General features: G+C 64.6%; 55 protein-coding genes, 1 tRNA gene and 2 riboswitches (2 of these 58 running past the window's edge). Of the genes, 19 read left to right on the top strand and 37 right to left on the bottom strand.

All coding sequences use genetic code 11. The features are described 5' to 3' along the window. The 7 genes from trbE to BM052_RS08425 form a co-directional block, all read right to left on the bottom strand. Nucleotides 1-178, bottom strand: the 5' portion of a protein-coding gene (gene trbE, locus BM052_RS08455) for a conjugal transfer protein TrbE (protein ID WP_091145483.1). The gene continues 2261 nt to the left of window position 1, outside the view; the window shows 178 of its 2439 coding nt (coding positions 1-178); its start codon is at nucleotides 176-178; its stop codon lies beyond the left edge, outside the window. Then, nucleotides 172-432, bottom strand: coding sequence for a VirB3 family type IV secretion system protein (locus BM052_RS08450; protein ID WP_033964516.1), 261 nt, complete (start codon nucleotides 430-432; stop codon nucleotides 172-174). Before BM052_RS08450 ends, trbE begins: the two co-directional genes overlap by 7 nt. Then, a complete protein-coding gene (locus tag BM052_RS08445) occupies nucleotides 429-764 on the bottom strand; it encodes a TrbC/VirB2 family type IV secretion system protein (protein ID WP_091145482.1) in 336 nt (111 codons plus the stop codon). The genes BM052_RS08450 and BM052_RS08445 overlap by 4 nt, the downstream gene beginning before the upstream one ends. A 2-nt stretch (nucleotides 765-766) precedes the next feature. Then, nucleotides 767-1765, bottom strand: coding sequence for a P-type conjugative transfer ATPase TrbB (gene trbB, locus BM052_RS08440; RefSeq protein ID WP_091145479.1), 999 nt, complete (start codon nucleotides 1763-1765; stop codon nucleotides 767-769). Further along, complete coding sequence (locus BM052_RS08435) at nucleotides 1765-2169, bottom strand: CopG family transcriptional regulator (RefSeq protein ID WP_091145478.1); 405 nt, start codon at nucleotides 2167-2169, stop codon at nucleotides 1765-1767. Before BM052_RS08435 ends, trbB begins: the two co-directional genes overlap by 1 nt. A 7-nt stretch (nucleotides 2170-2176) precedes the next feature. Continuing rightward, nucleotides 2177-4201, bottom strand: a complete 2025-nt coding sequence (locus BM052_RS08430) for a conjugal transfer protein TraG (protein ID WP_091145475.1) — start codon at nucleotides 4199-4201, stop codon at nucleotides 2177-2179. Nucleotides 4202-4362: 161 nt separating this feature from the next. Further along, complete coding sequence (locus BM052_RS08425; RefSeq protein WP_255406035.1) at nucleotides 4363-5283, bottom strand: HEPN domain-containing protein; 921 nt, start codon at nucleotides 5281-5283, stop codon at nucleotides 4363-4365. A 226-nt stretch (nucleotides 5284-5509) separates the two neighbouring features. Between BM052_RS08425 and dcm the strand changes: the two genes are divergently transcribed. The 5 genes from dcm (at nucleotide 5510) to BM052_RS08400 (ending at nucleotide 10765) form a co-directional block, all read left to right on the top strand. Next, nucleotides 5510-6766, top strand: a complete 1257-nt coding sequence (gene dcm, locus BM052_RS08420; RefSeq protein WP_091145469.1) for a DNA (cytosine-5-)-methyltransferase — start codon at nucleotides 5510-5512, stop codon at nucleotides 6764-6766. Next, on the top strand, nucleotides 6759-7211 hold the full coding sequence (locus tag BM052_RS08415) for a very short patch repair endonuclease (RefSeq protein ID WP_091145467.1): 453 nt from the start codon (nucleotides 6759-6761) through the stop codon (nucleotides 7209-7211). The genes dcm and BM052_RS08415 overlap by 8 nt, the downstream gene beginning before the upstream one ends. Nucleotides 7212-7271: 60 nt before the next feature. Beyond that, nucleotides 7272-8429 (top strand): type II restriction endonuclease, encoded by a 1158-nt coding sequence (locus BM052_RS08410; protein WP_218151533.1) that lies wholly within the window; start codon nucleotides 7272-7274, stop codon nucleotides 8427-8429. A 249-nt stretch (nucleotides 8430-8678) separates the two neighbouring features. Next, entirely contained in the window at nucleotides 8679-10163 is a 1485-nt protein-coding gene (locus BM052_RS08405) for a UvrD-helicase domain-containing protein (RefSeq protein WP_143084784.1), read from the top strand. After that, entirely contained in the window at nucleotides 10160-10765 is a 606-nt protein-coding gene (locus tag BM052_RS08400; protein WP_091145459.1) for a hypothetical protein, read from the top strand. Before BM052_RS08405 ends, BM052_RS08400 begins: the two co-directional genes overlap by 4 nt. Before the next feature lie 6 nt (nucleotides 10766-10771). Here the strand turns inward: BM052_RS08400 and BM052_RS08395 are convergent, their stop codons facing one another. After that, entirely contained in the window at nucleotides 10772-12112 is a 1341-nt protein-coding gene (locus BM052_RS08395; protein WP_091145456.1) for a tyrosine-type recombinase/integrase, read from the bottom strand. A gap of 181 nt (nucleotides 12113-12293) precedes the next feature. Next, nucleotides 12294-12383: transfer RNA gene (locus BM052_RS08390), tRNA-Ser, on the bottom strand. A 111-nt stretch (nucleotides 12384-12494) separates the two neighbouring features. On the opposite strand from BM052_RS08390, the gene hspQ reads away from it, so the two are divergent. Then, on the top strand, nucleotides 12495-12920 hold the full coding sequence (gene hspQ, locus BM052_RS08385) for a heat shock protein HspQ (protein ID WP_091145455.1): 426 nt from the start codon (nucleotides 12495-12497) through the stop codon (nucleotides 12918-12920). Nucleotides 12921-13114: 194 nt separating this feature from the next. On the opposite strand, the gene BM052_RS08380 is transcribed toward hspQ, so the two are convergent. The 3 genes from BM052_RS08380 to BM052_RS08370 all read right to left on the bottom strand — a co-directional run bounded on the left by BM052_RS08380 (nucleotide 13115) and on the right by BM052_RS08370 (nucleotide 15408). Continuing rightward, nucleotides 13115-13399 carry a hypothetical protein gene (locus tag BM052_RS08380; RefSeq protein WP_091145452.1) on the bottom strand — a complete coding sequence of 95 codons (285 nt, stop codon included), beginning with the start codon at nucleotides 13397-13399 and terminating at the stop codon, nucleotides 13115-13117. Between the two features lie 88 nt (nucleotides 13400-13487). Then, nucleotides 13488-14174 (bottom strand): ABC transporter ATP-binding protein, encoded by a 687-nt coding sequence (locus BM052_RS08375; RefSeq protein WP_091145451.1) that lies wholly within the window; start codon nucleotides 14172-14174, stop codon nucleotides 13488-13490. Then, nucleotides 14167-15408, bottom strand: a complete 1242-nt coding sequence (locus tag BM052_RS08370; RefSeq protein ID WP_091145449.1) for a lipoprotein-releasing ABC transporter permease subunit — start codon at nucleotides 15406-15408, stop codon at nucleotides 14167-14169. Before BM052_RS08370 ends, BM052_RS08375 begins: the two co-directional genes overlap by 8 nt. A 945-nt stretch (nucleotides 15409-16353) precedes the next feature. Between BM052_RS08370 and BM052_RS20240 the strand changes: the two genes are divergently transcribed. The 3 genes from BM052_RS20240 to BM052_RS08355 are packed head-to-tail and all read left to right on the top strand — an operon-like array spanning nucleotide 16354 to nucleotide 20119. After that, entirely contained in the window at nucleotides 16354-16488 is a 135-nt protein-coding gene (locus tag BM052_RS20240) for a hypothetical protein (RefSeq protein WP_255406034.1), read from the top strand. A 6-nt stretch (nucleotides 16489-16494) separates the two neighbouring features. Further along, on the top strand, nucleotides 16495-18825 hold the full coding sequence (locus BM052_RS08360; RefSeq protein ID WP_091145444.1) for a glycosyltransferase family 4 protein: 2331 nt from the start codon (nucleotides 16495-16497) through the stop codon (nucleotides 18823-18825). A gap of 4 nt (nucleotides 18826-18829) precedes the next feature. Further along, the gene (locus BM052_RS08355) at nucleotides 18830-20119 is read left to right on the top strand and encodes a glycoside hydrolase family 130 protein (RefSeq protein ID WP_177198395.1); all 1290 of its coding nucleotides are present in this window, start codon (nucleotides 18830-18832) and stop codon (nucleotides 20117-20119) included. 117 nt (nucleotides 20120-20236) lie between these two features. Here BM052_RS08355 and BM052_RS08350 read toward each other — a convergent pair whose 3' ends face one another. The 8 genes from BM052_RS08350 to cbiE are packed head-to-tail and all read right to left on the bottom strand — an operon-like array spanning nucleotide 20237 to nucleotide 26410. Beyond that, nucleotides 20237-20644, bottom strand: a complete 408-nt coding sequence (locus BM052_RS08350; RefSeq protein ID WP_091145439.1) for a DUF1636 domain-containing protein — start codon at nucleotides 20642-20644, stop codon at nucleotides 20237-20239. A 25-nt stretch (nucleotides 20645-20669) separates the two neighbouring features. Next, nucleotides 20670-21317: a 5,6-dimethylbenzimidazole synthase gene (gene bluB, locus BM052_RS08345; RefSeq protein WP_091145438.1), complete on the bottom strand. Its 648-nt coding sequence runs from the start codon at nucleotides 21315-21317 to the stop codon at nucleotides 20670-20672. Continuing rightward, entirely contained in the window at nucleotides 21314-21940 is a 627-nt protein-coding gene (gene cobO / locus BM052_RS08340; protein ID WP_091145435.1) for a cob(I)yrinic acid a,c-diamide adenosyltransferase, read from the bottom strand. Before cobO ends, bluB begins: the two co-directional genes overlap by 4 nt. After that, nucleotides 21930-22694, bottom strand: coding sequence for a precorrin-6A synthase (deacetylating) (gene cobF, locus BM052_RS08335; RefSeq protein WP_091145433.1), 765 nt, complete (start codon nucleotides 22692-22694; stop codon nucleotides 21930-21932). The genes cobO and cobF overlap by 11 nt, the downstream gene beginning before the upstream one ends. Continuing rightward, the gene (locus tag BM052_RS08330) at nucleotides 22691-24019 is read right to left on the bottom strand and encodes a cobyrinate a,c-diamide synthase (RefSeq protein ID WP_091145430.1); all 1329 of its coding nucleotides are present in this window, start codon (nucleotides 24017-24019) and stop codon (nucleotides 22691-22693) included. Before BM052_RS08330 ends, cobF begins: the two co-directional genes overlap by 4 nt. Beyond that, nucleotides 24016-24801, bottom strand: coding sequence for a precorrin-4 C(11)-methyltransferase (gene cobM, locus BM052_RS08325; RefSeq protein ID WP_091145429.1), 786 nt, complete (start codon nucleotides 24799-24801; stop codon nucleotides 24016-24018). The genes BM052_RS08330 and cobM overlap by 4 nt, the downstream gene beginning before the upstream one ends. Then, nucleotides 24798-25193 carry a cobalamin biosynthesis protein gene (locus tag BM052_RS08320; protein WP_255406033.1) on the bottom strand — a complete coding sequence of 132 codons (396 nt, stop codon included), beginning with the start codon at nucleotides 25191-25193 and terminating at the stop codon, nucleotides 24798-24800. The genes cobM and BM052_RS08320 overlap by 4 nt, the downstream gene beginning before the upstream one ends. Further along, nucleotides 25175-26410: a precorrin-6y C5,15-methyltransferase (decarboxylating) subunit CbiE gene (cbiE, locus tag BM052_RS08315; protein WP_091145426.1), complete on the bottom strand. Its 1236-nt coding sequence runs from the start codon at nucleotides 26408-26410 to the stop codon at nucleotides 25175-25177. Before cbiE ends, BM052_RS08320 begins: the two co-directional genes overlap by 19 nt. Here cbiE and BM052_RS08310 point away from each other — a divergent pair. After that, complete coding sequence (locus tag BM052_RS08310) at nucleotides 26409-27170, top strand: cobalt-precorrin-6A reductase (RefSeq protein WP_091145423.1); 762 nt, start codon at nucleotides 26409-26411, stop codon at nucleotides 27168-27170. The two genes, cbiE and BM052_RS08310, sit on opposite strands and share 2 nt — an antisense overlap. Here BM052_RS08310 and cobJ read toward each other — a convergent pair. The 7 genes from cobJ to BM052_RS08275 form a co-directional block, all read right to left on the bottom strand. Further along, nucleotides 27134-27910, bottom strand: a complete 777-nt coding sequence (gene cobJ / locus BM052_RS08305; protein ID WP_091145420.1) for a precorrin-3B C(17)-methyltransferase — start codon at nucleotides 27908-27910, stop codon at nucleotides 27134-27136. The two genes, BM052_RS08310 and cobJ, sit on opposite strands and share 37 nt — an antisense overlap. Beyond that, nucleotides 27907-28656 carry a precorrin-2 C(20)-methyltransferase gene (cobI, locus tag BM052_RS08300; RefSeq protein ID WP_091145418.1) on the bottom strand — a complete coding sequence of 250 codons (750 nt, stop codon included), beginning with the start codon at nucleotides 28654-28656 and terminating at the stop codon, nucleotides 27907-27909. Before cobI ends, cobJ begins: the two co-directional genes overlap by 4 nt. After that, nucleotides 28653-29282, bottom strand: coding sequence for a precorrin-8X methylmutase (locus tag BM052_RS08295; RefSeq protein ID WP_091145416.1), 630 nt, complete (start codon nucleotides 29280-29282; stop codon nucleotides 28653-28655). The genes cobI and BM052_RS08295 overlap by 4 nt, the downstream gene beginning before the upstream one ends. Continuing rightward, nucleotides 29282-30412 (bottom strand): cobalamin biosynthesis protein CobG, encoded by a 1131-nt coding sequence (locus BM052_RS08290; RefSeq protein ID WP_091145414.1) that lies wholly within the window; start codon nucleotides 30410-30412, stop codon nucleotides 29282-29284. The genes BM052_RS08295 and BM052_RS08290 overlap by 1 nt, the downstream gene beginning before the upstream one ends. After that, complete coding sequence (cobN, locus tag BM052_RS08285) at nucleotides 30409-33699, bottom strand: cobaltochelatase subunit CobN (protein ID WP_091145411.1); 3291 nt, start codon at nucleotides 33697-33699, stop codon at nucleotides 30409-30411. The genes BM052_RS08290 and cobN overlap by 4 nt, the downstream gene beginning before the upstream one ends. A gap of 9 nt (nucleotides 33700-33708) precedes the next feature. Beyond that, nucleotides 33709-34764, bottom strand: coding sequence for a cobalamin biosynthesis protein CobW (cobW, locus tag BM052_RS08280; RefSeq protein WP_091145408.1), 1056 nt, complete (start codon nucleotides 34762-34764; stop codon nucleotides 33709-33711). 180 nt (nucleotides 34765-34944) lie between these two features. Next, nucleotides 34945-35185, bottom strand: a riboswitch (cobalamin riboswitch). 179 nt (nucleotides 35186-35364) lie between these two features. Continuing rightward, the gene (locus tag BM052_RS08275; RefSeq protein WP_091145604.1) at nucleotides 35365-36357 is read right to left on the bottom strand and encodes a HoxN/HupN/NixA family nickel/cobalt transporter; all 993 of its coding nucleotides are present in this window, start codon (nucleotides 36355-36357) and stop codon (nucleotides 35365-35367) included. Between the two features lie 248 nt (nucleotides 36358-36605). Continuing rightward, nucleotides 36606-36840: riboswitch (cobalamin riboswitch) on the bottom strand. Nucleotides 36841-36888: 48 nt separating this feature from the next. Between BM052_RS08275 and BM052_RS19420 the strand changes: the two genes are divergently transcribed. Both BM052_RS19420 and BM052_RS08270 read left to right on the top strand, forming a co-directional pair. Continuing rightward, on the top strand, nucleotides 36889-37173 hold the full coding sequence (locus BM052_RS19420; protein ID WP_143084782.1) for a hypothetical protein: 285 nt from the start codon (nucleotides 36889-36891) through the stop codon (nucleotides 37171-37173). Continuing rightward, the gene (locus BM052_RS08270) at nucleotides 37170-37856 is read left to right on the top strand and encodes a phosphoribosyltransferase (protein WP_091145406.1); all 687 of its coding nucleotides are present in this window, start codon (nucleotides 37170-37172) and stop codon (nucleotides 37854-37856) included. The genes BM052_RS19420 and BM052_RS08270 overlap by 4 nt, the downstream gene beginning before the upstream one ends. Nucleotides 37857-37983: 127 nt before the next feature. Here BM052_RS08270 and BM052_RS08265 read toward each other — a convergent pair whose 3' ends face one another. Then, the gene (locus BM052_RS08265) at nucleotides 37984-40515 is read right to left on the bottom strand and encodes a cation-translocating P-type ATPase (protein WP_091145403.1); all 2532 of its coding nucleotides are present in this window, start codon (nucleotides 40513-40515) and stop codon (nucleotides 37984-37986) included. A gap of 381 nt (nucleotides 40516-40896) precedes the next feature. Here BM052_RS08265 and BM052_RS08260 point away from each other — a divergent pair, with 381 nt between their 5' ends. From BM052_RS08260 to BM052_RS08235, 6 genes are all read left to right on the top strand, one after another. Beyond that, nucleotides 40897-41439, top strand: a complete 543-nt coding sequence (locus BM052_RS08260; RefSeq protein WP_091145402.1) for a GNAT family N-acetyltransferase — start codon at nucleotides 40897-40899, stop codon at nucleotides 41437-41439. A gap of 79 nt (nucleotides 41440-41518) precedes the next feature. Then, nucleotides 41519-41899, top strand: a complete 381-nt coding sequence (locus BM052_RS08255; RefSeq protein WP_091145399.1) for a hypothetical protein — start codon at nucleotides 41519-41521, stop codon at nucleotides 41897-41899. Between the two features lie 48 nt (nucleotides 41900-41947). Beyond that, on the top strand, nucleotides 41948-43480 hold the full coding sequence (locus BM052_RS08250) for a bifunctional aminoglycoside phosphotransferase/ATP-binding protein (RefSeq protein ID WP_091145398.1): 1533 nt from the start codon (nucleotides 41948-41950) through the stop codon (nucleotides 43478-43480). Between the two features lie 4 nt (nucleotides 43481-43484). After that, the gene (locus tag BM052_RS08245; RefSeq protein WP_255406032.1) at nucleotides 43485-44477 is read left to right on the top strand and encodes a zinc-dependent alcohol dehydrogenase family protein; all 993 of its coding nucleotides are present in this window, start codon (nucleotides 43485-43487) and stop codon (nucleotides 44475-44477) included. A 169-nt stretch (nucleotides 44478-44646) separates the two neighbouring features. Beyond that, complete coding sequence (locus BM052_RS08240) at nucleotides 44647-46905, top strand: TonB-dependent hemoglobin/transferrin/lactoferrin family receptor (protein WP_255406031.1); 2259 nt, start codon at nucleotides 44647-44649, stop codon at nucleotides 46903-46905. A 17-nt stretch (nucleotides 46906-46922) separates the two neighbouring features. Further along, nucleotides 46923-47918, top strand: coding sequence for a DUF6607 family protein (locus tag BM052_RS08235; RefSeq protein WP_091145395.1), 996 nt, complete (start codon nucleotides 46923-46925; stop codon nucleotides 47916-47918). 160 nt (nucleotides 47919-48078) lie between these two features. Here BM052_RS08235 and BM052_RS08230 read toward each other — a convergent pair whose 3' ends face one another. The 7 genes from BM052_RS08230 to BM052_RS08205 all read right to left on the bottom strand — a co-directional run bounded on the left by BM052_RS08230 (nucleotide 48079) and on the right by BM052_RS08205 (nucleotide 53665). Beyond that, the gene (locus tag BM052_RS08230) at nucleotides 48079-49539 is read right to left on the bottom strand and encodes an MFS transporter (protein WP_091145393.1); all 1461 of its coding nucleotides are present in this window, start codon (nucleotides 49537-49539) and stop codon (nucleotides 48079-48081) included. 29 nt (nucleotides 49540-49568) lie between these two features. Further along, nucleotides 49569-50261, bottom strand: a complete 693-nt coding sequence (locus BM052_RS08225; protein ID WP_091145392.1) for a carboxymuconolactone decarboxylase family protein — start codon at nucleotides 50259-50261, stop codon at nucleotides 49569-49571. Nucleotides 50262-50334: 73 nt separating this feature from the next. After that, nucleotides 50335-50796, bottom strand: coding sequence for a nuclear transport factor 2 family protein (locus BM052_RS08220; protein ID WP_091145389.1), 462 nt, complete (start codon nucleotides 50794-50796; stop codon nucleotides 50335-50337). Continuing rightward, complete coding sequence (locus BM052_RS19870; RefSeq protein WP_177198394.1) at nucleotides 50793-50969, bottom strand: SDR family NAD(P)-dependent oxidoreductase; 177 nt, start codon at nucleotides 50967-50969, stop codon at nucleotides 50793-50795. Before BM052_RS19870 ends, BM052_RS08220 begins: the two co-directional genes overlap by 4 nt. Continuing rightward, entirely contained in the window at nucleotides 50966-52654 is a 1689-nt protein-coding gene (locus BM052_RS08215) for an FAD-dependent oxidoreductase (RefSeq protein ID WP_091145386.1), read from the bottom strand. Before BM052_RS08215 ends, BM052_RS19870 begins: the two co-directional genes overlap by 4 nt. A gap of 88 nt (nucleotides 52655-52742) precedes the next feature. Then, nucleotides 52743-53177 carry a VOC family protein gene (locus BM052_RS08210; protein ID WP_177198393.1) on the bottom strand — a complete coding sequence of 145 codons (435 nt, stop codon included), beginning with the start codon at nucleotides 53175-53177 and terminating at the stop codon, nucleotides 52743-52745. A 23-nt stretch (nucleotides 53178-53200) separates the two neighbouring features. Beyond that, nucleotides 53201-53665 (bottom strand): nuclear transport factor 2 family protein, encoded by a 465-nt coding sequence (locus BM052_RS08205; RefSeq protein ID WP_177198392.1) that lies wholly within the window; start codon nucleotides 53663-53665, stop codon nucleotides 53201-53203. A gap of 213 nt (nucleotides 53666-53878) precedes the next feature. On the opposite strand from BM052_RS08205, the gene BM052_RS08200 reads away from it, so the two are divergent. Then, the gene (locus tag BM052_RS08200; RefSeq protein WP_091145381.1) at nucleotides 53879-54652 is read left to right on the top strand and encodes an SDR family NAD(P)-dependent oxidoreductase; all 774 of its coding nucleotides are present in this window, start codon (nucleotides 53879-53881) and stop codon (nucleotides 54650-54652) included. A gap of 43 nt (nucleotides 54653-54695) precedes the next feature. Here BM052_RS08200 and BM052_RS08195 read toward each other — a convergent pair whose 3' ends face one another. Together BM052_RS08195 and BM052_RS08190 are read right to left on the bottom strand one after the other, a co-directional pair. Beyond that, entirely contained in the window at nucleotides 54696-55649 is a 954-nt protein-coding gene (locus tag BM052_RS08195; RefSeq protein ID WP_091145379.1) for an SDR family NAD(P)-dependent oxidoreductase, read from the bottom strand. Nucleotides 55650-55668: 19 nt separating this feature from the next. Next, nucleotides 55669-56910, bottom strand: the 3' portion of a protein-coding gene (locus BM052_RS08190) for an amidohydrolase family protein (RefSeq protein WP_091145377.1). It continues 150 nt past the right edge of the window; the window shows 1242 of its 1392 coding nt (coding positions 151-1392); its start codon lies off the right edge, out of view — the gene reads right to left on this strand; the stop codon is at nucleotides 55669-55671.

The raw sequence follows: 56910 nt of genomic DNA, 5'->3' as shown, positions 1-56910 counted from the left end.
CGCAGGCCGACACCAGTTCGGCCTCGGTCGCGCTTTCGAGATCGGGACCGCGAAAGGCGAAGCTGCGCTGGAAGCTGCCGTCCTTGTTGAGGATGACGCCGGGTGCGACCAGAGCTGCCCATGGTAGATGGTCGGCGAACCGGTCGGCACGCGACCGATATTCCGCGAGGTTCAGCATGCCAGATATCCTTTCTGGCGCAGATGGCGGAGCAGCACGGGCACGAAGTCGGGGTCGCGGCGGGCCGCGAACACTGCGATGCTGTGGCCGATCGCCCAGATCGCGATCCCGACCAGCCATTGCTGCAAGCCGAGCCCGACCGCAGCAGCGATCGTGCCGTTGACGATCGCGATGCCGCGGGGCGCGCCACCGAGCAGGATGGCTTGCCCCAGGCTGGCGTGGATCGGCGCCTCGAATCCCTCGATATGGCTCACGCGACGAGCGCCCCGCCGCCGAAGCTGAAGAAGGACAGGAAGAAACTCGAGGCCGCGAACGCGATCGACAGGCCGAAGATGATCTGGATGAGCTTGCGAAAACCCCCGGCGGTCTCGCCGAACGCGAGCGCCAGCCCTGTGGAAATGATGATCAGCACCGCGACGATCTTGGCGACCGGTCCCTGGACCGACTCCAGTACCTGCTGGAGCGGTTGCTCCCAGGGCATGCCCGCGCCGCTCGCATAGGCGCGGCTGGTCATGGTGATCGACAGGCCGAGCATCAGCCCGGTGACGGAGAAGCGGTCGCGGTAGGGGATTCGAAACGTGTTCATGGTCAGTCTCCTTCATGGTCAGGGGTTAGTGTTGGAGTGAGGTCGACGACGGCGTAGTCGCCAGCTGCGTCGAGCCCGGCGACGCGGGCGATCGTCTCGATGCGCCGCGCGGTGCCGCGTCCGGCGATGAAGACGATCATGTCGATCGCGTCGGCGACCAGGCGGCGCGGCACGGTGACCACGGCTTCCTGGATGAGCTGTTCGATCCGGTAGAGCGCGGACGCGGCGCTGTTGGCGTGGACGGTCGCGATCCCGCCGGGATGGCCGGTGTTCCAGGCCTTGAGCATGTCGAGCGCCTCGCCGCCGCGCACCTCGCCGACGATGATGCGATCGGGCCGAAGGCGCAGGGTCGAGCGAACGAGATCGCCCATGGTGACGGCGCCGGCCCGGGTCCTGAGCGCAACCGTGTCGCGCGCCGGCGATTGCAACTCACGGGTGTCCTCGATCAGGATCACCCGTTCGTCGAGATGGGCCATCTCGGCGAGCAGCGCGTTGGCGAGCGTGGTCTTGCCCGAACTGGTTCCGCCGGCGACGAGGATGTTGCGGCGATCGACGACTGCCAGGCTGAGGAGGCGCGCGGCCTCCGCCGACATGATGCCGTCGGTCACATAATCCATCAGCGTGTAGATGCGTGCCGCGGGCTTGCGGACCGAAAAGCACGGTGCGGTCGAAACGGGGGGCAGGATTCCCTCGAACCGCTCCCCCGCGCCGGAGCCGAGCGGCGGCAGTTCGGCCGACACGATAGGCTTGTCGCCGTGCACCTCGGACCGGACATGGGACGCCACCAGCCGGATGATCCGCTCGACCTGCGGTGCATCGAGCTTCACGTCGGTATCGACACGGCCTTCGCCGAGGATATCGACGCGCAGCGCACCGTCGGGATTGACCATGATCTCGATCACCCGCGGGTCGGCGAGCGCGGCGGCAATTGCCGGCCCCATCGCGGTACGCAGCATGGCGCGGCGGCGTTCCGCCGAGACGCTTGTCGTCTGGGGAGACATCATGATGCGGCTCCGTCGGGTTCGGCGGGCGCCAGCGTGCGGGTGCCGCCGGCGAGGTGGCGGCCGACCTGCGAGACGAACGCCTCGAACCGGTCGCGGCCGATCGCGCGGGCTGCGGCATCGGCTTCAGGCAGCGGCGCCGTCACCATCAACTGGTAGCGGACGAACAGCGAAAGGCTTTCGAGCAGCACGTCGATGTCGCGCCGCGCGCCGGCGAGTTCGCGTGTCAGACGGTCGAGGCGAACCTTCAGAAGGTCATCGACCTCTTTGGTTCCCCGGCGCGCCAGCCAGTCCTTCAGCGCGTCGTTGACGAGGTGGCTCTTGTTGCCGCGCGGACCGACGGCGAGCGCTTCCAGCGCGTCGCTGAGTTCGCGGTCGATATAGAGGTTCTGGCGGATCTTCATCGCGGCCTCAGAAATCCGGTATGAGGTCGCGCTTCGCGCCCTCGTTGATGACATGCCCCCGGACGACGGCGTTCTGCCCTTGTGCCTGGTCCATGGCGCGCTTGTCGGCAGCGACATCATCATCGTCGGGCGCGATCTGGGGATCGCGCGTTTCGGCGGCGTCGGTTGACTTGGAGACCTGTTCGGAAAGGCCGGGATGGCGTTGCTGCTGCATGCCACCATCGTCCTCGCCGCCCGCGGCGTCCTCCGCCTGTTGCAGGCGGTCGTCGGTGCTGCGCACCTGGTTGGACCAGTCATCGCCGCGCGACTTCGGCCGATCGGCGTACTGGCCCGACGCCAGTTTGGGTGCGGCAGCCACGCGCGCGGCGAAGTTGCGGTCGCGGAAATAGCGCAGCTTGCGCGCCCGGATCGGCGCGAGCCCGGACACGAGCACGAGTTCCTCGTCGGGCGAAAGCTGCATCACCTCGCCCGGCGTCAGGAGCTGGCGGGCGGTTTCCTGGCGGCTGACCATGACGTGCGCGAGCCAGGGTGCGAGCCGGTGCCCGGCATAGTTGCGCATGGCGCGCTGCTCGGTCGCGGTACCTAGCGCGTCGGAAATGCGCTTGGCCGTGCGCTCGTCATTGGTCGCGAAGGCGACGCGGACATGGCAATTATCGAGAATGGCGTTGTGCTCGCCATATGCCTTCTCGATCTGGTTGAGGCTCTGGGCGATCAGGAAGGCGCGGATGCCGTAGCCGGCCATGAAGGCGAGACTCGTCTCGAAGAAATCGAGACGCCCGAGTGCCGGGAACTCGTCGAGCATCATTAGAAGTTGGTGCCGACGCGAGGATGTGCCGGGCTGGTCCAGCCGCTCGGTCAAGCGGCGGCCGATCTGGTTGAGCACGAGCCGGATCAGCGGCTTGGTGCGGCTGATGTCCGATGGCGGGATGACGAGGTAGAGCGACAAGGGGCGCTCGGCCTCGATCAGGTCGGCGATTCGCCAGTCGCACCGCGAGGTGACCTCCGCGACGGTCGGATCGCGATAGAGACCGAGGAAGGACATCGCGGTCGACAGCACACCCGAGCGTTCATTTTCGCTCTTGTTGAGCAACTCGCGCGCAGCGGACGCGACGACGGGATGGACCCTTGGATTCTTGTCGTCGCCGAGATGATTGGTGGTCATCATCCGGCGAAGCGTGGTGACGAAACTGCGCTGCGGATCGGACAGGAAGGTCGCGACCCGCGCGAGCGTCTTCTCCTCCTCGGCATAGAGAATGTGGAGGATCGCGCCGACCAACAGCGAATGGCTGGTTTTTTCCCAATGATTGCGGCGTTCGAGCGCGCCTTCGGGATCGACCAGGATGTCGGCGATGTTCTGGACGTCGCGCACCTCGTCGATACCGCGTCGAACCTCGATCAGCGGATTATAATGCGCCGACGCGGCGTCGGTGGGATTGAAGAGCAGGCAGTGCGAGAAACGCGCGCGCCATCCGGCGGTCAGCGTCCAGTTCTCGCCCTTGATATCGTGCACGACGGTCGAGCCGGTCCAGGACAGCAATGTCGGAACGACGAGGCCCACGCCCTTGCCCGATCGCGTTGGCGCGAACGCCATAATGTGTTCGGGGCCGTCATGGCGTAGATAGCGGCCAGCGAGCGTGCCGAGCATGACGCCCGCGTCGCGGTGCAGTCCTGCGCGCTCGATCTCGCGGGGGCTTGCCCAGCGGGCGGAACCATAGGTGGTGACGTTGCTCGACTGGCGCGCGCGCCACAACGAACCGAAGATCGCCGCCGCACAGCCCACGAAGCCACTGGCGCCGGCGAGCATGCCCGCCTTGTCGAAGACGATGGGGGCATAGGCATCATAGTGATACCACCAGCCGAACAGCGCCCAGGGGTGGTAAATTGGCACGGTGCCGAGCCGGAACCAGGGCAATCCCAGTTCGGGCTGGTAGGCTAGCATCGCCGCCGCCCACTGCGTCGCGGACCAGACCCCCGCGATCACGATCGCGAAGACGACAAGGATCTGGCCGATGAGCAATTTGGTGGGTGTCACGTCGAGGCTCCCGCCCGCCGGACTGGACCGGCTCGGGCGGATTCAGACTCGGCGAGGGGCTCGAAAAACGAAACGGCGCTGATGGGCGCAGATGGGCTCGCCTCGGTCCGTTCCGGTCAAATGCCGGAACCGGAAGCTATCCGGCAGGCGTCGTCCGCCGGTTAGAGGCCGGCGTCGGTCCGGAGCGTTTCGATACGTTCGAGCGAAACGGCCTCGATCATGTCGCGAAGGGTGCGAATGGACTGTGCCAGAGCATCGAGGTCGTCGTTGCCGATCTCGTAGCTCGCCGAATAGCGGGCCTCGACATAGGCGCGCTTCAGCAGCTCGAAGCGGCGGCGGTCAATCCGGGTGGCGCGCGGCCATGCTTCGATCAGGCGCGGTTCGCTGTCCTCGGCGAGCGAGCGCAGGAACTTGATGTTGTGCGAGCGCGGAAAATACAGGGTGCGGACCAGCAGGAAGCAGGCGTAGGCGGTTTCCGTCGCTTGGTGGAGGTTAAAAGCTGCGTTTCGCGCCCATTCGGCATCCGCAGCTCCCTCCGCTATTGAGACGTCTGCAAGCTTTAACCAGCGATCGACCGCTGGAAGCTGCTTTGAGAAGTAAGCGCTTGCCATCTCAAACGCATCGGCAGGTGTCAGTGGCTGAGGCGTGGCAAGTGCGCCGCCAGGCAGTTCGTAGAGTTCGATGCCGTCACGGGCGATATCGACCCAGAAATATTCACCACGGCTCAACGCCTGGTTCACCTCCTGCAGGGTATGGACGATGATGTTCACGGGCCGCGCGATCGCGGTATCGCGCAGTATCTTGTCCTCGGCGACGTACCAATAGTCGGCAATGTCGGTAAGATCGGGATGGCTGACGATGATCAACAGGTCGTAGTCGGACTGGTAGCCATTCTCGGGTTCGTCGACCCAATCGTCCCGGGCGTAACTGCCGAACAGGATGACCTTGAGGATGCGCCCGTTCTTCTTCCACGGCTGGTTCGCGCGCGCCGTCGCTTCGGCAAACTCGCCCATCAGCAATTGCGTCACTCGACCCAGTTCACTTTGCTGGACCGAGGGCAGATGGTCGATGCCGCTCTTCACGAGCTAGATTCTCGTGGGTAAGCCAGCTCTTAGCAACCCTTCAATTTCACAATTGCAAGCGCATCCCGTCGCGACCGGCCCTCGTGTCCGAACGCGCTTGCCGAAGCGGGGCAACTGTCGCGGTCGGAGAGACGATTTCTAAACCGCGGAACATCTGAAGAACAAACTTGCCCGCTGGGAATCATTCTGCCAAGGTGGCCGAAATCGACACAGCGAGGGGCAAAACGTGCAAAGACGGGCAGCGAAGCAGAATGAATTCAACCGGCTTTGCGATCGCGCTGGGCTGACGCAGTCCGAAGCGGCGACCTTGCTTTCCGTATCAGACCGGACGGTCGCCCGCTACGCCAATGGTACGGGCCGGCCATCTCCTCTGGCGCTGCGCGTTTTGAAGGATGCCGCACGTTCGGCATCGGAAGGGCCTCGTCCGGTGTCGTTCCGCTTCATCGATCTGTTCGCCGGTATCGGCGGACTGCGCATCGGCTTTCAGGGGATCGGCGGTCATTGCGTCTTCACCTCGGAGTGGGACGAGAACGCCCAGAAGACCTATGCGCTGAACTTCCGCGATAACCATCCGCTCGCCGGCGACATTCGAGACTATGCCGAGGATCCTTGCCGGATTCCCGAACATGATATCCTGCTTGGGGGATTCCCGTGCCAGCCCTTCTCGATCGCCGGCGTGTCGAAGAAGAATGCGCTCGGCCGCCCGCACGGCTTTCTGTGCGACACGCAGGGGACGCTGTTTTTCGACACGGCGCAGATCATCGCCCACCATCGGCCTGCAGCGTTCGTGCTGGAGAACGTCAAGAATCTTGAAAGCCATGACAAGGGGCGCACCTTCGCCACGATTCTGAACGTGCTGGAGAATGAGCTGGGCTATCATGTCCAGACGCGGGTAATCAGCTCGGAGCACTGGGTGCCCCAGAAGCGCGAGCGGATCTTCATCGTCGGCTTCCGCGAACCGACCGCATTCGATCTGAAGGGGCTAAAACTGCCGACTGGCGGGCCGAAGCTGGGCAGCATCCTCCAGCCGCATGACGAGGTCGATCCCAAATACACCCTGACCGAGCGGCTGTGGGAGTATCTGCAGGCTTACAAGGCCAAACATACTTCGAAGGGCAACGGCTTCGGCTATAGCCTGTTCGGACCCGACGATGTGACGCGTACCCTGTCCGCACGCTACTACAAGGACGGGTCCGAGGTGCTGGTTGCCCAGCCCGGCAAACGGCCCCGGCGGCTGACGCCGCTGGAATGTGCGCGTCTGATGGGCTTCGACCGCGGCGATCGACGTTGGAAAATCCCGGTGTCCGATACACAGGCCTACCGTCAGTTCGGCAACGCCGTCGTCGTGCCGGTAGTCGAATTCCTCGCGCAGGCGATGAAGCCGCACATCGAATCTGCGCTCTCCAGTGCAACGAGCCGTCCTGACACGGCACCTGTTACCGTCACCCGTCCCGACCGGGAACCGATCCTCGCCCATGGCTGACATCGTATCGGCTGACGTGCGCAGCCGAATGATGGCAGGGATCCGGGGGACGAACACGAAGCCCGAGTTGCTGCTTCGCAAGGGTCTGCACGCAAGCGGCTTCCGGTTCCGGCTGCATGACCGGGTGCTACCTGGCAAGCCGGATATCGTGTTGCCGCGCTACCGGGCTGTCGTCTTCGCCCACGGTTGCTTCTGGCACGGGCACGACTGCCATCTGTTCAAATGGCCCTCGACGCGCCCGGAGTTCTGGCAGGCAAAGATCGGCCGCAACCGTGTGGTCGATGCTCGCTCGGAGGCAGCATTAATGGAAGCAGATTGGCGGCTGGCGATCGTCTGGGAATGTGCACTCAAAGGACGAACCCGCCTTCCCCTTGAGAATGTGATCTCCGCCTGCGCAGACTGGCTCAGGTCGGACCGGCAGCGAATCGAGATAAGGGGAGAGTAAATGCGTCGGGGATTGCTGTCAGATCTTTTCACCGGTGTTGTCGCCAAGCGGCTGACGCTGGTGGAAACGATCACCGAGAAATCGAACCAGCATGAGTTTCAGGGCACCCGTCCGCTGCGGCGCCTGCTGGGCGACGAGGACCGGCGCGGGATTCCGACCCGGTTCATCTGGATTTCCGGCGAGCAGGAAGCCCTTTCCGAAGACGGCTTCATGAGTTGGTCGAACGTGCGCAAGGGCAAGCCGCGAGCGGCCGAATATCATCTCTACTATTCCGGGAATGTCGTCACAGAGCTCATGCAGCCGGGTGACATGCTGTTTCTCGCGCTTCAGCGCGACGGATCGATCCTAGTTATCATCACCCCGGCGGGGACTCTTCAGAACCAGCTCACCTGGTTGTTCGGTCTGGAGGAGCAGTCCGAGTTCGGCTTCACCTTCCAGGAGATCGACGAGACCCACAATGCCGAGCTCGATTTCGCGGCGCGCTACATTCTCGACGAACTTGGAATCGAGCCCGAAGAGCCGGAAGCGGATCGGCTCGACGGCCTGATCGAGCGGTTCGGGCTGGTTTTCCCGACAACGCGCGTGTTTTCCGAGCTGGCGCGCACGTCCTTGCCCGAGGTTTCGGCCGCCGATGACCCCGACCGCGCGCTGATCGAGTGGATGGACCGGGAGGAGCAACTGTTCCGCAGGCTCGAGCGCCGGATCGTCGCCGAACGGATCGGCGGTGGCTTCCACGCGTCTGACGGCGCGGACGTTGACGGCTTCTTGTCCTTCTCACTCAGCGTGCAGAACCGACGCAAGGCCCGGGCCGGCCAGGCGTTGGAGAACCATCTGGAAGCGGTGTTCGGCGCACAGAACATCCGATATGTGCGTGGGGCCGAGACAGAGAACCGCAACAAGCCCGATTTCCTATTCCCTGGACAGGATGAATATCGCGATATGGCGTTCCCCGTGGAACGGCTGACGATGCTGGGCGCAAAGTCCACCCTCAAAGATCGCTGGCGTCAGGTTCTGTCCGAAGCCATCCGGATTGAAGAAAAGCATCTGTTGACGCTGGAACCCGGCATTTCCGAGAACCAGACCGACGAGATGCAGACCAAACGGCTTCAACTGGTGGTGCCACGCCGGTTGCACGGCACCTACCGACTGACCCAGCAATCCTGGCTGATGGACGTCGCCGGCTTCCTGTCCGTCGTGCGCGCCCGGCAGGACATCTGATCTATTCGGCCATAGACCCTGCAGCTCTTGATCATCGACGGAGGGAGCGGTCTTCCGGAAAGCCATTGCCCCGGCACGGCAATCTTGGAAAGTGCAAGGATATCTGCACGAATTCAGTCCGATATGATGCCCGGGAAGATTAGCTGATTGACCGGTAGCCCGTCATGCGCCCACGTTTGACCGGGGAGCTTCGCCTTGGGGGGAATACTTGAAACCGATTCGGTCCCGGACGACGAAGAGTCCGCATTGATGCTGACGGCGACCGCCACGCCACCCGGAGACTGGGATCCGTCGCAGAAAGCCGTCATCCTTTCCGCGGTAAGCAGTCGACTGATTGTTGATGCAGGGCCGGGGACCGGGAAAACGGCTGTTGCCTGCGCTCGCCTTGGCCACCTTGTTCTCGCAGAAGATGTTCGTCCGTCGCAGACATGGATGATCAGCTTCACCCGGACAGCGATTGCGGAGATCCGGGCCCGTCTTCACAGCTATATCGGCGATGCCGCCTTTGCGGTGAAGGTGGCCACCGTCGATGCGCATGCATGGGCCATCCATTCCGGCTATGATGCCACGGCGAGCCTAACGGGCAGCTACGAGGAGAATATCGGGCGAGTACTCGCTCTCGTCGAAGGCGATGACGACGTCATCGATTATCTTCGGAACGTCGAACATCTGATCGTTGATGAGGCCCAGGATCTGGTAGGTCAGCGTGCTGATCTCGTTGAGGCAATCATTTCTCGGCTCGACTCCTCTTGTGGTGTGACGGTTTTCGCCGACGAGGCCCAAGCAATTTACGGCTTTTCGGAGGACGAGGATTGCTCGGCCTCAAAGAAGCCAGAGGAGTTGCTCGAGCGATTGCGCTCCAATCCCGCCTATCGCTTCGACGCTGCCGCGCTCGACACCATTCACCGCACCTCGGCCAAGGGTCTACGGTCGATCTTCTCCGAGGTTCGCACGGCCGTGCTCGGGGGACGAGGCGATGGTGACGGTCTGTTCGCCCGGATCCGGCAAAGCATCGCAAATTATGCGGATGGAGACGACCTGAAGCCTACCGAGCTTGGGCTCGATACCCTCGCCGCAGGCTCGCTCGTGCTGTTCCGCACGCGGCCCGAGGCACTGCTGACGTCGCAATTCTGCCAAATACCCCACAGCCTCAGGCTGTCCGGCTATGGTGGCAACCTTCCGCCATGGCTTGCCATCTGCTTCCACGACTGGTTGCAGACTTTCATGGCGCGCGACGAGTTCATGGGGCGGTGGGCGTCTCGCGTCGAACACGGCTCGCCACCTGGCTATGGCCCTGATGAGGCTTGGGCGAAGCTGGTCCGCCTCGGCGGGAGTGCGGACGGATCGCTGGAGATGGCGCGGCTTCGCCGCGCGCTCGCTCGCCGCAGTGCGCCAGTCGAGCTTGCAACAGCCGAGTTCGGCCTGCCCGGACCGGTGATCGGCACCATTCATGCGAGCAAGGGCCGCGAAGCCGATAGCGTTTTGCTGCTTGCGTCCGACGATAGGGAATTCAAGTCAGTCGAAGACGAGGAGGAGGAAACCCGCGTCCTGTTTGTGGGATCGACGCGTGCACGCCTCAGCCTCAAAGTTGGCAAGGCGATCAAATATCCCGGATCGACAAGGGTGGATTCGATCCCGCTCATCCGCTGGCACGTCGTCCGATCGCGCGGCTGTACGCCTTCCAGCGGATCGTGTCGAAGAACAGCAGTGGCGGCTTTCCCACCCTCGTCATGAACGATGGCGCGGTCGCCTACAGCAATGTCGAGAATGTCCGCAGCGACAAGATCTGGCGCTTCATCGAACGCTGCTGGACGCTCTACAGTGAGGCGACGGCTGTCGATACGCGCGCTGGCGGACCGGGATTGCGCGCAGTGATCGCGGTCGGCCTCCGCGCGAAGGGCAGCAATCGCGGGATCATCGCGCAGGAAGATGCGCTGACGGCAATCATCGACGACCTGGCGAATGGCCGGACTGACCGGGACACCGCTGTTGCGGAAGCGCGCAAGGTGCGACGGGTATTCGACATCGTGCCCCAGTTGCAGGCCAATTTCGCGTTCACGCGCGCCTATGAAGCCGAACAGGCCGGGACCGATGGAGGGTTTCCTGGCCCCAACCTGTTTCTCGACGAGGCCGTGTTCGCCGACGGCATTCCTTCCTGGATCAGGGCAGGCGCGACCATCCCCTGGCGGCCGGGCAAGAGTTCACTCTCGACGTCGTTCGTACCGCTTGCGGAGATCGACGCGGTTACAGTCGAGAGCGCTCGCACAGTCTTTCGCACGGGCGACCAGCTGCGCGAGCTGCTCAACTATCCGGGTGGTCGCCGACACATCGGCTGATGTCGGTCAGGCAGCCCGCCGCCACTTCGGGAAACGAAAGTCCGAGTCGACCGGGTCGGGCAAGCGCCGCCGCGAATGCTCGCCGATCGCTTTCGACGGACGTTCGATGAGGGCTGTCGGGTCGGGCAGTCCTTCGCTCAGCATGTCCGCCCAAATCGTCGCCAGCTCGCGTCGCCGGGGCATGTATGCCGCCCGGTTATACGCACCTTCGACCTTACCCGTTGGGACGTGCGCGAGCATGAGGTCGATGACCTTGCGGTCATGCTCCTTGCCCTCGCGTTCGGCCCATTCGTTCATGATGGTCGAGAAGGCCGCTCGAAAGCCGTGGGGGACATGGTGACCATGATAGCCGGCGCGGTTGAGCAGGTAGCCGATCGCATTCTCGCTCATCGATCGATGGCCATGCCGGTTGCTGGGGAACAGCAGATTGCCCTCGCCAGTCAGCGGCCACAGCGCCCTCAGTACTGCCAGCGCCTGTGGAGTGATCGGCACGAGATGATCACCGTTCAGTTCGTCCTTCCGGTCAAGGTCGCCCTTCATGCGCGAAGCCGGGATGCGCCACAGCGGCAGCTTGCCGTTGAGATCCTCGAACTCATCCCAGCGCGCTCCGCGCAGTTCGCTCGGCCGCACAGCTGTGAGCGCCAACAGGCGCAACGCCAGCCGGGTGATCGGCCGGGCATAGTCTTCCTCGGCCGCGATGATCATCTTCCGCAAGGGGACAAGGTCGGTGATGGCGGGCTGGCGGCCTTTGCGCAGCGGCTTCAGGACCTTGCCAAGCTTCTCGGCCGGATCAATCTGAACGATCCCCTTGGCGATGCCGTAGACGAAGACAGCCGAGATTCGCTGCCGGATGCGCTTGGCGGTCTCGATCGAGCCGCGGGCCTCGACCTCCCGCAGCACACCCAGCACTAGCGGCGGCGTCAGTTGCGCAATGGGCAGGGCGCCGATTGTCGGGAAGACATCCCGCTCGAGGCTGCGGATGATGTCCGCGGCATGGACCTTGGCCCACTGCGCCTTGGCGTTCTCATGCCATTCGCGGGCGATACGCTCGAACGTCTGTCGCCCCGCCTCGATATTCTCCTCGATCCTGAGCTTCTTCGCGACAGCGGGATCGTGCCCTTCGCAAAGGGTCGTGTAGGCCTCGTCGCGTTTCGCACGCGCATCCGCCAGCGAAACGAGAGGGTAGGCTCCGAAGGCCATCGTCTTGTTCTTGCCGTCATAGTTGTAGTTCCAGCGCCAAAGTTTGCCGCCACTCGGCGCGACGAGCACAAACAGCCTGTTGGCATCGAAGAGCTTGTACGATTTCGGGCGCGGTTTTGCCGTGCGGACTTTAACATCGGTGAGCATTTCCGGTCTCCTGAGATACCTCGTTTTTCGACCGCCGATACCTCGTTCTGGCACTTCCGAATCACCGGAAGGCCATGGACGGGCACGGACGGCCGAGGCCGAACCGGTCAGCTAAACATTGGTAATCAGGAGGAAAAAGTCGATATCGGGGGTCCGCTATGGACCCCCGTGGACCAGTCCGTGGCGGAGAGGGTGGGATTCGAACCCACGGTACGGTTACCCGTACACCGCATTTCGAGTGCGGCGCATTCGACCACTCTGCCACCTCTCCGCAAGAGATCGTGATGCAACGGACAAAACCCGCCGGGTCAAACGAAGCGCGCCGGTAGCCCAGTTGACCACGCTTGCCAAGCCCCCGTTTTGGAAAAGCGGGGATCGGTCGATGGCCATGCTTGTCTCGCATCCGCGCAAAACCTATATGATGGCCATGAACCGAGCGTCCTACTTTTCCCCTCAGGCCGGGCGCGTCATTGACGCTCCGCGGCAGACGTGGGCGCGTTTCGCGATCGGTGATGTGGTACGCCACAAGCATCACGACTTTCGCGGTGTCGTCTTCGATATCGATCCGGTCTTCGCCAATAGCGAGGAATGGTATCAGTCCATTCCGATCGAAGTGCGTCCTTTGCGTGAACAGCCCTATTACCACCTCCTGGCCGAGAACGAGGATTCCAGCTACGTCGCTTATGTCAGCCAGCAGAACTTGATGGCCGATGCTGACGGCGGTCCGGTCGACCATCCCTCGCTTTCGCAAATCTTCGAGGATTACCGTAACGGTCGCTACCAGTTGCGCCACGGCTTGGCACACTGATCTTTATTTGCCGCGCGAGAGTTTGCCGGCAAGTTGTTGCAATAATTCCATCAATGGAACGAGCCAGGACAAGCGCGGGAAGCACTTTGGCGCGATAGACGCGCCCCTTGTCCGTCCCGACCGGCACGGCTGGTTTCAAGGCTGATTTCCCCGTCGCCCGTCGAAGCTGACGGAAAATCCGCGATGGCGCGGTATCAGCCGTCGTTCCTGGGGAAATCGGCGCGGCGGGCAAGATTGCGGATCTCGCCGATCGTCAGCCTGTGGTCACCATCCTTCTGGATCGCGTAGTCCGGTTGCCTGTCTTCGGGCAGACCCATCACGAACTGGATCAGATCCGCCACCGTGCCGCGCCGGATCGTCTTGAAACGGTGGAACAGTCCGCCGCCATCCTCGCACTTGTGCAACTCGGCCGAATCGTTCCAGCCGAATCCCGTGGGGAAGCCTCCGCCGTCATGGATGGTGGACGGGATATCGTTCATCACGCGGTCCTTTCCCTGCGTTCAACGCAGCACATTCGATGTGGGACTAGAAGCCGCGAATTCAACGCGGGTTCCGGGAGCCGGCCGGCTATGCCAGAACCCCGTCGTGAAGCCGCACCACGCGGTCCATCGCGGTTGCCAGCCGCTCGTTGTGAGTCGCCACCAGCGCCGCGCTGCCTTCCCCGCGCACCAGTTGGAGGAACTGGGCGAAGACCTTGTCGGCAGTCGCCTCGTCAAGGTTGCCGGTGGGCTCATCGGCCAACACCAGCCGTGGCCGATTGGCCAGTGCACGGGCGACGGCGACGCGCTGCTGCTCGCCGCCCGAAAGCTTGCTCGGCCGGTGTTCCAGCCGCTGCGCCAGACCCAGCGCGCTCAACAGTTCCTTCGCCCGCTCCTCGCATTCGGCGCGCGGCTTGCCGGTGATGAGCTGGGGCAGCACCACGTTCTCGATCGCGCTGAAGTCCGGCAACAAGTGGTGAAACTGGTAGACGAAACCGATATGATCGCGCCGCACCGCCGCACGCTCGTTCTTGCCGAGGCGGGACGCGTCGATTCCGGCGATCTCGATCCTGCCGCCGAAGCCGCCTTCAAGCAGCCCCAGCGCCTGCAGCATCGTCGATTTACCCGAACCCGAGGGGCCGAGCAGCCCGACGATCTCACCCGGCCGGATGACAAGATCGACGCCGCGCAGAACCTCGATGGTTACGCCGCCCTGCTCGAAGCTGCGCGTAAGCTTCTCGATCCGGACGACCGGTTGCCTGGCGGGATCATTCATAGCGCAGCACCTGCACGGGATCGGTGCTCGCCGCCCTGAAGGCCGGATAGAGCGTAGCAAGGAAACTCAGCAGCAGCGCCATCACGCAAATCACGGTGATTTCCACGGGATCGGAGCGCGCGGGCAGCTCGGTAAGGAAGCGGATCGAGGGGTCCCACAGGTTCTGCCCGGTCACGATTTCCACCGCATGCACGATCGGTTGGCGGAAGTAGAGGAAGATGAAGCCCAGGATCACGCCCGCGCCCGTCCCCAGCGCGCCGATGCAGAAGCCGGTGGTGACGAAGACCTTGAGCAGCGAGGACCGCGTCGCGCCCATGGTTCGCAGGATCGCGATGTCACGCGTCTTGGCGCGCACCAGCATGATGAGCGAGGAAAGGATGTTGAACACCGCGACCAGGACGATGATCGAAAGCACCACGAACATCGCCACGCGCTCCACCGCCAGCGCTTCGAACAGCGAGGCGTTGATGGTCTTCCAGTCGGTAACGATGGCGCGGCCGGCCAGCTTGCGCTGGAGCGGGGCAAGGATCTGGCCGACGCGGTCGGGATCGTTGGTGGTTATCTCGATCATGCCGATCGAATCGCCGGTGAGCAGCAGTGTCTGCGCATTGGGGATCGGCATGACGACGAAAGCGTTGTCGTAGTCGTAGACGCCGATCTCGAAGATCGCGGCGATGCGGTAGGCGATCTGGCGTGGCACCGTGCCGAACGGCGTGGCGCGCCCCTGCGGGTTTATCACGGTAATCACGTCGCCCACTTGCGCGCCCAGGTTCTGCGCCAGCTGCGATCCGATCGCGACGTTGTCGTCGCCCGTCCGCAATTCAGCAAGATTGCCCGCCTGGATCTTGTCCTTGAGCCGGCCGATATCCTCGCCGGTATTGCCGCGTACCAGGATCGCCTCGACCCGCCCGTTGAAGCTGGCGAGCAACGGCTGCTCGATCAGCGGCGAGGCCCGCACCACACCTGGAGTGCCCCTGACGTCCTTGAGAACACCCTGCCAATCGTCAAGCCGCCCGCCATAGGCCTGGATGATCGCGTGGCCGTTGAGCCCCACGATCTTGTCGAAGAGCTCGGCGCGAAAACCGTTCATCACGCTCATCACGATCACCAGCGCCGCGACGCCGAGCATCACCGCGATCAGGCTGATCCCGGCAACCATCGCGATAAACCGCTCGCCCTTGCCGGGGAGCATGTAGCGCTTGGCGATTGTCCATTCGAAAGGGGATAGGATCAAGCGACGGGTCCGTCTGTGATCGGGCTGACGCAGTGGCATTAGGCGGACGAACGATGGCTGGCAAGCACGGCTACGCGTGCCGGATTTCACCGCCAGTGGGGGTACGGTGGATAGAGCAAGTCTCCGGGGCAGGAACAGGCCGGTGAGGACATCGCGGCATCACTCGGCTTCTCGCGAGCGGTGACGCGGCTTGGCCGTGGCGTTGGCGGAAACGTGCACCGTCCAAAGGGGATGTCCGAACTTTCTGCCCAAACGGACCCCAAAACGGACCCCAAAACGGACCGATGACTTTTCCACCTTCTCGCCGTCCCGCAGGGCAATGGTCGCCTTGAAGTGGATCGACCTTGGCGAGTTCGAGTCCAGGTGGACGATGTAGTCGGTCTGCCAGCGAAGCCCCAGTGCAAGGTAGGAAAGCGATCGTCGCGCATCGCCCTTCCCCGGCCTCGGTTCGTACCGACAGCGTTGCGATTGCCTATGATGTCCATGGGCTTGCCGGTAACATCGCAGCTCCGGTGCAAAAGCTTGACCGATTTACCGCAAAGGTCGCTCCACCGCGAGCGATTAAATTACAGCATTTATCCATAAATCATGCGAAAATTCTTTAGATATATGCTAAAGACATTTTTCGGAACAATCCATGATAATTATGATTTTTCCTGGGAACAATTATTTCGTTCGTTTGATATGAGTATATAACTCATGTTAATCAACGAATTGATTATAACCAAATGACCGGCCCACTGTGCTATTCCGTCATGATCGATCCATTGAATATCGAAAGATGCGAGCGCAAGATCGAAATTATCGGCCGATGCCTGGGACCTTTCGCTTGCCGTTCCCACTCCTCAGCCCCCGCGGAATGCGGCAGCGGGCCGATTGCCTCTTCCCGCCCACGGCCTTTTGCCGACCCTTCGATCCCGAACAACCAGGATGGAACCATCTGAAATGACCAAGACGCAGGAACACGGCAATCGCGAACTTCGCCAGCCCCAGGCGGCTAAGCCAGAGGCGCGCCCGGCATTTGCCGTCCAGGAAACATCCGCGGTGGAAATGATCGCCCAATCGAAAGGGAAGCACTGAGATGGCTTGCACACACCCGCGCTTCGGGTTGCCTTTGTCGGCAATGCCCTGCCGCGCCGCTGCGGCATAGCCACCTTCACCACCGACCTGGAACTCGCGGTTGGTGCCCTCGACGAGATCGCCGAGACGTCGATCGTCGCGATGCGCGAACCGGGTGGAAACCACGCCTTTCCCGAGATCGTCGGAAAGACGATCCGGCAGGAGGAAGCTGGCGACTATCTGGCCGGCGCCGATTTCATCAACCGCGAAGGATTCGACCTTGTCTGCCTGCAGCATGAGTATGGTATCTTTGGCGGTGATGCTGGCGCTCTCGTCCTCGACCTGATCGCGAAACTCGACGCTCCGCTCGTCACCACGTTGCACACCGTGCTCGACCGGCCGAATCCGGCGCAGCGCCGGGTCATGGAGACCATAATCGCAGCATCCGCTCGCGTGATCGTCATGGCCCGCAAAGCCCGTGAGATACTGATCGAAACCTATGGTGCCAACCCGGACCGGATCGATGTCATCGGTCACGGGATTCCCGATGTTCCGCTCACGTCATCGCGGGACGCGAAGGAACGACTGGGCTTTGCCGGACGCAAGGTCATCCTGACTTTCGGGCTCATAAGCCCGAACAAGGGCATCGAGACGATAATCGAGGCAATGCCGGAAATCGTCAAGCGATCCCCCGACATCGTGTACGTGGTGATGGGGGCGACCCACCCGATATTGCGCGCCGAAGAGGGAGAGCGATATCGCGACAGTCTGGTGGACCGGGTTCGTGAGCTTGGGCTCGACGATCACGTCGTCTTCATCAACCGCTTCGTCGATCGTCCCGAACTGCTGGAACACATCGCCATGTGCGATGTCTATGCCACGCCCTATCTGGTGGCGTCGCAAATGACATCGGGCACTTTAGCCTATTCGCACGGCGTCGGCCGCCCGGTCGTCTCCACGCCCTATTGGCATGCCGCCGAACTGCTGGCCGACGGGTCGGGCGTGCTGGTCCCGTTCGACAATCCCGCCGGCTTTGGACCGGCCATCGCGGCCCTGCTGGGCGACGAGACGCAACGTCTGGCGATGGGCCGCAAAGCCTATGCCGCCAGCCGGCCGATGACATGGGCCAATACGGCGCTTCGCTACGCCGCGAGCTTTCGCAGTGCCTGCCGAGAGGGCGGGATTGCGAACCGCAAGGGGCCGGAGATCTCCGCTTTCGCGCCGAGGACTGCGCGCGCGCTGCTCCATCCCGCGTTCCCGGCCATGGCGCTCGAGCATTTCACCGCCATGTGTGACGATACCGGCATGTTCCAGCATGCGGTTCATGCCATACCGGACCGCGATCACGGCTATTGCATCGACGACAACGCGCGCGCGCTGCTGCTGTGCTGCAGCCTGGCCGGGGGACCCGACGCATCGCTGGCAGACCGACTATCATCGACATTCGCGGCCTTTATCCAGCATGGCTGGAATCCCGATAACCGGCGCTTTCGCAACTTCATGGGGTTCAACCGGCAATGGCTGGAGCCCGCGGGATCCGAGGATAGCCACGGCCGCACGCTGTGGGCGCTCGGCACCTATAGCGCGCATGCCAGCGCGCCGGGATGCGCGCGCTGGGCGAAAGGGCTCTTCAGCGAAGCGCTGGAAGGCGTGGCGGCCTTCACATCGCCGCGCGCATGGGCGTTCACCTTGCTAGGCCTGGCACCCTATTGCACGACCCATCCGGAAGATCACGCGGCTGCGCGGATGCGGGTTCGACTCGCCGGCCGCCTGGAAGAACTGCTGCGGGCAAACGAAACCCCCAAATGGACATGGTTCGAGGATGCGCTGAGCTACGACAATGCGCGGCTGCCCCAAGCCCTGATCGTCACGGGGGCCGCGACGGACGCGCTTCATCTCGTTGACGCCGGACTGCGCAGTCTGCGCTGGCTCATCGCGATGCAGATAGCGCCGCAGGGGCATTTCCGGCCCATAGGTTCGCATGGTTTCCTGCAGGCGCCCCGCAGCATGCCCCAGCCTTTCGATCAACAACCGCTGGAAGCCTGTGCAACGATCGCCGCCTGCGCGGCGGCACGGGACATCGACCCCGAGTTTCCGTGGCAGGCAGAGGCGGAGCGTGCCTTCGACTGGTTTCTCGGCGCGAACGACCTGGCCGTCGAACTTGTCGACGTGGCGACCGGAAGCTGCCGCGACGGGCTCCATCCCGATCGGGCCAATGAAAACCGGGGGGCGGAATCGACGCTGTCCTACCTGCTTGGGCTGGCCGACATGAAGCAACTGAAAGGTGCGGACCGCTCGACCCTGATGCGGGCCGTGCAGGGGGTCATGCCCCTGCCGATTGCAGCCGTCGATGGTTGACGACATGGCACCGCCCGCACCTTTCTTCAACCGCCAGGCGCTCCACCTGCGGCCCGATCCATCGCGCGTCGTCGTTCGCTCGTTTCGACCCGCCGTCGAACCCAGGGACCTCACTCCCGTCGACAAGACCCGGGCCAATCATATCGTCGATCGCGTCCTGGCCCTTGGCAAGGACGAAACGCTGCAACTGCTCGCCGCAACGCTGCGGAACTTCGACGACCGGCACCGAAACCTGCCGGCCATCTTCGAACGGCGCGCAGCGGAAATGGAGGATGTCTTTGCCAGCCACGCAACCTTTTCGAAGGAGCAGCGCCAGCTTGTCGGCGCCTATTTCCTCCATGAATATAGTTTCGAGGCCGCCGCCCTGTTCAACCCGAGCATCGTGCCACACCCGGACCAGTCGGGATTGGCCAAGGATTGCAGCCGCTTCATTCTCAGCCTGCGCGCGATTGGCGAAGGCCACATCTCGTCGCTGACCTTTCGGTCAGGAGTCCTGACTGTCGACGGAACGGTCTTCATTGATCCTCCCGCGCGGCTTGCCAGCACGCCGGAGGTGACTGCCCGCCTGGGCGATCACCTGGAACTCACCTTCGATCCCGATGGCGATATTGCCGAGCGGGTGATCTTTCCCATCACCGACATGCAGGCGAACGGCATCGAGGATGCCCGCTTCGTGGCATTCAGCGACGAGGGCCAAACCACGTATTACGCGACCTACACCGCCTACAGCGGCCAGGGCATCCGTTCGGAACTGCTCGAAACCAGGGATTTCCTCTCGTTCCGCCTGACCCCCCTCAAAGGCGCGGCGGCGCGCAACAAGGGCATGGCGCTGTTTCCGCGCAAGATCGGCGGGCGCTATGCGATGATCGCGCGCCATGACAATGAAAGCCTTCACCTCATCACCTCCGACACGCTTCACGATTGGGGGCTGGGCCAGGTCATCGTGAAGCCGAAATATCCGTGGGAATTTGTCCAGATCGGCAATTGCGGCTCGCCCATAGAGCTTGACGAAGGCTGGCTTCTCTTCACCCACGGCGTCGGCCCGGTGCGCCACTATTCGATCGGCGCGGTCCTGCTGGACAAGGAGGATCCGTCGCGCGTGATCGGACGCTCGCGCGAACCGCTCGTCCAACCGGAAATCGCGGAACGGCAAGGGTACGTTCCCAATGTCGTCTATTCGTGCGGGGCCATGAAAGTGGGGGAACGGATCATCCTGCCCTATGCCATATCCGACGCTTTCTCGACCTTCGCCACGATCAAGACGGCCAAGCTTCTCGAACTTCTCAAAGACTGAACGGGGCAATGGCGTACCGGGCGGCGCAGGTCGGGCGCCACAGCCCTATCGATCTTTACCAAGGCCGATCGGTCGGGCTGGCCCGCCGCGCATGGGCGAGCTTCACGGCAAACCGGCTCATTCGGCGACATAGCCCGGCGGCGGGGTGCGAGTGATGAAATGGCCCTTCACGCCTTGTGGCCACTGCTTGAACGGCACCCGGCCATGCTCGCTGGCGGCATAGTGGACGGCATATTCGAGAATCGCGGCGGCGGCTTCATCGTCCGGCACGAAGCGGCCCAGCACATAGCCGACCTTGCCGGGCGCACGGAGGTGAATGGTGCAGAAGTCGGTGCAGGCGAACAGGCAGGGCATTTCCTGCACGGCGATTCCGGCATAGCGAGGATCGCTTTCCCGGACCGAGCGCAACGCCGCCACCATGCGCGCGCCGCCGCGTATCCCGGCGGCATCCTCCCGCGCGTCCGTGCTGTGGCGGCAGGTATTGCAGGCGACGATGGCGGGGCCATCCTCCACTTGTTTCAGCATGGTCTTCCGGTCCTTCGATAGGGGGTCATCGTTCGAATACCCGGTCGCGCCACGGCTCGCGGGACTGCCAACCGCGCCGTTCCAGTTCGGGCGTGTCGAATTCTTCGGCCGGGTAGCCGATGCACAGCAGCGCGATCAGCGACCAATCGGCGGGCACCTCCAGCAGCGCGTGAACCGTCTGCGGATCGAGGATCGACACCCAGCCCAGCCCGATGCCGCGCAGCCGCGCGGCCAGCCACAAGTTGTGGATCGCCAACACGCAGGAATAGCGCAGCATTTCGGGCATGGTGGCGATGCCAAGGCCATGTCCCGCCTCGGGCCGGTCGTCGCAAAACACCGCCAGCAGTTCGGGAGCCTCGCGCAAACCGTGCAGCTTGAGCGAGACATAGTGATCGTATCGCACCTGCGCGGCGTAGCGCTCCGCCGCATGCGCGCTCTGGGCATCGACATGGGCCGCGAGCGCATCGCGGATACCCGGCGATCGCAGACGCACGAAGCGCCAGGGCTGCGCATTGCCGACCGAAGGCGCGAACGACGCACAGGCCAGCAGCGCCCGCATGTCCTCCTCCGCCACGGCGCGGCGATCGAAATGCCGCACATCGCGGCGCCAGCGCAGCAACCGCGCGAAACCCGCCGCGAATGCCGCGTCGAACCGAGGGGGTGCCTCGCTCAGAACTCGATTCCCTTCTGCGCCTTGACCCCGGAGCGGAAGGGGTGCTTCACCATGGTCATCTCGGTGACAAGGTCGGCCGCCTCGATCAGCGCCTCGGGCGCGTTGCGGCCGGTGACGATGACGTGCTTCATCTCATCGCGCCCGGTCAGCACCGCGAGAACTTCGTCGAGCGGCAGATACCCATAGCGCAGGGCGATATTCAGTTCATCGGCCAGCACCATGTGGTAGGCCGGATCCGCGATCATGCGCCTGACTTCATCCAGTGCCGCGCGCGCCGCCGCGATATCGCGCGCGCGATCCTGCGTGTCCCAGGTGAAGCCTTCACCCATCGGCTTGAATTCGACATTGCCGGGAAAGGCGTCGAATACGGTCTTCTCGCCGGTCGTCATGGCGCCCTTGACGAATTGGACCACGCCCACTTTCATGCCATGGCCGATCGCACGTATCACCATGCCGAGCGCCGCGCTGGTCTTGCCCTTGCCTTTGCCGGTGTGGACGATCAGCAGGCCCTGCTCGCGGGTCTTGTTCGCCATGATCTTGGCCTGAGCAGCCTGTTTCTTGCGCATCTTCTCGGCATGGCGAGCGTCGCCGACCGCCGTTTTCCCTTCGCTGTCAGTTTCCATCGATTTTCTCCCGCCGCATGAGATAGACATCCATGATCCAGCCATGGCGCGCGCGCAGTTCGGCCCGGCGCGCGGCGATCCTGGGACCGGTTTCGGCCAGAGGGCCCCGTTCCAGCGCTTCCTGCGCCATGCCCAGATAAGCACCCCACCAGATGGTCGTGCGCCCCGGCTCCAGCACTTCGAAGGCGCAGCCGCTGTCGAGCATGACGACGACCGTATCCGCGCCTTCCGGCCAGCCATGCGCGCGCAGCATCCGCCCGGTGGTGATGGTCACCGGCCCGGCCAGCCGGTTCAACGGCACGGCATGGGCGGCAGTCAGCGCCTGGATACTGGTGATGCCCGGCACGGCCCGGACCCGAATGCGCATGCCTCCGCGCTTCAGCCGTCCGGCGATCCGCAAGCTGCTGTCGTAAAGCGAGGGATCGCCCCAGACCAGCAGCGCCAGCCTGCCGCCATCGGGCAGATGCAGGGCGATCTGCGCGGCCCATGCGGCGGCGATGGCCTCGTGCCAGTCGTTGACGGCATCCAGATAGACCGCATCCGCATCACGAACGGGCAGGTCGAATTCGACGATCCGGGCCGGGCCGCTCAGCACCGCCGCACAGATGGCGCACCGCAGGTCGATCAGGTCGGACTTGGCGCGGCCCTTGCGCGGCAGCAGGATGAGATCGGCATCGTTCATTGCCCGAACCGCCTCGGCCGTCAGGTGATCGGGGTTGCCGGTCCCTATGCCGATGAGGTGGAGGTCGATCATCGACCCGCTCCGCGCGAAACGGGCGCGATCATGTGGAAATAGGTTCCGGTCACATGGCCGCGATGCGATCCGGTTTCAGCGACCCCTGCCCCGTCCGCATCGGTCACGCGGGCAAGCGGCGGATCGTTCTGCTCGACGATGGTCGAATAGTGGAACTCGTGGCCGCGCAGCCTTGTCCCGGCCGCAAGGCCCGATACCGGCACCAGCAACTCGGCAAGACGATAGCCAAGGTGCATCCGGCGCCGGGCATGGCTGGTGACCAGGCCAAGCAGGCCGGCCATGCGGTGCCGCTCACCGCTCTTGTCGATCAGCCCCTCGCCCAGCACCATATAGCCGCCGCATTCGCCGTGCACGGGCCGCGTCTCGGCATGGCGGCGCAGGCCGGACAGGAAGTTCGTCGCGGCGGCGATGGTGCCAGCGTGGAGTTCGGGATAACCGCCGGGAAGCCAGACCAGATCCGCGTGCGCGGCAGGCGCTTCATCGACCAACGGAGAAAACGGCAATATCTCCGCCCCGGCGCGGCGCCAGCCTTCGAGCAGATGCGGATAGACGAAGGAAAAGGCGGCATCGCGGGCGATGGCGATGCGCTGGGCTGGGGGAAGCGGCAGTCTGCCATCGCCCTGCGGCGCTGCCTCGCTCCCGCCGGCCGCGCCGCGGATCGCATCGAGATCGGCGTGGGCGCGCAGGAACGCGGCATAGTCGGCAATCGCCCGGTCGAGGTCCGGATGTTCCAGCGCCTGCACCAGTCCCAGATGACGTTCGGGCAGGGTCAGGTCGCCCCGCCTGGACAGGGCGCCCAGCACCGGGATACCGGCCGCCTCCAGCCCCTGGCGTACCAGCCGTTCATGGCGCGGACTGGCCACGCGGTTGAGGATCACCCCCGCGAACGGCAGCTGCGGATCGAGGCTTCTGAACCCCAGTGCGGTGGCGGCGGCGGACTGCGCCTGCCCGGACACATCCAGCACGAGCACCACCGGCCAGCCCATGCGGCGAGCCATGTCGGCACTGGCGCCATTGCCCGAGGCGCCGATGCCGGCAACGCCGTCGTACAGCCCCATCGACCCTTCGGCGAGCACCATGTCCGCCCCCGCCGCCTCGGCCGCGATAGCATCAAGCAGTCCGCCTTCCATCGCCCAGCTATCGAGATTGAACGAAGCCCGGCCGCAGGCGGCCCGGTGAAAGGCAGGGTCGATATAGTCCGGCCCGCTTTTGAACGGCTGCACCGTCAACCCGTCCTCGCTCAGCGCGCGGAGCAGGCCCAGCATCATGGTGGTCTTGCCAGTCCCCGAGGCGGGAGCGGCGATCATCAGGCCCGGCACGCTCATTCGGGTGCTGCCGAAAAGCGAGACGAGGCATCCTGGGGCCGGAAGCGGCGGTCATAGCCAGGAGCGTAGAGGCTGCTTTCGGCGAAATCCTGCACCGCCAGCACGCGCCCGACAAGGATCAGGGCAGTGCGCTCCATGCTGTCCGCAACGGCCCGCTCGATGGTCTCGAGCGTGGCGCGAACGACCCGCTGATCGGACCAGCTTGCCCGCCAGATCACAGCGACAGGGCAATCCGCCCCGTAGGCCGGGGTCAGATCCGCCACCACGCGCGCGAGGTTGTGGATCGAGAGGTGAATCGCGAGCGTCGCGCCGGTAACGGCAAAGTTCGTGAGGCTTTCGGCAGGCGGCATGGTGCTTGCGCGGCCCGGTGTACGGGTGAGCACCAGCGATTGCGTCAGTTCGGGCAGGGTCAGTTCCGCCTCCAGCGCTGCGGCGGCCGCAGCGAAGGCGGGAACGCCGGGCGTGATCGTGAAGGGAATGTCCATCGCGCGCAGCCGGCGCAGTTGTTCGCCCATCGCCGACCACACCGAAAGATCACCCGAATGAAGCCGCGCCACGTCCTGCCCGGCAGCATGGGCCGCGGCCATTTCGGCGATGATCTCATCCAGCTCCAGCGGCGCGGTGTTGACGGTCCGGGCGCCGGGCGGACAGTGATCGAGCACTGCCGCCGGGATCAGCGACCCGGCATAAAGGCACACCGGGCTACCCGCGATCAGGTCGCGCCCGCGCAGGGTCAGAAGATCGGGCGCGCCGGGGCCGGCGCCGATGAAATGGACGGTCATGTCGGGGTTCCCTGGAGGTGAGCACTGATAGCGATGGCGCAAGTCGCCATGCGATCGGGGGAGACATGGCGCGGCCCGAGCAGACGCCCGCCCGCGCCAGCCGCCGCCAGGGCGGATGCTTCCGCGACGCTGCCGACATCGCGCGCGGCCAAGCTGACGATGGAACGCGTGGGGGTCGAAACGGCGAGCAATGCCTCAGGCACCACGCCCGCCAGCGGCAGGCCCAATGCTTCGGCGAGCGGGACCAGCGCCGTGAGCTTGTCCTGCGCCGTGGCAAGATGCGTGACCGGAGGTCGTCCGTGTTGCGCCAAGGCGAGGGCGCCCCGCAGCGACGACAGGCTGACGCCCACCCGAAAGCCGAAGCCCGCGACGATCACAGCGCCGTGCTCCATTGCACCACGGGATAGCGTGCCCGCCAGCCGTGCCGGTTTCCGAGCGGCGCGGCATCGGAGAGTTCGATGCGCAGGAGACTGCCGCCCTTTTGGCCATGCCACCGGGTGAGCAGCGCTTCCGATTCCAGCGTCACCGCGTTGGCGACCAGCCGCGTTCCGCCGGGCAGGCACGACCAAAGCCTGTCCAGCAATGCGTCCGACAGTCCGCCGCCGACGAATACGGCATTCGGCAAGGGCGCGTCCGGCAAGACATCCGGCGCGATCCCGACAATGACCTTCAGCCAGTCCACGCCAAGCGCCTGAGCGTTGACCCGGGCACGCTCGGCGCGTGCCGGATCGGCCTCGACCGCGCAGGCCCGGTTCGCCGGATGGGCCAGCAGCCATTCGATCCCGACCGACCCTGACCCGGCGCCGATATCCCACAACAACTCGCCCGGACGCGGGCCGAGCGCCGACAGCGTGAGCGCGCGAACCGGGCGTTTGGTGATCTGCCCGTCGGAGGCGAACCAGTCGTCCGGTAGCCCTGCGGTGAGGGGCAATGGCTTGCCTTGCCCGGCGCAGTCGATTCCGACCGCTACCGGATGGACGATGTCGGCCAATGACAGTGTATCAGCGGGTACGCACCGTATCCGTTCGCGCGGGCCGCCCAACGCTTCCAGCACATGGAGAATCGAGGGACCGAAGCCCTCCCGCTTCAGATATCGCGCGAGCGCGGCCACCGCTTCGCCATCACGCAGCAGTGCCAGCACGCGCCGCCCCGGCACGAGATGGGGCCTCAGCCGTTCCAGCGGCGCGGCATGCAGCCCAAGGCAGGATGTCTCCTGGACCGGCCAGCCCAGTCGCGCGGCGGCCAGCCCGAAAGTCGATGGCGCAGGATGCGCCGCCCACTCGCCCGGATCAAGATATTGCGTCACGCGGGTGCCCGCGCCGAACCAGAAGGGATCTCCCGAAGCCAGCATCACCACGCGCCGCCCGCGATGGTCCATCAGGCGCGCGATCCCATCGGCAAAGGGCACTGGCCATTCGAGAATTGGACAATTAACGGGGGGGCAGCTAATCGCGGGCAGCAGCGAGAGGTGCCGGGCCGATCCCATGACCAGTTCCGCCTCGGCCAGTGCCGCGCGCGCAGCGGGGCCGAGGCCATCCGCCCCGTCCTCACCGATGCCGATTATCGTCAACCACGGCATGTGCCGAAACCGGGGAGCCGTATCAGCCATGCCGAATGTCCTCCTGCTGGGCGGCACCACCGAGGCGAGCGCCCTCGCCCGGCTGCTTGCGGCCCGCGGCATTGCGACGACGCTCAGCTACGCCGGCCGCACGGCGACGCCGCGCGCCCAGCCGGTGCCGGTCCGTGTCGGTGGCTTCGGCGGCGTTACGGGATTGGCCGACTATCTGCGCCAACATCGCGTGACCCATCTGGTCGACGCTACACATCCCTTTGCCGCGACGATGAGCGCCCATGCCGTGGACGCAGCCCGACTGGCCGGAGTGCCGCATGTGGCGCTGACCCGTCCAGCCTGGGAACCGGCCTCGGAAGACCGCTGGACCCGCGTTCCGGACATCGAGAGTGCGGTCGCCGCGCTGTGCGGGCCGGCACGCCGCGTCATGCTGGCGCTGGGACGGATGCATGTGGAAGCCTTCGCCGCCCAGCCGCAGCACCACTACCTGCTGCGCTTCGTGGACACCCCGGAACGCCTGCCGGCTTTGCCGCGTCATAGCCTGATCGTCGATCGTGGTCCCTTCACCGTCATGGGGGACAGCACCCTGATGCAGCGTCACGCCATCGACCTGGTGGTGTGCAAGAACGCCGGCGGGCAAGGCGCTGAGGCCAAACTGCTCGCAGCGCGGCAACTCGGCCTGCCAATGTTGATGATAGACCGCCCCGCCATTCCAGATCGGATGGAGGTCTATCGCCCCGAAGACGTGTTCGCATGGCTTGGTCATGATGCCGGCCCGGATGCCGAACGCGGCGTATAGAGGATCGGGCCGGCCGCCCGTTCGATCACGCGGGTAAGGCTCGATCCGACGATGACCATGGTGCGCATGTCGGCCATATCGGCGCGGGCTTGCCCCAACGGCACGATCCGCAATTGCTCTTCCGGCGTCGCCACGGCGCGAGCGAACAGGATCGGGCGTTGATCGCCGCACGCCGCGCGCAGCAGGTCCAGCACGCGTTCGAAACCCTCCGGCCGGGCCTTTGACCTCGGGTTGTAGAAGGCCATTGCAAAGTCGGCCTCCGCCGCCAGTCGCACCCGCTTTTCGATCAGCGACCAGGGCTTGAGATTGTCCGACAGGTTGATGGCGCAGAAGTCATGCCCCAAGGGCGCCCCTGCCCGCGCGCTGGCGGCCAGCATGGCGGTAATGCCAGGCAGCACCCTGATGTCGAGATCGCGCCAATGGGCTGGTCCAGCCTCCAGCGCTTCGAAGACGGCGGCGGCCATGGCGAAGACGCCGGGATCGCCGGACGAGACCACCACCACGCGCCGCCCCTGTGCCGCCAGTTCGAGCGCAGCAGCAGCCCGGTCCAGTTCAACACGGTTGTCGGACGGGTGCAGCACCAGTCCCTCACGCGGGGCGACACGGGCGACATAAGGGATATAACCGATCACGTCGCTCGCCGCGTCAAGCGCGGCAGTGACTTCAGGCGTGACCATGGCCTCGTCCCCGGGCCCCAGACCGGCGATGGCGATCCAGCCCCTGTCCTGCCGGGCGCTCATGGCCTGCGACCCTGGCCATGGATCAACAGGATCGAGAAATAGGGTGTCACGCTCTCCGCCTCGGCCAGTCGGGTCACGCGCTGGCCCGGCATGGCGGCATGTTCAACCAGCCAGGCTGCGTCTTCGCGCCCCGCTGCCGCCACCGCGCGGCGCAGTTTGGGCAGGTTGCGCCCGATCTTCATCACCACCAGGGCATCGGTATCGCGGATGCGCCGCACCAGTTCCTGCTCGGAAAGGGTTGCCATCGCCACCGTCAGCACGTCGTCACCCCAGGTGATGGGAACGCCCGTTGCGTTCCAGGCTCCAGCCATGCCGGTGATGCCCGGCACCACCGCCACCGGAACCACGCCCGCCAGACGGGCATGAAGATGCATGAACGAACCGTAGAAAAACGGATCGCCTTCGCACAGGACGACGACGTCCTCGCCAGCGCGCGCCAGTTCGCTCAATCGCTCCGTGCACTCGGCGTAAAAGGCGGAGAGGCAGGCGTTGTAGCGCGGATCGGACACCGGAATCTCGGTCGTTACCGGATATTCCATGGGGATTTCGACCGCGTCGGCGCGCAGCATGCCTTCGGCAATGCGGCGCGCCTGTCCCGGCCGCCCAGCCTTACGAAAATAGGCGACATGACGGGCGCCGCGCACCAGCCGGTCGGCGCGCACGCTCAGCAGATCGGGCGCGCCGGGGCCAAGCCCCACGCCGTGGATCGTTCCGCAAGGCCCGAGCATAGTCAACGTCACGCTCATTCGGCGCGGCTCGCCAAGGCATTGATCGCGGCGACCGTGATCGCGCTGCCGCCCAGTCGCCCCTCCACGATACAGCAGGGCACCGGCGGCGCTGCCCACAGCGCGGCCTTGGATTCGGCCGCGCCGACGAAGCCGACCGGACAGCCGATGATCGCCGCCGGGCGCGGGCAATCAGGATCTTCCAGCATCTCGAACAGATGGAAGAGCGCGGTCGGCGCGTTGCCGATCGCGACGATCGCCCCGGCCAAATGGGGCCGCCACAGTTCCAGCGCGGCGGCGGAACGGGTGTTGCCCATCGTACGCGCCAGGTCCGGCACTCGGGTATCGTTCAGGGTGCAGACGATCGGATTTGCGGCCGGCAGGCGCGCGCGGGTGATCCCTTCCGACACCATGCGGGCATCGCAGAGGATCGGGGCGCCCTCCCCCAGCGCCCCGCGTGCCGTTTCCACGAAACCGGGCGAGAAGCGGATATGCGCCGCCAGTTCCACCATCCCGGCGGCATGGATCATGCGCACCGCCACCGGTTCCTCATCGACCGAAAAGCGAGCAAGATCGGCTTCGGCGCGGATCGTTGCGAAGGACTGGCGATAGATGGCCGCGCCATCGGTTTCATAGACATGGGGCATCAGGCGGCTCCGAAATGGGCGAGAATCTCGGCCGGACCCAGGGCAGAGCGAATCGAGGGCCCGCCGGCGGGCGCATTCAGCGAAAGATCGAACCGGCCATTCCGGCCGGTCAGCGTGACATCGGCGGCGCGCGGGTGGGCACAGCCCTTGGCGCAGCCGGAGACATGCAGCCATCCCCCGACATGCGCGGCAAGGCGCCGGGCAAGTTCGCGGGTTTCGACCGTAGCCTGGGGACAACAAGGTGCGCCGGGGCAGGCTTCCGCACGCAGCAGTGGATCCTCGATGTCGCTGAGCAGACCCTCGATGCGCTCCGCAGGCGCGCCTTCGAGCAACAGCAGCCGCCAGGGCGTGATCCGCACGGCCCAGGTGGATAGGCTCTCCATCATCCCGGCCAGCATCGATGCCTCTATCCGGCCGAACGGCAGGCCATAGACCATGCCCAGATCGTGCCGGCCCGGCGCGATCCTGGCCGTGGACGGTGCGAGCAGGTGATCGCCGTGGGCCCAATCGGGAAGGGCAATCCCGTGCCGGACCATGCGCCCGACATCCGCGCCGCCACTCATCGCGAACCAGTTGGCGAGCGCGATCAGCGCGTCCGCTTCCTGGCCCGCCGCGACCGCGACGCCGGCAGGACGACCATCGGCGCGCAGGATGAGAGAGCCCCCCTCGCCCCGCTCGATACGAAAATCACCTGCCTCACCCCGGAGGGTGGAGGCCTGTCCGGCATCAATGACAAATCCGACCTTGCCAGGCAGATCGGGCAGTTCATCCAACCGTTGCTGCAATTCGCTGGCGATGCGGTGGCTGTCGTCGCCGTATCGCCAGTCCGGGGCGACCAGAATATTGCGCCGCGTTTCGACGACGGGATCGGCATTCACCAGATTCAAGGCCAGAAGCCGGTCCAGCATCGCCTGCCAGCCATTCTCACGCACACCACGTATCTGGAGGTTGGCGCGGCGGGTCATGTCGATCAGGCCATTGCCGTGCGTCACGGCGGCATCGCACAGGCCCAGCACCTGCTCGCGCGTCAGGCGGCCAAGCCGTGGTTTCACCCGGACCAACAGGCCGTCACCCGCCATCATCGGGTGCCACGCATCGGGACACCAACCCTTTGCTGCAAATCCGCTCATGCACCGTCTTTCCCGCTGGAGTGGATGGGCAGGTCGGCGAGGATCGAATTGCGCCGCGTCCGCCACAGCCCGGCTGCGTGAAGCGCGGCGAAGCAGCTTTCCATCGCCGCCAGTGCATCGGGGTTCTCGCGTTCCAGAAACGCGCGGACCTCCGCCTGGCCCAGCGTGGCATCGTGATAGAGATCGAACAGATGCGATGGCACGCTGCCCGATAGATGCGCGAACATGCCCATGTGATCGAGCGTGGCCGCCAGTTCGGCAGCCCCGCGAAAGCCGTGGCGCATCATGCCGGCAACCCAGCCCGGATGCGCGGCACGGGCGCGAACGACGCGGGCGATCTCTTCCGCAAGCGTACGTGCAACAGGGCCGGCCGGATCGCGATTATCGAGGTGATAGAGCGCCGCCACACCGCCCGCGAGCATCTTGGCGGCCGCAAAGCCGGCCTCGTGCGCGGCATAGTCGGCGGCCAGCAGCAGATCGGTTTCGGGCAGATCCTGAAGGTGGACGAAGGCATCGGCCGCCGCCACGCGCTGGCGCAGGCCTTCGGGGTCAGCGACGGCGGCCGGATCGAAGATCGTGTCCAGCGCATGGTCCGATGCCGCCAGCCAGGCTTCTCCGGCTCCGCGCCGCGCATCATCGGTATAGACCTCGGCCGTATCGCCGAGAGCCAGGCCATAGCAGCCCGGTCGCGGGCCATAGACACGCGGCGTAACCGCCCTGCCCGCGAAGGGATTCCAGTCCGCCGTTTCGTCTCGCGCACCCAGCGCCCGCACCGCCTGCCCGAACAGCGCCGGCAACGTCGGAAAGGCGTCGCGGAACAGTCCGGAAACGCGCAAAGTCACGTCGATGCGCGGTCGATCCAGCAGGGCGAGCGGCAGGATCTCGATCCCCGTCACCCGTTCGCAGGCCGTGTCCCACAGCGGTTTGACGCCCAGCAGATGCAGCGCCATCGCGAATTCCTCGCCCGCCGTGCGCATGGTCGCCGAGCCCCAGAGGTCGACCAGCACCCCGCGCGGATAGTCGCCATGATCCTGCAAGTGTCGCCGGATCAGTTCCTCCGCGAGACAGACTCCTTGCGCATGGGCGGCACGGGTCGGCACCGCGCGCGGGTCGATCGTGTAGAGGTTGCGTCCGGTCGGCAGCACATCGCTGCGCCCGCGATAGGGTGAGCCGGAAGGCCCGGGCGCCACGCGCTTCCCGTCCAGCGCCGCCAGCAACCCGGCCCGTTCCGCCGCGCCGTGCTCGTTCCGGCCAAAGACATGCAGCCCATCGCCGAACTGGCTTGCCTTCACGTCGCAAACGAAACGGTCGATGCGCGTGATCGCCTCGACCAATGTGGTCGCGCTGTCCAGGCCCAGTTCGGCTTCCAGACCAAGCGCGCGCGCTTCCTCGCGAATGGAGGTTTGCAGCCGATCGCGGCGGGCCGGGTCAAGTCCGTCGGCATTGGAAAATTCGTCGAGCAGCGCCTCGATCCGGGCGAGGCCCGCGCCGCTGCCGCTCTGCGTCAGGGGCGGCGGAACGTGGCCGATCGTGACCGCACCGATGCGGCGCTTGGCCTGCGCTGCCTCACCCGGATCATTGACGATGAAGGGGTAGATCACCGGCATGGCGCCCACCAGCGCCTCCGGCCAACATGCATCCGACAGGGCGACCGCCTTGCCCGGCAGCCACTCCAGCGTGCCGTGCGCTCCGATATGAACCAATGCGTTCACGCCCTGCTCGCGCAGCCACAGATAGAAAGCGACATAGGAATGGCGCGGACAGCGCGAGAGGTCGTGATAATCCTCCGCGCGGCTGGCGCTGATACCCCGCTCAGGCTGCAAGGCCACGATGGCATTGCCGGCCGTGATGGCGGGAAAGCGGAATGCGTCGTCCCGCACTGCCGGATCGCTTTCCGGATCCCCCCAGGCAGCGACAAGATCGGTACGCAGGGCCTCCGGCAAGGCGGCCAGCGCCCTGCGATAATCGGCTACCGGCCAGTACAAGTGCTCGCACCGGAGTGCGGCCGGCAAATCCGCGCGGGGAGCCACCGTATACCCCGCTTGCGCGAGGTCAGCCAGTATCGCCTCGGCGGAAGCAAAAGTGTCGAGCCCAACGGCATGGGCCATCTGGTAGGCCTTGCCGGGATAAGTGGAGAGGACAAGGGCCACGCGCCGATCGCCGGCAGGCTTTCGAGCCAGCGCGATCCAGCCAGCCACATGGGTGACGATCGCCTCGATCCGGTGCGGATCAGCGCGATGGAGGCTGCGGGAAAATTCCAGCGCATGATCGCGCATCCCTGCCTCCTTGAAGCTGGCGACCCCGGCGAAGATGCGGCCATCCAGTTCGGGCAGCACGACATGCATCGCGAGATCGGCAGGCGAGAGCCCCCGCGATGCGGCCGCCCAGGCGGCGCGGCCCGATGTGGCGAGCGCCAACTGGAACACGGGCACGCCAGCGCCGTCGAGCGGCGTATCGATCCCCTCGCCGCGGGCGGAGAAGGCGGTGGCGTTGACGATGGCGACCGGGGCCAGACCGCGAACCCACTGATCGACCTGACTGCGTATCTGCGGCGCCTTCAGTGACGGGACGAAAATCGATAACGTATCGAAACCCCGCCGCTCGAACGCGGCATGGAGGGCAGCGAAGGGATCCAGATCCTGCGCGGTCAGGTAGGAGCGATAGAATACCAGCAATACCAGGGGCCGGCCCAAATCGCGCGCGAAGGCTTCCGGGCAGACGACACCATGCTCGGAATGCCAGCCACCCGCCTCCGGCAAGGGCTCGCTGGTCGGTACGGGCATATCGCCCAGCCGCGCCGCCCGCGCCAGTTCGGCAAGCGCTGCCCGTGCCGCGCGTTCGCCGCCGGTATCGCACAGCCGCGCAAGCTTTCGCAGGACCGGCACGGGCAAGGTCGATACCGCATCCAGGCGCTCATCGGGCCGACCGTCACCCGGCAGGACGGCCAGCGCGACATGCCGTTCGCGGGCCAGCGCCTCGACCTGTTGCAGCCCGTAGCTCCAATAGGGGGTCCCGCCGATCAGCCGGACCAGGACCGCCCTGGCACCGGATAGGGTCCGCTCGACATAAGTATCGACCGACAGTGGGTGCATGAGCGCCGACAGGTTGGCGAGCCTGAGCGAGGGCATGTCCTCCCGAGCCGCGCGCGCGCCGTGCCATGCGGCCGCGAATGCTCCCAGATCGCTGTCCGAAAAGGACAGCACCACAAGATCCGCAGGCTGCTGCCCCAGATCCTGCGGGACGGCATTTTCCTCCATCCCGTGGGTTTCGCGGAAGATGACGTGCATCGTGCGGGTTCAGTTCGCGAGCACGCCGCGAATGGTTTCGGCGTCGACACGATCATGCTCGGCAATGACGACGAGCGTGGTGCACCGCGCTTCACCGGGTCGCCATGGGCGATCGTATTGATAGCGCACCCGTGCGCCCACCGCCTGCACCAGCAGCCGCATCGGCTTGTCCGCAACGGCGGCATAGCCTTTCACCCGCAGGATATCGTGATCGCGCGCCAGCGTTTCGATCCGCGCCACCAGATCCGCCGGCTCGGCGATCGCGCCCAGCGCGATGACGGTGCTGTCGAAATCCCCATGCTCGTGATCGTCCTCACCATCATGATGCGATGGGCGCGCGGCGACATCGTCTTCGGCAGCGGCGCCGAGGCCGAGGATCACACGCGGATCGATCACGCCCTCGGCGAGTTCGATCACCGGAACAGGGCGCGGTGCTTTGGCCAGGATCAGGGCGCGCGCGGCCGCGGCGCCTTCAGGCCCGGCCAGATCGACCTTGGTAAGCAAAACCATGTCGGCGCAGGCAAGCTGGTCCTCGAACACCTCCGACAGCGGTGCTTCATGGTCGACGCTCGGATCGGCGGCGCGTTGGGCATCCAGCGCGGCGACATCGGGCGCAAATCGACCGGCGGCCACGGCCTCGGCATCGGCAAGAGCCAGCACACCGTCCACCGTGATCCGGCTGCGGATGGCCGGCCAGTCGAACGCCTTGAGCAGCGGCTTGGGAAGTGCCAGGCCCGACGTCTCGATCAGGATGTGATCCGGGCGCGGATCGAGTGCGAGCAGTTTCTCCACGGTGGGGATGAAATCGTCCGCCACGGTGCAGCAGATGCAGCCGTTGGCCAGCTCGACGATGTTTTCCGCCGGGCACCCATGAATGGAAGAATTGGCGGAAACGGCGCAGGACTGGAGAATGTCGCCGTCCACGCCCAGGGTGCCGAATTCGTTGACCACCACCGCCAGCCTGCGGCCGCCCGCATTGCGGATCAGGTGGCTGATGAGCGTGGTTTTCCCCGCGCCCAGAAAGCCGGTAACGATGGTGACCGGCACCTTGGACAGTTCGGACATGGCAACTTCCCCGCGCGCCGGAGCGAGAAAAGCGGGGGCTTGCCGGACATGTCCGGTCGGCGCGAGACGACGGGCGGGCGCGACAATGCACCCGTGACCACGCGACCGTGCAGCCCCAGCCGCACAGCTTCGTCGCTCAGACGGAGAGTTACCGTGCCGTGACCATCCCCTGGATCAGGCAAGAGCGACCGGTGCGCCGGCAGGTCTCCTGGCTCGCGGGTCACAGCTTGATGCACGCCTTCCCAGACTTGCACGTGTGCCCGGCACACATGCCTTGTCCAGTGGCTGCTCCCGCACTCAGGAGCATGTGCATCGCACTATCCGCTTACAGTTGCAGGGACAGCCACGGATTTGGAAGCAAGCTTCCGCACCGCATTCCCGATTAAGCCCCTGGCGGGGCACCGGCGCGATCATCGAAGGACGGCATCGACCACCCTTCGGCGCCGGCCCTAGCCGAAAATCGAAGCCAAGCCAATTGGTGTTGTTGCTCCGTCCCCATCGCACCGGTGGCGGGCGAGACCCATCTGCCCCTTCGTCGCTTTCTCCCTTCGTCGTTGCGAGGTGGCGAAGCCGCCCAAGCAATCCAGGCCGACAGAAATTTCAGGCAGCAACGGATATTTCGATCTCATCGAAGCGCTTCCAGCGATAGATCGCGAAGCTGGCAAACCAGCAGAGCACGAAAAGCCCGATGATGGCGAAGCCCAGGCTGTTGAAGTTTTCTCCCAGTTTCGCGGCAAGGCTCCACGGCCACCCTGCCAGCCCAAGCGTGTCGCCGATCAGGACCATTGCCTCGATTCCGCCAATGATGATGGCCACGATCGCCGAGATCAGGGTGATGGTAATGTTGTAATAGAGCTTGCGGATCGGCTTCACGAAGGCCCATTCGTAAGCGCCCAGCATCACCACGCCGTCCGCCGTATCGATCAGCGCCATGCCGGCCGCGAACAGCGCAGGCAGGACCAGGATTGTTCCGATCGACAGGCCGTCAGCGGCCTGGCTGGCGGACATGCCCAGAATGGCGACTTCGGTAGCGGTATCGAATCCAAGCCCGAACAGAAACCCCAGCGGAGCCATATGCCAGCTCTTGTTCACGAGACGGAATATCGGCCTGAACAGCCTGGCCAGCAGGCCGCGCGACCCCATCAGCAGATCAAGTTCGTCTTCCACATAGTCGCCGCCCGCTCGAACATGGGCGAAAGTTCGCCAGACCGAGCGCAGGATGACGAGGTTCATGCCCGCGATGGCGAAAAGGAAGAGTGCGGAAATCATGGTCGCCACCACGCCGCCCAGGTCCTTGAAGGCATCGAAGCGCGACAACGCGCTGGTCGTCAGCGCGATGGTGATCGACGCTATGGCAATGATCCCCGAATGCCCGGTCGCAAACCAGAAACCGACCGAAACCGGGCGCTGGCCATTCTGCATCAGCTTGCGGGTCACGTTGTCGATGGCGGCAATATGATCGGCATCGACCGCGTGACGCAGACCAAGCCCCCAGGCAAGCAAAGCGGTGGCCAACATCAGGGGCTGCGCGTGAAAAAGACCATACGCCCAGATCCAGGCAGCAATATTCGCGGCGATCAATCCCGCGAACAGAGCGCTAATCCGTCGGCGCAACGACCGCGAAGCCGGCGCGGCAACCGCGACGCCGGAAAAGATGGTCTCGATCACAAAATAGTCCCTCCGGCGTCCTGCGACGTAGCCGGGGCGTACCGTTCGCGAACGGCCGGTACGCGCGGCGGCCGTTCGCCGTGGGCGGCCGACGCACGTCTCCGATGCGGCCCCAGCCGCTCGTTCGTCGCTCAGACGGAGTTCACCGTGCCGCGGCCATCCCCTGGACCGGGCAAGAGCGACCAGACGCCGGCAGGTCTCCTGGCTCGCGGGTCACAGCTTGATGCACGCCTTCCCAGGCCTCGCATGATTTAGCGTCCGGCCCAGTGGCTGCCCCTTCAAGAAGGAGCCGTGTGCATCGCGCTATCCGCTTACAGTTGCAGGGACAGCCGCGGATTTGGAAGAAAACCCTCCGCACCGCATTCCCGATTAAGCCCCATTCAGGGCACCGGCGCGATCGATCAGAAACCGGCAAACGCCGATTCCCAGAGGGCGAGGTATCACTGTTGCCACGCCATGCCTAGTCGGCACCTGATCGATCAGAACCGACTGCCCAACGATCGTGGCGTAGCCGGGGAAAAGTTCCTAAAATACCAAAAGTGCGTGAATAACTGGATCAATGCAAATGCCCACAAGAGGCGAATCATCGTCAATGCCGCCGCCGCCGATGCCATGCACTGCGAACGGCACATGACGATCGTCCCCGGCGCAGGGCATGTGTTTGAGGAACCGGGCACGCTGAGCCAGGTCTTCGCGCCCGCCAGCGCGTGGTTCCTTCGCCATCTGGGAGACATAAAATGACCGGCCGAGCAGGCTTTGTCGACCGCCGGGAAGCCGGACGGAGACTGGCGCAAGCGGTGCAGGCACTCGATCTGGAAAACCCCGTCGTGCTGGCGTTGCCGCGCGGCGGCGTGCCCGTCGGCTTCGAGGTCGCCAGGGCGCTTGGCGCGCCGCTCGACATATTGATGGTCCGCAAGATCGGCGCGCCGGGCCATGAAGAGTACGGGATCGGCGCACTGGTCGACGGTGCCTCGCCGCAAGTCGTGATCGACGAGGACATGGCCCGAATGGTCGGCGCCAGCCGCGACTACATCGACAGGCAGATCGCGCTGCAGCTTGCGGAGATCGAACGCCGCCGCGTGCTCTACCGCACCGGCCCCGCCGTATCCTTGAATGGACGCGACGTGATCGTGGTCGACGACGGGATCGCCACCGGAAGTACCGTGCGCGCGGCCCTGCAGGGGCTCGCAAGGGCGCGGCCGGCCCGGATCGTGCTCGCGGTGCCGCTGGCGCCGGCAGACGTCCTGTCCCAGCTTCGTCCGCTGTGCGACCGCGTCATATGCCTTCTCTCGCCCACTCCGTTCCATGCTGTCGGCATGCACTACCGCGATTTCAGTCAGACAGAGGACACGGAAGTCATCCATCTTCTTGATGAAGCCAGGCACTGGCAAAAGCCCGGCCTGGGCGAAGTCCAGACCCCGTAGACCATTTTGCGAGTCGTCGGTGGAATCCCCCGACGACTCGCAAAATCCGGAAAACAAAGAACGAATAGAGCGGGATCCGCCGCTACTTCAGCGCATCCTCCAGGAATGACGCCGCGATATCGGCAGGCTATCCTGCCACGGCCCGACCTTTGGTAAACTCCAGCAACACGAGCAGGCCGGCGCCCGTCAGCACCACCAGCCCCAGCTCGAGCCAGTCGAGCGGTGCGAAGCCGAGTATCCGACGGATCGCCGGGACGGTCAGAATGGTGACACTGCCCGCCGCGATGAATCCCAGCACATAGCGAAACACCCGATTTCCGCGCAGCAGCGCATGGCCCAGCGAGGTGCTGAACGAGCGATTGGCCAGCACCAGCGCGAGGATTGCCGATACCAGCGCGAAGAATGTCAAGGTGCGCAGTTCCGCTGCCGGCAGGCCATAGCGGGCGGCGGCCAGATAGAGCGCGATCAGCACTGCCGCGGCCAGCGCACCTTGCGCAGCCCCGCGGCGGATCACATCCAGTGAGAACAGCCGCTGCGCCGGATCGCGCGGCGGACGCCGCATCAGTCGGCTTTCCTCGCGCTCCGCCTCGAACACCAACGCGCAGACCGGATCGATAATCATTTCGAGCAACGCGATCTGGATCGGACCCAGGACCAGCGGCAAGCCGAGCACCAGCGGCATGATCGCCAGCGCGGCGATCGGCACGTGCACGCCGAAGATGAAGCCAACCGCCTTGCGGATGTTGTCGTAGATGCGCCGGCCCAGGCGAACGGCATCGACGATCGCACCGAAATCGTCCTCGACCAGGACAATGGCCGATGCCTCGCGGGCGACATCGGTTCCGCGCCTGCCCATGGCGATGCCGATATGGGCGGCCTTGAGCGCGGGCGCGTCGTTGACCCCGTCCCCCGTCATCGCCACCACCTCCCCTGCTGCCTGGAGCGCGTTGACGATGCGCAGCTTCTGTTCGGGCATGGTCCGGGCGAACACGTCGATAGTTCCGACCCGCGCGGCGAAGTCCACGTCCGACAGTGCCGCCAGTTCTTCGCCGGTCATGATCCTGTCTGCGCGAAGCCCGGCCGCTTCGGCGATCGCCTTTGCCGTCGCCGCATAATCGCCCGTAATCATCACCACGCGGATGCCTGCCGAGCGGCACCGCGTGATCGCCTCCGCGACACCCGCGCGCAGCGGATCAGTGAGGCCGACGAGTCCAAGCAGCACGAAGACGTGCTCCTCGTGGGCCTTGTCAAGGCCATCCCGATCCGTCACCGCCGAAGCCACGCCGAGCACGCGCATGCCCCGCGCCGCCATGCGCTGCGCGGCCTCGTCGAGCGCTGCACGCTGCGTCTCGTCCAGACGGCAGAGCCGCGCAATCGCCTCGGGCGCGCCCTTGGCTGCGATAGTCAGCGCGTTCTCATCGCCTCCGGCACACCAGACGTTGGACATCGCCAGCAGATCGGGGCGCAGCCCATGCGTGCGTAGAAGCTGCAGGCCTTGCTGTGGCGGCGGTCCGGTATCGGTGGCGGCGGCATGGAATGCCACTTCCATCGGATCGGACGGGACCGGCGCGCTCGCCAACGCACCGGTTTCGAGCAGTGGGCGAAACCGCGAATCGCGCGGCGCGTCCGCAAAACGGGGGGTTTCCTGCGAAGGCAGCCAGAGTTCAGCCACGGTCATGCGATTGCAGGTCAGCGTTCCGGTCTTGTCGGTGCAAAGCACCGTCGCCGCGCCTAGGGTCTCGATCGCGGCGGCACGGCGCGTCAGCACGCCGACTTGCGCGATCCGCCAGGCACCCATCGCCAGGAAGATCGTCAGCACGACCGCGAACTCTTCGGGCAGGAGCGACATGCCGATGGCGATCCCGGCCAGCACCGCGTCAAGCCAGCCCCCGCGCGACAAGCCGTAAAGGAGCGTCACCACCATGGCCACGGCAATGCCGCCCATCGCGCAGAGGCGGACGATCCACGCCGTCTCGCGCTGGAGGCGCGGCGCCTGGATCTCCAGCGCGGTGAGCGAGAGCCCGATCGCGCCGATGCGACTGCGCGTCCCGGTTCCAGTGACTCGCGCCAGGCCGCGCCCGTGCGTGACGATCGATCCGGCGAAGACCTGCGGCCGATCCTCGCCGCCGGGCGCGGCGCGATCATCCTCATCGTGCCGCGCGGCGCGCTTTCGCACCGGCACCGATTCGCCCGTCAGCAGCGATTCGTCGGCCTCGATGCCGTCCGCTTCAAGCAGCAGCGCATCGGCGGCGATGCGATCGCCCGCGTCGAGGACAAGAATGTCGCCCTCCACCACCTCGCGCCCCGGAATACGGACCAGCTCGCCATCGCGCACGACGAGCGCGCGCGGCGCTGAAAGATCGCGTAGCGCCTCGAGCACGCGCTCGGTACGGGCTTCCTGGATGATCGTGATCGCGATCGAAAGGCCTGCGAAGACAAGGAGGATGAGCGCTTCGGTCCGGTCGCCGAGCAGGAGATAGATCAAGCCCGCCGCCAGAAGCAGTGCCAGCATCGGCTCGCGCAGCACTTCCATCGCGATCCGGACCTGGGTCCGTTTACGCGCACGAGGCAGCTCGTTCGCGCCGTCGCGCGCCAGCCGCTCGCGGGCTTGCGAAGCGGAAAGCCCTTGATAGCCGGCGTTCGGCGACGATGGCGTCACGTCCGGTCAGCCAGCATTGGCATTGCCCTTGGAGATATTCGCGACGCAGCCGTCCAGCATCTTGATCCCCCGGTCATCGCGTTGGCGGGAACGAGCAGCCGCCATTCGGAACTCTTGACGCCCCCATTTCTTCGCCACCTCACAACGGCGAAAGGAGAAGGTTGAGACTCGCGTCAAAAGACTTGGTATGAATACCGTTGTTGTGCATGCAGTTTCGGTGCCTTCTTTGAAAGGCGCGGTCGTTGATTGCCATCAATGCAACGTCCCGTGCAAGAATGGCAGCAATGGCTCGTCCGGTCACGCTCCGTAACATTACGAGATGCGCGCCCATGACAGGCCAATACCTTCGCCAGCCAGCACGTTAGAGCTTGGAGAAAGCCAATGACATCGCAAGCGCTCGATACGACCCTGTCCGAAGCGGGCGGCGTCACGCTTGCCACGCGCGGGGGCCTCGTTCTCAAGCTGCGTCCGGTCACGGCGGACGACGCAGCGACTCTTACCGCGCTCTTCGATCGTCTGGCGCCCGAAGACATGCGCTTTCGCTTCCTGAGCGGGCGGGAGCACCTTTCAGCGCACCAGCTTGCCGCCATGATCGGCGTAGACCACCGGCACAGCGAGCATCTGCTCGCTTTCGATGCCGCGACCTCGCGGCTCACCGCGAGCCTCATGATCGTCGCCGACGAACACATGGACGTGGCCGAAGTCGCCATCGCGGTCAGCCCGGATTTGAAGGGACAGGGCATTGGCTGGACTCTGCTCAAACATGCGGCAGAGCTGGCCCGCGAACGCGGTGTGCGCCGCCTGCGCTCGATCGAAAGTCGGGCCAATCACCAGGCGATCGAGGTCGAGCGCGCACTCGGCTTCAATACCAGCGACTACGAAGGCGACGCGACCTTGGTCCTGGTCGAGGCTCAGCTAGGCTGAGCACGCACGCCGGAGCGCATCACCAGCCTGCTTGGGCTCATCATCCCGGCAGCCACGCCGACCAACGGAGAAACTGTCCATGTCATGGAATCTGGTACGTCTCACCCTGGCGCGCACGCGCGAATTTCCGGAAGGTTCGCAGGAGCATGCCTATGAACTCATCGTTCCGCTGCTTTCCGACGGGCGGATCGACCGGGAAGCTTTCACGGCATCGCCAGCGCGCGCCACGGTGCAAAAGATCCTGCCCGGACAAGGCGTGACGCGCGGGCAAGTCCTGCGCAAGCAAGGCGGCTGGGCCTTTTCCTATGCACCGGGTGACGCCGACGACGAAGCCGTCTTCCACATGGAAAATCACCCGCTCGCGCTGGGCAACTACGTCACCCTGACCGAGCCGGACGGCGACGCGCTCCCATTTCGGGTCGCCGCCGTCCAGCCCCTGCCAAGCATGGTCAGCCGTTAGCCGCGATGCGGGAGGACCAGGCGCTGGCCGCAAACAAAGGGGCAAGGCTTGGCGAAATCCCGTGACCAAAGCGAAGTGATCGCCTTTCTTTCCGACCCCGCAACTTACCCGGTCGGCGAGCCGATCGAGCGCATCGATACCCATGCCGCGATCATCTTCCTCGCCGGCGAGCGCGCCTACAAGCTCAAGCGGGCGATCCGCTATCCCTACCTCGACTTTTCGACAGCAGCAAAGCGCAAGACCGTGTGCGAGGCTGAACTGGCACTCAACCGCCGGACGGCGCCGGAACTCTACCTTGCGGTCCAACCCGTCGGCCGGCGCGAGGATGGAACCCTGACGCTGGGTGAGGGGCAGCCGATCGACTGGCTGGTGGTGATGCACCGTTTTCCGGCCGAATGCCTGCTCGACGCCATGGCTCGCAAGGGGCCGCTGGATCGCGGCCTGATCCGCGATCTCGCCGACGGCATTGCCGCGTTCCACGAGGGGGCCAAGGTAGTGCCGGGCGCCGGCGCGATGCGTGTTCGCAAAGTGATCGAGGGTAATCGCGCAAGCATGGCCGCCCTCGCCGCCGGTCTCCTGCCTGCCGGTGACTGCGACCTGCTCCATGAACGCAGCCTCGCGCTGCTGGAACGTCTAGCCCCGTTGCTCGACGCGCGGGCACAAAGCGGGCACGTCCGGCACTGCCACGGCGACTTGCACCTTGCCAATATCTGTCTGTGGCGCGGCCGGCCGACATTGTTCGACTGCCTCGAGTTCGATCCGGAACTGGCCACCACGGACGTGCTGTACGATCTTGCCTTCCTGTTGATGGATTTGTGGCAGCACGGCCTGCGCGCGGAGGCTTCGCTGCTGTTCAACCGCTATTGCGACATGCGCGAGGAAAGCGATGGGCTTGCCGCCATGCCGCTGTTCCTCTCGATGCGCGCCGCCGTGCGCGCGCATGTCGAGGCGAGCGCCGCCGAACGGCAGGACGATAAGGCAAAACGCGAAGGCAAGCTGAAGGCAGCACGGGACTACCTGACCGCCGCGCTCGTCTTTCTCGATCGGCCGGGACCCCGCGTGATCGCGATCGGCGGCCTGAGCGGTAGCGGCAAGTCCACGTTGGCAGGGCGCCTCGCCCCGCTTGCCGGCGCGGCGCCGGGCGCGCGCTGGCTGCGGACCGACGTGCTGCGCAAGCGACTGGCCGGGGTTGCTCCGGAAGACCATCTGCCGCAGGCGGCCTATACGAAGGAACGCAACGCCGAGATCTATCGCAAGCTGCTGGAAGAGGCGCACCTCGCGATCGCGGCGGGAATGCCGGTGATCGTCGACGGCGTCTTCGCCGATGCCCGCGAGCGCCGAGCGATCGCCGCGCTGGCCACCTCGGCCGGCACCTCCTTCACCGGCCTATGGCTGGAGGCGCCTCGCGAAATCCTGCAGGCGCGGGTCGGCGCCCGGCATGGCGATGCTTCCGACGCCGATGCCGCCGTGGTCGACCGCCAGCTCGGCTATGTGCTCCGCGATCTGGACTGGATCAGGATCGCGACTGCGGGAACGGCAGAAGACGTGCTTGCAAGCGCCCTGCCCCTGATCGAAAGCTGATCTCATGACCACGACCATGCGCGCCATGCAACTCGATGCGCCGGGAATGCCGCTCAGGATGGTCGAGCGTCCGCTTCCCGGGCCCGGTCCTGGCGAAGTGCGGATCGCCATCACTGCCTGCGGGGTCTGCCGCACCGACCTTCACGTCGCCGACGGTGACATCCACGGGGGCCTGCCGATCGTGCCGGGCCATGAGATCGTCGGCCGGATCGAGGCGGTGGGCACGGGAGTTTCGGGCTTCTCGGTCGGGGACCGGGTGGGCGTGCCCTGGCTCGGTCACACGTGCGGACACTGCCCGTTCTGCCTTAGCGAGCGGGAAAACCTGTGCGACCAGCCGCTGTTCACCGGCTTCACCCGTGACGGCGGTTTCGCCACCCATTGCATCGCCGACGCCCGCTACTGCTTCGCCATGCCGGATGCCTTCGACGACGTGCACGCGGCGCCGCTGCTGTGCGCCGGGCTCATCGGCTATCGCGCCTATCGCATCGCGGGTGATGCTCCGGTGCTGGGGCTCTACGGCTTCGGGGCCGCCGCCCATATCCTTGCCCAGCTTGCGATCTGGCAGGGCCGCAAGGTCTTCGCCTTCACCCGCGAGGGCGACCGCACCGGACAGGACTTCGCACGCCGGCTGGGATGCCACTGGGCCGGTGCCTCGTCGGACATTCCGCCCGAGCCGATGGATGCCGCGATCATCTTCGCCCCGGTCGGCGCACTGGTCCCCCAGGCGCTCAAGGCCGTGAAAAAGGGCGGCCGCGTGGTCTGCGCCGGCATTCACATGTCGGACATCCCGGCTTTCCCCTATGCTGACTTGTGGGAGGAACGGAGCATCGTTTCGGTCGCCAATCTGACCCGCAGCGATGGCACCGAATTTCTCGACCTGGCGGCCAGAGTGCCAGTGCGAACCCACGTGACATCCATGCCGCTCGCACAGGCCAACGACGCGCTGGATCGGCTGCGCGCGGGCGAAGTAGAAGGTGCTCTCGTGCTGGTCCCCTGAGCAGGACCGGCGGCGGCAAATGTGCGCCGCGCGGCATTCGCATGATTCCCAATAGCACTTACCGGGCGCAAACGAACCCGGTTTTCGATCCTGATTGACGACAGTCCAGTTGAATCGTATCAATGATAATGCGAATCATTCGCTATATCATTTGGGGCAATAAGCGCGCATGAACGATAATCGAAGCCTTTCGCGGGGCGGAAGGGCGGTCGACCTGTTGATGGGCCTCTCCGGCGCGGCGCTCGCATTCGCGCCAACGTCCGCAAGCGCGCAGGATGGCGACCCACTGGTCTTCGCGGATGCACGGAACACCATAACGGTGACCGCGACCCGGATACCGCAATCGATCCTCGACGTTCCCGCGACAGTCAGCGTGATCGACGATGCGCGGATCGCTGACGAGCTGGTCTCCGATATCAAGGATCTGGTGCGGTTCGAACCGGGGGTCAGCGTCCGCCGGGCGCCGACCCGCTTCGGCGCCGCCCAGGGCACGACGGGACGCGACGGCAATGCCGGCTTCAACATTCGCGGGATCGAGGGCAACCGCGTGCTCATCCAGGTCGACGGCATCCGCGTGCCGGACGAATTCAGCTTCGGCGCACAGGCGGCCGGGCGCGGTGACTATGTCGATCTCGGCCTCGTCAAGTCGGTGGAGATTCTGCGTGGCCCCGCCTCCGCGCTCTATGGCAGCGACGGTCTTGCCGGTGCGGTGAGCTTCATCACCAGCGATCCGGCGGATTTCCTGGGCAAGGATGGGCGTATGGCCGGCCTTGCCCGCGCCGCTTACGACTCGGCCGATAACGAGTTTTCCGAAAGCGCGATCTTGGCCGGTCGTTCGGGCGACTGGTCCGCATTGATCGCCTATACAAGGCGCGACGGTCATGAACTCGACAACAAGGGCGGCGTCGATGCGCCCAACGCGACGCGAACCGCACCCAATCCGCAGGACACGAATTCCAACGCGGCTCTCGGCAAGATCGTCTGGATGCCCGACGGCTCCAACCGTGTCCGGCTGACGGTCGATCATTTGGATGCGCGTGTCGGCACCGATGTGCTGAGCGGCATCGCCGCGGTGCCGAGCGGAGCGACCAGTGTCATCGGGCTGACCGCGCGGGACCGGACAAGGCGAGATCGGGTCAGTTTGGACTGGCGCTATCAAGGTAGCGGCGTCATCGACCATGCCCAGGCGGCGCTCTGGTATCAGGACGGCGAGAATCGTCAGTACACGGCTGAAGATCGCAATACGGCCGCCGACCGAACGCGGCTCAACACCTTCGAGAACCGCGTATTGGGCGCGATCGCGGAAGCGCGCAGCGATTTCGCGAGCGGCGCGATCGCGCATCGGCTGATCTACGGCGGCGACATCAGCATCACCCGCCAGCAGGGCCTGCGCGACGGCACTGTCCCGACCGCCCCCGATGTCTTTCCGACCCGCGCCTTTCCTATCACGGACTACACCTTGGCCGGCGCCTATCTCGCCGACGAGATCGTCTTCATGGGTGGGGCGTTCACGCTCTTTCCGGCGCTTCGCTTCGATCACTACAAGCTCGATCCCAAGGCCGATCCACTCCTGCCCAATTTCGTGACCGCCGGGCAAAGCGGATCCCGCGTCTCGCCCAAGATCGGCGTGGTCCTGAAGCTGGACGGCGGCACCAGCGTCTTCGCCAATTATGCGCAAGGCTTCAAGGCGCCTTCGCCGAGCCAGGTCAATCAGTTCTTCGAGAACCCGACCTCGCCCTTCTTCGCCTATAAATCGATCCCCAATCCCGACCTGCGACCCGAAACCAGCAAGACGTTCGAGGGTGGGCTGCGCTTCGCCAGCGCGCATCTCGATGCCACTGTCACCGGCTTTTCGGGCCGCTACCGCAATTTCATCAGCCAGGAGCAGATCAGCGGCACCGGGACCGTGGCGGACCCGATCATTTTCCAGTTCATCAACCTTGCCCGCGTGAAGACCAAAGGCGTCGAAGGCAAGCTGGAGGGCCGGGCGGCATCGGGCATCACGGCCAACGTCGCGATCTCCTACACCAGGGGCGACGTCGTCGGAGCTTCTGGGACGACGCTGCCGCTGCTCAGCGTCGATCCGCTCAAGCTGGTCGCGGGCATCGGCTATCGCCAACGCCAAGGCCGCTTCGGCGGGCAGATCGTGATGACCCATTCAATGGGGAAAGAAGCGAGCCGCACAGCCGGGCAATGCACGCCGTCCTGCTATCGCCCCGACGGCTTCACCATTCTCGACGCCACCGCGTTCGTGCGGGTCGGCGAGGCATTCGCGCTGCGGGCGGGTATCTTCAACCTGCTCGACAAGAAATACGCCTGGTGGAGCGATGTGCGCGGCCTGGCGGCCACGCCCGCAAACCTCGCCGTCGCCGATGCCTATACCCAGCCTGGTCGTAACGCGAGCGTATCGCTTACGGCCCGCTTCTGATCGGGAGATCCAAAATCATGACCAAGACCATCACCCTGCGCCTGCTGCTCGCCGCCGCGATGCTGGCGCCCGCCGCATCCCCGGCCCGCGCGGACGGTCCCGTCGCCCAGCGGACCGCCACCGACGAGCAGGCCGCGTTCGCCGCTGACCGGGCTTCGATCCTCGCCATGGCAGGCGACTATAAGGTGACCTTCGATTTCAGGGAAACGACGCCCTGGCGCGCCGACTATACGCCGATCGCCCCGAAAGTGTCGGGCGGCCATGAGAGCGTCCGCGTGATCGAAGACAGCGGCCGCCGCATCGTCCTCCAGCATTTGCTGGTAGTGCCCGGCGACGCGGGCAAGACGGTGGTCGTCAAGCATTGGCGGCAGGACTGGACGTACGAGCCGGTCGAGGTGTTGGTCTACGCCGGCAAGGGGCGCTGGACGATCGAGGCTGTGCCCGAGCGGATGCGCAAGGGCCGCTGGTCGCAGACCGTCTGGCAGACTGATGATAGTCCCCGTTATGGAGGATGGGGTGAATGGACCAGCGAAGGCGGTGTTCGCCGCTGGCGCAGCAACTGGACCTGGCGCCCGCTCGCGCGGCGCGACGCCGTCCGCCATCCGCCTTACGACCGCTATCTCGCGATCAATCGCCATTCGCCGAGCCCCGCTGGGTGGATCCACTGGCAGGACAACATCAAGATGGGGCCGGATACGGCGGCGGCGGATGCGAAGATCGTTCCGTTCGTCCAGGAATCGGTGCTCAACAGCTATGTCCGCGACGGCGCCTTCGACGTCAAGGCCGCCGACGATTACTGGAACGCGACCAGGGACTATTGGGCTGCGGTCCGGACCATATGGGATGAAGCGATCGCGCGCGGCCGCGGCGTCGCGGTGCCCGAGATCGCCGAGACCGGATCGGCTTCGGGTGAACGCCTGATGGCTTATGCCGATGATATCCAGGCGGGGAAGCTGACGACCGGCAAGGCGATCAGCCAGGCCCGTGCGGTCATCGCCGAGGTCACCCGCTGATCGCGGCAGCAATACCTGCGCGACGCCACGATCCGCCTGCCGTTAAAGATGATGGTGTGGCGCGGATGGTCCCCTCCTGATGGACATCCGGCTTGGAGCCGAATTTGCCGCCAGGGCAGGCGTTGGGAATCGAAAGCCTCATCGGATTACGCCGAAACTGTCAAAGCGGCTTCGGCCATCGTCCTGACGCCGGCAGGATCGGTGACGGATTCGATGTTCGTGACGGTATCGCGGCGCGCATCGCTGATTTCCTTGACGATGCCATCCGCCGGCCCAGATGACTTCCCGGTCGATCAGGCGCTGTTCCAGGATCGGTGATGACAGCCCTCGCTCCGCGTGACGGGGGGCCAGTGCGGCTTCGGGCAGTCTCCGCAGCCGTGATGGGGGCCAGCGGTCCGCCATCGGGCATGGACGAAACCTCATCGAATGTGACTGCGCGGCGAGGAAGGAGGAGCAGGAGAAGACTACCAATCGCCACGAGGATGCTGGAGGCAAACAGAAACGGCCAATAAAAGCCGGTCAGGCCCAGAAGCAGGCTCAAGATCACACCGCCCGACGCCGCCGCGATCGTCGTCGCCGCCCCCACGAGCGCGAACACCGAACTGTAGAGCCTCATTCCGAAAAGGCTGTAAACAAGATAGCCGAGAATATCCGTTTCGGCGCCATAGGCCAGTCCAACAAGCAGGATTGCCGGCCAGGCCAATACGGCCGCCGCATCATGCATCGCCAGGATGAACAGGCCGCAAGCCGAAAGCCCCAGGGCACCGGCCGCGACAACGGGGGCCGGGAAGCGGTCGAGTGCGACGCCGCTTATGAAGCGTCCGACCAGCGTTCCGGATGCATAGGCCGAAATAAGCAGCGAGGCGTCCTTGCCGGTAATCCCCAGTTCCTTGAGGATTAGGCTCATTTGCGTAAGCAGCGGCATGCTGGGGATGTTGACCAGCCACATGCTGACAAACAGCAACCAGAAATACTTGTTGCGGAATATCGACATGAAGTCCGCTTTTGCCGTTGTCTGGAAGGCGCGCGCCTGCTTCTCCTTCGGAGGAGGCATCAGAACCACCGCGGCGATCCCGAAAACCAGAGTGAACAGGCTGACCGCGAGGTAGCCGTTCCTCCACCCATGGTCCTGGACAAAATTGTTCAGGAGCGGACCGCCGATCGCGGCGAGAGCCGATGGTCCGGCCGCCGCAATGGCAAGGGCGAGGCCGCGCGCCTTGTTGAAATATTGAACGACGACGCGGCAATAGACCATGGGCGTCGTCGCGAACAGGACAATGGCCTGGATGAACATGATCGCAGCATATGTCGCGAAATTCTGCATCTGGCTGAGGGCCAGATATATGATCGGAGACGCCCCGACACCGATTGTCGCGACCAGGCGGGCGCCGTGCGTGTCGGCCAGCCGGCCCAGGATCGGCGCGGCGAATACTCCGCTGATGGAAAAGCCCGTCAGCAGCGCAAGATTGGATTGCGACCAGCCGAACTCGGCCACAAGTGCCGGTCCCATAATACCTGCTGTATATCCGAAGATCATGAGCCCGCACGACAGCCCCAGCACGGCCGACAGCAGCGCCCGCCAGCCTGTCAGCAACTCACCAAAATAGCTGTTCGTTTTCATTCACCGAACTCCCAAGATCTTCGGCAATCTCAGTCGACGAACTGCGTCAGGCCTTTGTTGCGTTCGGAGATGCGCGTGCGCAGAGTATTGTGCATGATGGCGCTCGCGATGTACTGACCGACGATAGCCGGAAACTCTATCTGCTGCTTGTCGGTCCACTCCAGAGCGAGTGCGTCCCAAACCTCGTCGGAAACGGCCTGCCTTTCGCAAAGGTCTTCGACGGCTTTCAGCATGTTCCGTTCGTGGTCGCTCCACCCCGGCGCGGTGGAGCCGACGGACAGGCGCCGCAGGTCCTCCTCCGAAATACCGATCGACCGGCCTATTTCGACATGCTCGCCATAGGGGTTGGGCGCACCGCAAAGCCATGTCGTGCGCACGATAATCAATTCGCGTTCACGCGCGCTCAGTTCGCCTTTTGCCAAGAGCTGAACCGACATATCCATCGTGCAGCGAAACAGCGGGAAATGCCGGAAAAAGAGCCGGTACATCGGCGAGATTTCCGACCCTCGCTGGTTACCCATGGATTCGCTCATCTCATCGGCAAATGATCGTGCGTCGCCGTCGAAGTCGCGCAGTTCCAATGGCTCTAGGCGTTGCGGCTTGCCGAGAATTTCCGCCTCTCGCGCGACGGGATCGAATTGCAGCCCTGCCGTCGAACGTTCCTCGGTCGATGCCCTTGCCATTTCGGTCCAGCCCCTCTTCGCCCGGTACGCGGCTGTCATGCGCCGCTGAATTCCTGGTCTTGCAGCATGACGTTACAGGTATGGTTTTGAGTTTCAATACCTAATTCTTAAATTATTGTTCCGCCGATTCGACTGCAACAACACCGCGCGGGCCTGGCGTGCAGCGTTCGAAGCTGATCGCGGTGAAATGGCGCTTCGCAAAGCGCCAGCCCTCGTCGGTCCGCACGAGATCATCCTTGTAGAAACCGTACATGTGCAGGCCGCCCTGGCCATCTGCCTTGCGTGTGACCTCCTCGAGCAGACATCTCGCCGATGCCGCATCGCCATCGACGTCGATGCTGACCGAGTGGATCATCTGGACGACATATTCGAAAACCGCCTTGTTCCCCGCAATCGCCCCAACGATCCGCGCCGCGCCTGCAATCTCGAAGTTGAATGGTTCACCGGCGCCCCAGCTACCGTCTTGCATGAACAACGGCAGAATAGCATCCGCATCGCCCATGCTCATTGCGAGAGAAAAACGGTCGATACACTCCCGTATCGCAATATGGTCCGCAACTTGAGTAGCATTCATCGGGATGTTCCTTCTGCATGGCTCGATGGCACCTTTTCCCGCGCCTCGGCATGCGGCGCGAGAGCCTTGAGGCCCGCCTCGGCGAAAGCTTGCGCAATGCCCTTCCCGATGCCGCGACCGTCACCTGTGACGATCGCGGCCTTGCCGGTCAGCGCGTAGAATTCCCCGTTCAAGATTTGCACCCGATCCCGGTCCGGACCTGCCTGTCCAGGGTCTCTGAGGATCGCGTTGACTGGCCCAGCCTGCGGCAGACATCCAGGCCGGCAAGATAGGAAAATGTCATGGCGGGACCAAGGGTCGCCCCCGGACCGCAGTAGGCACCGGCCACCGCGCCATTCGAACAATTGCCCGAGGCATAGAAGCCCGCGATCGGTTCGCCGGTCCTCGCCGAAAGGACCCTGCCCTTTGCGTCGATCCGCAGACCTCCGCGCGTCGAGTTGGCGCCCGGGTAGACCGGAAGGGCATAGAAGGGAGACTTGGCAATCGTGCCAAGGCATGGGTTCGGCTTGTTGTCCGGGTCACCCCAGTTGGTATCCCAGGGATTTTCGCCGCGATGAAAGTCCTCGTCAACGCCGTTCACTGCAAAACCGTTGAACCGTTCGACCGTTGCTTTCAGGGTCTGCGGATCGACTTCGATCGATTTCGCCAAGTCCTCGAGCGTTGCGCCCTGGTGCAGCCAGTCGGGCTTTTCGCCGGGCGGGATCTTGAATGCGAGCAGCATGTAACGATCGACACCCTGCTGGTCGAAAATGAACCAGGCGGGGAAGTTGCGCGGCCCAGCTCCGGACTTGGTGCCGAAAGCTTCGCCGCAGTCATAGTAGTTGGTCGCCTCATTCATGAAGCGCTTGCCCGACGGGTTGACCATCATCGTATGCGGCAGGATGCGGTCCTCGCGAGTACCGGCGAGGTTCGCTACGCCGTTGTCCATGCCCAGAGGGATGTGGGGCAGCCACCAGGCGTCGCCAAGGCCGGCCATCTGCGCTCCCGCGGCCATGCCCATCAGGTGTCCGTCACCCACATTTGCCTCGTTCTCGCAGGTAAAGTGGAGGGGCCGGTTCAGCCACAGACGTTTCAACTCTTCATTATGGCCGAAGCCGCCCGTTCCCATCAACAAGTTGGGAGCGTGAACCGTCAGGTCCTCGTCTCCCTGACGACCCCGAACCCCGGCGATACTCTCACCATCCTTGATGATCTCGCTTGCCTCGGCCTCCGTCAGGACCTCCACGTTGCGGGCAAGGCAGGCTTCGAGCAACCACCCGACCAGAGCGGTTCCGCGCCAATATATATCCGTGTCGTCCGCTGGCGGCGCCTTCATGGCCGACATTGGGAGCAGGTGCTTGCGCTCGGTATAATAAGCCAGAAGGTTGTTGGCGCTCTTGAGCCTGGGATCGATCCGCAGATGCCGGGCCCAGTCTCCAAGGCGCGACAGCGAAAAGCCCATCGGCTCCAACGCCCGTCCGCCATGCTTGGCGCCAGGCAGCCATGCGCGATAATCTATCATGCCGCCGATCGGAGGAAATGCCTGAAACTCAATTCCGGCCTGCTCCATCAGATAGGCGATCATCGCCTTGCCTTCATCGACCAGCGCTTCGATATGTTCATCATCGCCATGATCGCCGGCACAGGCCCGCATATAGGCGAGCGCTTCCTCGCGCGAATCCTCGACGCCGACGGAGGCCATGAGCGGATTGCACGGTATCCAGATCCCGCCGCCCGAAATGGCCGTCGTCCCGCCGACAAGGCCCGTCTTTTCGAGTACGATGACTTTCGCACCGCCTTCAGCCGCCACCAACGCACCCGTCAGGCCGGCGCCCCCGCTGCCAATCACCACAAGGTCAGCAGTATATTCCCTGCCCATGTATCACCCACTCCCAATCCGAGGCCGATGCACGACAAGCATCGTTCGCGCCGTCGCGAACCCATCCTGCCCAGGGGCACCGATATCCTTACTTGACCTGGACGAGTTCGATTCGCGTTCCGTCCGGGTCGGTGCAGAAAACGATGTCTGAAACCGCCGTCTCGGTCAGCGTCTGGAGATGCGCGCGTCCCCCGGCTGCTTCGATACGGCGGCAGACTTCGCGAAGGTCGGAAACATTGAAACACAGATGCGTGATCCCGCGCTCGTTCATTGGCCGGCGTTCTGAGGGGCCGGTCACTTCCGGGAACTCCGCCACTACGAGTTCCAGCATTCGGCCTCCCAAGTGCAGAAAGGCAACCTTGCCCCGATAGCCTGGCAGTTCGGTCAGCACTTCGAACGACGATCCGATGTCCAGCCGCCTTGTCACCGAAAATCCGAGCGCATCGCAGTAGAAGCGGATGGAGTGTTCCAGATCTCCGCAGCACACGCCGCCATGCGAAAATTCAACAGTGGGACCGACCATGGCCTTCTCAGCGGCCCCGCCAGTCATTGGGCCGAGCCGCCCGACATCTGCTTGGCTTGGCGGACGAGCTTGGTCGCCTTGATCCTCCAGCCGTCAGGCCCCCGCAGATATTCTTCGTAGTAATAGCCATAGCCATGGAATTCGTAGCGATCGCCGCGAACTTCGAGATCCACGACATCCTGCATGGCCCAAATCGCGCGGGCATCGTCCGGCCCGGTGAAGGTTATCTCTGGCATGGTAGCGCGATGAACCGTCGTTCCGGACTCCAGTGCCTTGGACACCGATGCGACCACGGAATCCGGCCCGACGAACAGGCCGCCTTCGGTTTCCACCCTACAGTCTTCGGTGAAGAGCGCGCGCCATGCTTCCCAGTTCTTGCCGTCGACCATTCGGATGTAACAAGCCTTGAGCTGCTTGATGGCTTCTATGTCGGCAAGGCGGCGAAGCTCCTTCGCGATATCGTCTGCTGCGCTCTCTTGCACCGCCATATCAGCCGACTCCATCTCCCAGGACCAATCGTCCTCGTCGGCCTGCCCAATGGTTTTGGCGCAGTGATCTTGGCCGATCGTGAAAAGGGACGATAATTGATGAAAACGGGCATGGCAATAGATTTAAGTTAATTGACTTATATTCTTTTACCGACAAATCTGGCCGCGCCGCGCGCCGCAGGCGCGATGCGAAATCAAGCAGAAAGGTCGAGGATGAAGAGGCTGGAAGGTAAGGTCATTCTGGTTGCCGGTGGCGGCGGAATCGGAAATGCCTTGTCCAGGCACTATGGTGCCGAAGGGGCAAGCGTGGTCATCGGAGACAATCACCCGGATCGCGGCCAGGCGGTTGCGGATGGGATCGTCGCCGCCGGCGGAACCGCCGCCTCCATCAGGCTGGACGGCCGGGACGAGGACAGCATTGCCGCAGCGGTCGCCCTTGCCGAACAGCGTTATGGAGGGCTCGACGGTCTCCACGTCAATTTCGCCGCGCTTTCCGAAGCCAGGGATGACAGTGACGTGGTCAACATTCCGCTCGACGTATTCGATCGGACCATGGAAGTGAATGCGCGCGGATACCTCCTGTGCACCCGTCACGCCATTCCCGCGATCATCGCGCGCGGCGGCGGATCGGTGATCTACACCGGTTCGGCCGCGGCCTACGTCTCGGAGCCCGTGCGCGTCGCTTATGCGATGAGCAAGGCGGCCGGGCATGCGCTCATGCGGCATGTCGCGGCGGCCTATGGTCCGCAGGGCGTACGGGCCAATGTGATCGCCCCCGGCATGGTGCGCCATGAAGGCTGGGATCGCATGCCGCCGGACATGGCGACAGGCATCGAAAATGCCGGCAAGTCGGTTGCCGCGATAAAATCCCGCATCGCACGGCCCGAGGACGTGAGCGCCATGGGGGTGCTGCTGATGTCCGACGCGGGAAGCTACATCACCGGGCAGGTCATGGGCATCGATGGGGGGACGACGATGCGTCCCTGAGAATTTGCCCCGATCTTGGCCTCGCCCCAGGGGAACCTGCCGGTCAACCGGGTTCGTAGGGCAGCGCGACCATCAGCGAGGACGCCTTTTTCCCGCCGACCTCGGTCGTGCTGCCGGGGTGGGCCACGATCTTGAGGTCATCTTCCGCGAATATGCGTGCCAGACCGTCCCGGACATGTTCGGGCGTAAGATCCGCATGCTCGATGCCAGGCGTCGCGGCGATCAGCCGTGCCGATACGTGACCGCCCGCCGAATCAAGAAGCATTCCCGTTACGGAGCAGCTTTCATGCGCCAGAAAAGCGATGGCCGATGAGACAAGCTCGGGCTTGAAGCGCGCGTCATAGGCTTCCTGCATGGCCGGATCGTTCATCTTGAAGAAGCGCGGGCCCGAGCGCGTCGCCGCACCGGGGCTGAGGGCGTTGACCTTGATCCCATGCGCAGCGCCTTCATTGGCGAGGCCGCGGGTCAGGCCGTAAATCCCGAATTTCGCGGCCGCGTAGACGGTCAGCCCATCCATCCCGAACATCGCACCCGATGTCGTGTTCACGATACGACCGTACCCGGCACGGACCATCGGCGCCCAGGCCGCGCGCGACATCCAGATATGCCCCATCAGGTGAACGTCGATGAGCCGGTGGATATCGGCGGTCCTGATTTCATCGAAACCGGCAACGCAGCCGATGCCGGCATTGTTGACCAGAATGTCCAGACGTCCCCAGGCATCCAGCGCCGTCTGGACAATGCGCTTGGCCGATTCCTCATCGGCCACGCTGTCGAGGCTGGCGACCGCCTCTCCCCCGGCATCGCGGATTTCCTGCACGACCGCCTCGGCATTGGATTTCTCGCGGCCCGTGCCATCCGAGCCCACGCCAAGATCATTCACGACCACACGCGCGCCGCGGCTGGCAAGCAACATGGCGTGTGCCCGACCGAGGCCAGGATTTCCCCCCGCCCCGGTAACGATGGCAACCTGTCCGTCGAAGCGAAGTTCGCGCATCAGGTCTTGTCCAGCCCGCTTACTGATATTCCAGCTGCGCCGCCGCCGCTGCGAGACGCGGAACATCCCGCATCAGCATGGCCTCAAGCTCGGGCAGACGCCGACCATCCTCGGGCGGTTCGGAATAGCCGCAACGGAAGTTGAGGTGTTTCTTCAGCGCTGCGGACATTTCCCCGCCGGCGATCAATTCCTGATACGTGGGCGCGATCCGCTCGGCGATCTTGGCCAGGTGGGCACGATCCAGGCCAAGGAAGCGGACCATGTTCTCGCCCAGGATCGCGCGGCCTTCGTTCTCGGGAACGCCCTGAAGCAGATCCGACAGATATTCCCGCGTATTCGGCCAAGTCGCTTCGGTATGCGGATAATCGCGTCCGAACGCCATCATCTCGACGCCGATTTCGTGGCGGAGCGCCATTTCCGCCTTGTTCATGAACGACAGACCGGCGATCACGTTGACCCCCCAATATTCGCTGGGCCGGCGCTTGCACGCGATCCTGTCGCGATTGGCTTCCCAGACCTTGTCCATCAGCCCGAGCACTCCGGGAATCCAGTCCGCGCGCACTTCCGTCACCATCATCCGCAAGGTTGGATGACGATCGAAAATGCCGCCCATGATGAAATGCCAGAGCACCTGCCGCGAGCGCAGGTCGCTGAAGACGCCATGGTCGTTGAAAACGCCGGTCATCAGTTTGTGGCCCAACGCCGCTACATCGCCGCCCTCAGCCTTGTTTTCCGACGCGGCGGCTTCAACTTCGGCATGCATGTAACCCTGCGGCATGCCATAGCCGGCATGCGTGATGAGCGTCAGCTTGCGCTCTGCATAAGAAGCGAAAACCGGCTCCCAGTAGGGTTCGAAAACCGGAATCTGATTTGGCACCGCGCAATAGCAGGGCGTGTATGCACCAGCGAAACCGTGATCGGCGATCCAGTCCACTTCGTCGAGCACGTCCTGCAGATTGACGCCCGACAAGGGCGCACCGATCATCAGGATGCGATCCTTCGACTGGGAGAATGTGTCGGAACACCAGCGGTTGTATGCGCGCGCACCGGCATCAAGCGCAGGAAGCGCATAAGTCGCGTTGGTCGTGTTCCAGAACAAGTCGATGGAACGGAAATCGCCTGGGAAGGCAAATTCCGCGGCGATACCTTCGCGATCCATCTCCGCGATGCGCACATCGTGGTCCCACAGGCCCCACTGGCCTTCGTCGAACCGCCCGTCCTTGTCGAAGACCGGACGCTCCGAATCGGGAACGCGCAGCCC

It is taken from the genome of Novosphingobium sp. CF614 (genome assembly GCF_900113255.1).
Classification (GTDB): Bacteria; Pseudomonadota; Alphaproteobacteria; order Sphingomonadales; family Sphingomonadaceae; genus Novosphingobium.
Note: the sequence above shows the minus strand (reverse complement) of the source record. Positions and strands in the feature narration are given on the sequence as shown.

Coding starts and splice junctions, on each gene's coding strand:
- BM052_RS08445 (WP_091145482.1), bottom strand. CDS start 764: ATGAACACGTTTCGAATCCCCTACCGCGACCGCTTCTCCGTCACCGGG.
- trbB (WP_091145479.1), bottom strand. CDS start 1,765: ATGTCTCCCCAGACGACAAGCGTCTCGGCGGAACGCCGCCGCGCCATG.
- BM052_RS08435 (WP_091145478.1), bottom strand. CDS start 2,169: ATGAAGATCCGCCAGAACCTCTATATCGACCGCGAACTCAGCGACGCG.
- BM052_RS08415 (WP_091145467.1), top strand. CDS start 6,759: ATGGCTGACATCGTATCGGCTGACGTGCGCAGCCGAATGATGGCAGGG.
- BM052_RS08405 (WP_143084784.1), top strand. CDS start 8,679: ATGCTGACGGCGACCGCCACGCCACCCGGAGACTGGGATCCGTCGCAG.
- BM052_RS08400 (WP_091145459.1), top strand. CDS start 10,160: ATGAACGATGGCGCGGTCGCCTACAGCAATGTCGAGAATGTCCGCAGC.
- BM052_RS08395 (WP_091145456.1), bottom strand. CDS start 12,112: ATGCTCACCGATGTTAAAGTCCGCACGGCAAAACCGCGCCCGAAATCG.
- hspQ (WP_091145455.1), top strand. CDS start 12,495: ATGGCCATGCTTGTCTCGCATCCGCGCAAAACCTATATGATGGCCATG.
- BM052_RS08380 (WP_091145452.1), bottom strand. CDS start 13,399: ATGAACGATATCCCGTCCACCATCCATGACGGCGGAGGCTTCCCCACG.
- BM052_RS08375 (WP_091145451.1), bottom strand. CDS start 14,174: ATGAATGATCCCGCCAGGCAACCGGTCGTCCGGATCGAGAAGCTTACG.
- BM052_RS20240 (WP_255406034.1), top strand. CDS start 16,354: ATGACCAAGACGCAGGAACACGGCAATCGCGAACTTCGCCAGCCCCAG.
- BM052_RS08355 (WP_177198395.1), top strand. CDS start 18,830: ATGGCACCGCCCGCACCTTTCTTCAACCGCCAGGCGCTCCACCTGCGG.
- BM052_RS08350 (WP_091145439.1), bottom strand. CDS start 20,644: ATGCTGAAACAAGTGGAGGATGGCCCCGCCATCGTCGCCTGCAATACC.
- cobO (WP_091145435.1), bottom strand. CDS start 21,940: ATGGAAACTGACAGCGAAGGGAAAACGGCGGTCGGCGACGCTCGCCAT.
- cobF (WP_091145433.1), bottom strand. CDS start 22,694: ATGATCGACCTCCACCTCATCGGCATAGGGACCGGCAACCCCGATCAC.
- BM052_RS08330 (WP_091145430.1), bottom strand. CDS start 24,019: ATGAGCGTGCCGGGCCTGATGATCGCCGCTCCCGCCTCGGGGACTGGC.
- cobM (WP_091145429.1), bottom strand. CDS start 24,801: ATGACCGTCCATTTCATCGGCGCCGGCCCCGGCGCGCCCGATCTTCTG.
- BM052_RS08320 (WP_255406033.1), bottom strand. CDS start 25,193: ATGGAGCACGGCGCTGTGATCGTCGCGGGCTTCGGCTTTCGGGTGGGC.
- BM052_RS08310 (WP_091145423.1), top strand. CDS start 26,409: ATGCCGAATGTCCTCCTGCTGGGCGGCACCACCGAGGCGAGCGCCCTC.
- cbiE (WP_091145426.1), bottom strand. CDS start 26,410: ATGGCTGATACGGCTCCCCGGTTTCGGCACATGCCGTGGTTGACGATA.
- cobJ (WP_091145420.1), bottom strand. CDS start 27,910: ATGAGCGCCCGGCAGGACAGGGGCTGGATCGCCATCGCCGGTCTGGGG.
- cobI (WP_091145418.1), bottom strand. CDS start 28,656: ATGAGCGTGACGTTGACTATGCTCGGGCCTTGCGGAACGATCCACGGC.
- BM052_RS08295 (WP_091145416.1), bottom strand. CDS start 29,282: ATGCCCCATGTCTATGAAACCGATGGCGCGGCCATCTATCGCCAGTCC.
- BM052_RS08290 (WP_091145414.1), bottom strand. CDS start 30,412: ATGAGCGGATTTGCAGCAAAGGGTTGGTGTCCCGATGCGTGGCACCCG.
- cobN (WP_091145411.1), bottom strand. CDS start 33,699: ATGCACGTCATCTTCCGCGAAACCCACGGGATGGAGGAAAATGCCGTC.
- cobW (WP_091145408.1), bottom strand. CDS start 34,764: ATGTCCGAACTGTCCAAGGTGCCGGTCACCATCGTTACCGGCTTTCTG.
- BM052_RS19420 (WP_143084782.1), top strand. CDS start 36,889: ATGCCTAGTCGGCACCTGATCGATCAGAACCGACTGCCCAACGATCGT.
- BM052_RS08270 (WP_091145406.1), top strand. CDS start 37,170: ATGACCGGCCGAGCAGGCTTTGTCGACCGCCGGGAAGCCGGACGGAGA.
- BM052_RS08260 (WP_091145402.1), top strand. CDS start 40,897: ATGACATCGCAAGCGCTCGATACGACCCTGTCCGAAGCGGGCGGCGTC.
- BM052_RS08255 (WP_091145399.1), top strand. CDS start 41,519: ATGTCATGGAATCTGGTACGTCTCACCCTGGCGCGCACGCGCGAATTT.
- BM052_RS08245 (WP_255406032.1), top strand. CDS start 43,485: ATGACCACGACCATGCGCGCCATGCAACTCGATGCGCCGGGAATGCCG.
- BM052_RS08240 (WP_255406031.1), top strand. CDS start 44,647: ATGAACGATAATCGAAGCCTTTCGCGGGGCGGAAGGGCGGTCGACCTG.
- BM052_RS08235 (WP_091145395.1), top strand. CDS start 46,923: ATGACCAAGACCATCACCCTGCGCCTGCTGCTCGCCGCCGCGATGCTG.
- BM052_RS08230 (WP_091145393.1), bottom strand. CDS start 49,539: ATGAAAACGAACAGCTATTTTGGTGAGTTGCTGACAGGCTGGCGGGCG.
- BM052_RS08225 (WP_091145392.1), bottom strand. CDS start 50,261: ATGACAGCCGCGTACCGGGCGAAGAGGGGCTGGACCGAAATGGCAAGG.
- BM052_RS08220 (WP_091145389.1), bottom strand. CDS start 50,796: ATGAATGCTACTCAAGTTGCGGACCATATTGCGATACGGGAGTGTATC.
- BM052_RS08215 (WP_091145386.1), bottom strand. CDS start 52,654: ATGGGCAGGGAATATACTGCTGACCTTGTGGTGATTGGCAGCGGGGGC.
- BM052_RS08210 (WP_177198393.1), bottom strand. CDS start 53,177: ATGGTCGGTCCCACTGTTGAATTTTCGCATGGCGGCGTGTGCTGCGGA.
- BM052_RS08205 (WP_177198392.1), bottom strand. CDS start 53,665: ATGGCGGTGCAAGAGAGCGCAGCAGACGATATCGCGAAGGAGCTTCGC.
- BM052_RS08200 (WP_091145381.1), top strand. CDS start 53,879: ATGAAGAGGCTGGAAGGTAAGGTCATTCTGGTTGCCGGTGGCGGCGGA.
- BM052_RS08195 (WP_091145379.1), bottom strand. CDS start 55,649: ATGCGCGAACTTCGCTTCGACGGACAGGTTGCCATCGTTACCGGGGCG.